Annotated in this window: 56 protein-coding genes and 1 pseudogene (2 of these 57 only partly in view); 24 read left to right on the top strand and 33 right to left on the bottom strand. The window is 67.1% G+C overall.

Annotated features, from left to right (window positions below; genetic code table 11):
• Positions 1–681 carry the beginning of a transglycosylase SLT domain-containing protein gene (locus tag BAY15_RS16150; protein ID WP_068854014.1) on the bottom strand. Its footprint begins 1,299 nt before the window's first position, so 681 of the gene's 1,980 nt are visible here — the first part of the coding sequence; the start codon lies at positions 679–681; its stop codon lies beyond the left edge, outside the window.
• A gap of 204 nt (positions 682–885) precedes the next feature.
• Here BAY15_RS16150 and BAY15_RS16145 point away from each other — a divergent pair, with 204 nt between their 5' ends.
• The 4 genes from BAY15_RS16145 to BAY15_RS16125 all read left to right on the top strand — a co-directional run bounded on the left by BAY15_RS16145 (position 886) and on the right by BAY15_RS16125 (position 6,486).
• Positions 886–1,293, top strand: a complete 408-nt coding sequence (locus BAY15_RS16145; RefSeq protein WP_068854013.1) for an ExbD/TolR family protein — start codon at positions 886–888, stop codon at positions 1,291–1,293.
• Between the two features lie 405 nt (positions 1,294–1,698).
• Complete coding sequence (locus BAY15_RS16140) at positions 1,699–2,133, top strand: hypothetical protein (protein ID WP_068854012.1); 435 nt, start codon at positions 1,699–1,701, stop codon at positions 2,131–2,133.
• A gap of 673 nt (positions 2,134–2,806) precedes the next feature.
• Positions 2,807–3,412 (top strand): hypothetical protein, encoded by a 606-nt coding sequence (locus BAY15_RS16130; RefSeq protein WP_068854010.1) that lies wholly within the window; start codon positions 2,807–2,809, stop codon positions 3,410–3,412.
• Positions 3,413–3,615: 203 nt separating this feature from the next.
• Complete coding sequence (locus BAY15_RS16125) at positions 3,616–6,486, top strand: TonB-dependent receptor (RefSeq protein WP_068854009.1); 2,871 nt, start codon at positions 3,616–3,618, stop codon at positions 6,484–6,486.
• Between the two features lie 88 nt (positions 6,487–6,574).
• On the opposite strand, the gene fhuE is transcribed toward BAY15_RS16125, so the two are convergent.
• Positions 6,575–8,752, bottom strand: a complete 2,178-nt coding sequence (fhuE, locus tag BAY15_RS16120; protein ID WP_068854797.1) for a ferric-rhodotorulic acid/ferric-coprogen receptor FhuE — start codon at positions 8,750–8,752, stop codon at positions 6,575–6,577.
• Positions 8,753–9,063: 311 nt separating this feature from the next.
• Between fhuE and BAY15_RS16115 the strand changes: the two genes are divergently transcribed.
• Complete coding sequence (locus BAY15_RS16115) at positions 9,064–9,543, top strand: VOC family protein (protein WP_068854008.1); 480 nt, start codon at positions 9,064–9,066, stop codon at positions 9,541–9,543.
• A 48-nt stretch (positions 9,544–9,591) separates the two neighbouring features.
• Positions 9,592–10,470 (top strand): EamA family transporter, encoded by an 879-nt coding sequence (locus tag BAY15_RS16110; protein WP_068854007.1) that lies wholly within the window; start codon positions 9,592–9,594, stop codon positions 10,468–10,470.
• Between the two features lie 37 nt (positions 10,471–10,507).
• Here the strand turns inward: BAY15_RS16110 and betA are convergent, their stop codons facing one another.
• From betA to BAY15_RS16075, 7 genes are all read right to left on the bottom strand, one after another.
• Positions 10,508–12,178: a choline dehydrogenase gene (betA, locus tag BAY15_RS16105; protein WP_068854006.1), complete on the bottom strand. Its 1,671-nt coding sequence runs from the start codon at positions 12,176–12,178 to the stop codon at positions 10,508–10,510.
• Positions 12,179–12,203: 25 nt separating this feature from the next.
• Positions 12,204–13,676, bottom strand: a complete 1,473-nt coding sequence (betB, locus tag BAY15_RS16100) for a betaine-aldehyde dehydrogenase (protein WP_068854005.1) — start codon at positions 13,674–13,676, stop codon at positions 12,204–12,206.
• Positions 13,677–13,713: 37 nt separating this feature from the next.
• Positions 13,714–15,693: a choline BCCT transporter BetT gene (gene betT, locus BAY15_RS16095; protein ID WP_068854004.1), complete on the bottom strand. Its 1,980-nt coding sequence runs from the start codon at positions 15,691–15,693 to the stop codon at positions 13,714–13,716.
• 80 nt (positions 15,694–15,773) lie between these two features.
• Positions 15,774–16,511 (bottom strand): endonuclease/exonuclease/phosphatase family protein, encoded by a 738-nt coding sequence (locus BAY15_RS16090; protein ID WP_176472599.1) that lies wholly within the window; start codon positions 16,509–16,511, stop codon positions 15,774–15,776.
• 53 nt (positions 16,512–16,564) lie between these two features.
• The gene (locus BAY15_RS16085) at positions 16,565–17,395 is read right to left on the bottom strand and encodes a thiol:disulfide interchange protein DsbA/DsbL (RefSeq protein ID WP_068854002.1); all 831 of its coding nucleotides are present in this window, start codon (positions 17,393–17,395) and stop codon (positions 16,565–16,567) included.
• A 106-nt stretch (positions 17,396–17,501) separates the two neighbouring features.
• Entirely contained in the window at positions 17,502–18,149 is a 648-nt protein-coding gene (locus BAY15_RS16080) for a thiol:disulfide interchange protein DsbA/DsbL (protein ID WP_068854001.1), read from the bottom strand.
• A gap of 108 nt (positions 18,150–18,257) precedes the next feature.
• Positions 18,258–19,058 carry a c-type cytochrome gene (locus BAY15_RS16075; RefSeq protein WP_068854000.1) on the bottom strand — a complete coding sequence of 267 codons (801 nt, stop codon included), beginning with the start codon at positions 19,056–19,058 and terminating at the stop codon, positions 18,258–18,260.
• Positions 19,059–19,213: 155 nt separating this feature from the next.
• On the opposite strand from BAY15_RS16075, the gene yihA reads away from it, so the two are divergent.
• Complete coding sequence (yihA, locus tag BAY15_RS16070; RefSeq protein WP_068853999.1) at positions 19,214–19,837, top strand: ribosome biogenesis GTP-binding protein YihA/YsxC; 624 nt, start codon at positions 19,214–19,216, stop codon at positions 19,835–19,837.
• Between the two features lie 64 nt (positions 19,838–19,901).
• Here the strand turns inward: yihA and BAY15_RS16065 are convergent, their stop codons facing one another.
• The gene (locus BAY15_RS16065; RefSeq protein ID WP_068853998.1) at positions 19,902–20,879 is read right to left on the bottom strand and encodes an MBL fold metallo-hydrolase; all 978 of its coding nucleotides are present in this window, start codon (positions 20,877–20,879) and stop codon (positions 19,902–19,904) included.
• 101 nt (positions 20,880–20,980) lie between these two features.
• The gene (locus tag BAY15_RS16060) at positions 20,981–21,805 is read right to left on the bottom strand and encodes a helix-turn-helix transcriptional regulator (protein ID WP_428999273.1); all 825 of its coding nucleotides are present in this window, start codon (positions 21,803–21,805) and stop codon (positions 20,981–20,983) included.
• Between the two features lie 236 nt (positions 21,806–22,041).
• On the opposite strand from BAY15_RS16060, the gene BAY15_RS16055 reads away from it, so the two are divergent.
• Positions 22,042–23,406, top strand: coding sequence for a glutamate--cysteine ligase (locus BAY15_RS16055; protein WP_068853996.1), 1,365 nt, complete (start codon positions 22,042–22,044; stop codon positions 23,404–23,406).
• A gap of 45 nt (positions 23,407–23,451) precedes the next feature.
• On the opposite strand, the gene BAY15_RS16050 is transcribed toward BAY15_RS16055, so the two are convergent.
• Positions 23,452–24,504 carry an NAD(P)-dependent alcohol dehydrogenase gene (locus BAY15_RS16050; protein WP_068853995.1) on the bottom strand — a complete coding sequence of 351 codons (1,053 nt, stop codon included), beginning with the start codon at positions 24,502–24,504 and terminating at the stop codon, positions 23,452–23,454.
• 104 nt (positions 24,505–24,608) lie between these two features.
• Between BAY15_RS16050 and BAY15_RS16045 the strand changes: the two genes are divergently transcribed.
• Positions 24,609–25,499: a LysR family transcriptional regulator gene (locus BAY15_RS16045; protein WP_068853994.1), complete on the top strand. Its 891-nt coding sequence runs from the start codon at positions 24,609–24,611 to the stop codon at positions 25,497–25,499.
• Positions 25,500–25,514: 15 nt separating this feature from the next.
• Positions 25,515–26,144: a hypothetical protein gene (locus BAY15_RS16040; RefSeq protein ID WP_083214211.1), complete on the top strand. Its 630-nt coding sequence runs from the start codon at positions 25,515–25,517 to the stop codon at positions 26,142–26,144.
• A gap of 9 nt (positions 26,145–26,153) precedes the next feature.
• On the opposite strand, the gene BAY15_RS16035 is transcribed toward BAY15_RS16040, so the two are convergent.
• Positions 26,154–26,558 carry a VOC family protein gene (locus tag BAY15_RS16035; RefSeq protein ID WP_068853993.1) on the bottom strand — a complete coding sequence of 135 codons (405 nt, stop codon included), beginning with the start codon at positions 26,556–26,558 and terminating at the stop codon, positions 26,154–26,156.
• Between the two features lie 175 nt (positions 26,559–26,733).
• Between BAY15_RS16035 and BAY15_RS16030 the strand changes: the two genes are divergently transcribed.
• Positions 26,734–27,141 (top strand): hypothetical protein, encoded by a 408-nt coding sequence (locus BAY15_RS16030; RefSeq protein WP_068853992.1) that lies wholly within the window; start codon positions 26,734–26,736, stop codon positions 27,139–27,141.
• A gap of 36 nt (positions 27,142–27,177) precedes the next feature.
• Positions 27,178–27,570, top strand: a complete 393-nt coding sequence (locus tag BAY15_RS16025) for an outer membrane beta-barrel protein (RefSeq protein ID WP_068853991.1) — start codon at positions 27,178–27,180, stop codon at positions 27,568–27,570.
• Between the two features lie 2 nt (positions 27,571–27,572).
• Here BAY15_RS16025 and BAY15_RS16020 read toward each other — a convergent pair whose 3' ends face one another.
• From BAY15_RS16020 to BAY15_RS16005, 4 genes are read right to left on the bottom strand one after another with little or no spacing between them, the layout of a single operon-like run.
• Positions 27,573–28,115 carry a thioredoxin family protein gene (locus BAY15_RS16020; RefSeq protein WP_208856110.1) on the bottom strand — a complete coding sequence of 181 codons (543 nt, stop codon included), beginning with the start codon at positions 28,113–28,115 and terminating at the stop codon, positions 27,573–27,575.
• An 11-nt stretch (positions 28,116–28,126) separates the two neighbouring features.
• Entirely contained in the window at positions 28,127–28,543 is a 417-nt protein-coding gene (locus BAY15_RS16015) for an organic hydroperoxide resistance protein (protein ID WP_068853990.1), read from the bottom strand.
• A gap of 33 nt (positions 28,544–28,576) precedes the next feature.
• Positions 28,577–29,632 (bottom strand): alpha/beta fold hydrolase, encoded by a 1,056-nt coding sequence (locus tag BAY15_RS16010; protein ID WP_068853989.1) that lies wholly within the window; start codon positions 29,630–29,632, stop codon positions 28,577–28,579.
• 18 nt (positions 29,633–29,650) lie between these two features.
• Complete coding sequence (locus BAY15_RS16005) at positions 29,651–30,391, bottom strand: SDR family NAD(P)-dependent oxidoreductase (RefSeq protein WP_099047416.1); 741 nt, start codon at positions 30,389–30,391, stop codon at positions 29,651–29,653.
• A gap of 244 nt (positions 30,392–30,635) precedes the next feature.
• Here BAY15_RS16005 and BAY15_RS16000 point away from each other — a divergent pair, with 244 nt between their 5' ends.
• From BAY15_RS16000 to BAY15_RS15980, 5 genes are all read left to right on the top strand, one after another.
• Positions 30,636–31,379 (top strand): response regulator, encoded by a 744-nt coding sequence (locus BAY15_RS16000; RefSeq protein WP_083214210.1) that lies wholly within the window; start codon positions 30,636–30,638, stop codon positions 31,377–31,379.
• On the top strand, positions 31,376–32,740 hold the full coding sequence (locus BAY15_RS15995) for a sensor histidine kinase (protein ID WP_068853988.1): 1,365 nt from the start codon (positions 31,376–31,378) through the stop codon (positions 32,738–32,740). The genes BAY15_RS16000 and BAY15_RS15995 overlap by 4 nt, the downstream gene beginning before the upstream one ends.
• A 37-nt stretch (positions 32,741–32,777) precedes the next feature.
• A complete protein-coding gene (locus BAY15_RS15990; RefSeq protein ID WP_083214209.1) occupies positions 32,778–33,761 on the top strand; it encodes a glycoside hydrolase family 43 protein in 984 nt (327 codons plus the stop codon).
• A 79-nt stretch (positions 33,762–33,840) separates the two neighbouring features.
• Positions 33,841–34,092, top strand: coding sequence for a DUF2845 domain-containing protein (locus tag BAY15_RS15985; RefSeq protein ID WP_157771768.1), 252 nt, complete (start codon positions 33,841–33,843; stop codon positions 34,090–34,092).
• A gap of 345 nt (positions 34,093–34,437) precedes the next feature.
• Positions 34,438–35,418, top strand: coding sequence for an AraC family transcriptional regulator (locus BAY15_RS15980; protein ID WP_068853987.1), 981 nt, complete (start codon positions 34,438–34,440; stop codon positions 35,416–35,418).
• A gap of 16 nt (positions 35,419–35,434) precedes the next feature.
• Here the strand turns inward: BAY15_RS15980 and BAY15_RS15975 are convergent, their stop codons facing one another.
• The 3 genes from BAY15_RS15975 to BAY15_RS15965 form a co-directional block, all read right to left on the bottom strand.
• On the bottom strand, positions 35,435–38,230 hold the full coding sequence (locus BAY15_RS15975) for a PAS domain-containing hybrid sensor histidine kinase/response regulator (protein ID WP_237334278.1): 2,796 nt from the start codon (positions 38,228–38,230) through the stop codon (positions 35,435–35,437).
• A 108-nt stretch (positions 38,231–38,338) separates the two neighbouring features.
• Complete coding sequence (locus BAY15_RS15970; RefSeq protein WP_068853986.1) at positions 38,339–39,289, bottom strand: cation diffusion facilitator family transporter; 951 nt, start codon at positions 39,287–39,289, stop codon at positions 38,339–38,341.
• Between the two features lie 28 nt (positions 39,290–39,317).
• Complete coding sequence (locus tag BAY15_RS15965; protein WP_068853985.1) at positions 39,318–39,608, bottom strand: hypothetical protein; 291 nt, start codon at positions 39,606–39,608, stop codon at positions 39,318–39,320.
• A gap of 122 nt (positions 39,609–39,730) precedes the next feature.
• Here BAY15_RS15965 and frmR point away from each other — a divergent pair, with 122 nt between their 5' ends.
• From frmR to fghA, 3 genes are read left to right on the top strand one after another with little or no spacing between them, the layout of a single operon-like run.
• Positions 39,731–40,006, top strand: a complete 276-nt coding sequence (gene frmR, locus BAY15_RS15960; protein WP_068853984.1) for a formaldehyde-responsive transcriptional repressor FrmR — start codon at positions 39,731–39,733, stop codon at positions 40,004–40,006.
• Between the two features lie 55 nt (positions 40,007–40,061).
• Positions 40,062–41,171, top strand: a complete 1,110-nt coding sequence (locus BAY15_RS15955) for an S-(hydroxymethyl)glutathione dehydrogenase/class III alcohol dehydrogenase (RefSeq protein WP_068853983.1) — start codon at positions 40,062–40,064, stop codon at positions 41,169–41,171.
• Positions 41,172–41,188: 17 nt separating this feature from the next.
• Positions 41,189–42,019, top strand: a complete 831-nt coding sequence (fghA, locus tag BAY15_RS15950; RefSeq protein ID WP_068853982.1) for an S-formylglutathione hydrolase — start codon at positions 41,189–41,191, stop codon at positions 42,017–42,019.
• Between the two features lie 3 nt (positions 42,020–42,022).
• Here the strand turns inward: fghA and BAY15_RS15945 are convergent, their stop codons facing one another.
• The 8 genes from BAY15_RS15945 to BAY15_RS15910 all read right to left on the bottom strand — a co-directional run bounded on the left by BAY15_RS15945 (position 42,023) and on the right by BAY15_RS15910 (position 49,603).
• Positions 42,023–42,883 carry a PA4780 family RIO1-like protein kinase gene (locus tag BAY15_RS15945; protein ID WP_068853981.1) on the bottom strand — a complete coding sequence of 287 codons (861 nt, stop codon included), beginning with the start codon at positions 42,881–42,883 and terminating at the stop codon, positions 42,023–42,025.
• A gap of 129 nt (positions 42,884–43,012) precedes the next feature.
• On the bottom strand, positions 43,013–43,693 hold the full coding sequence (locus tag BAY15_RS15940; RefSeq protein WP_068853980.1) for a M23 family metallopeptidase: 681 nt from the start codon (positions 43,691–43,693) through the stop codon (positions 43,013–43,015).
• Positions 43,694–43,699: 6 nt separating this feature from the next.
• On the bottom strand, positions 43,700–44,665 hold the full coding sequence (locus tag BAY15_RS15935; protein ID WP_068853979.1) for a L,D-transpeptidase family protein: 966 nt from the start codon (positions 44,663–44,665) through the stop codon (positions 43,700–43,702).
• Between the two features lie 122 nt (positions 44,666–44,787).
• Positions 44,788–45,123 carry a hypothetical protein gene (locus BAY15_RS15930; RefSeq protein WP_068853978.1) on the bottom strand — a complete coding sequence of 112 codons (336 nt, stop codon included), beginning with the start codon at positions 45,121–45,123 and terminating at the stop codon, positions 44,788–44,790.
• A gap of 80 nt (positions 45,124–45,203) precedes the next feature.
• Entirely contained in the window at positions 45,204–46,148 is a 945-nt protein-coding gene (locus tag BAY15_RS15925; RefSeq protein ID WP_068853977.1) for a DegV family protein, read from the bottom strand.
• 83 nt (positions 46,149–46,231) lie between these two features.
• A complete protein-coding gene (locus BAY15_RS15920) occupies positions 46,232–46,867 on the bottom strand; it encodes a 2-hydroxychromene-2-carboxylate isomerase (protein ID WP_068853976.1) in 636 nt (211 codons plus the stop codon).
• Between the two features lie 58 nt (positions 46,868–46,925).
• Positions 46,926–48,197 carry an amidohydrolase family protein gene (locus BAY15_RS15915; RefSeq protein WP_068853975.1) on the bottom strand — a complete coding sequence of 424 codons (1,272 nt, stop codon included), beginning with the start codon at positions 48,195–48,197 and terminating at the stop codon, positions 46,926–46,928.
• On the bottom strand, positions 48,194–49,603 hold the full coding sequence (locus BAY15_RS15910; protein WP_068853974.1) for an amidohydrolase: 1,410 nt from the start codon (positions 49,601–49,603) through the stop codon (positions 48,194–48,196). The genes BAY15_RS15915 and BAY15_RS15910 overlap by 4 nt, the downstream gene beginning before the upstream one ends.
• Before the next feature lie 102 nt (positions 49,604–49,705).
• Between BAY15_RS15910 and BAY15_RS19675 the strand changes: the two are divergent.
• Positions 49,706–49,792: pseudogene (locus BAY15_RS19675) on the top strand (AMP nucleosidase); the annotation flags it as partial.
• 53 nt (positions 49,793–49,845) lie between these two features.
• Positions 49,846–50,385, top strand: coding sequence for a DUF924 family protein (locus BAY15_RS15905; protein WP_068853973.1), 540 nt, complete (start codon positions 49,846–49,848; stop codon positions 50,383–50,385).
• 55 nt (positions 50,386–50,440) lie between these two features.
• Here the strand turns inward: BAY15_RS15905 and grxD are convergent, their stop codons facing one another.
• Positions 50,441–51,367, bottom strand: a complete 927-nt coding sequence (grxD, locus tag BAY15_RS15900; RefSeq protein WP_068853972.1) for a Grx4 family monothiol glutaredoxin — start codon at positions 51,365–51,367, stop codon at positions 50,441–50,443.
• 57 nt (positions 51,368–51,424) lie between these two features.
• Between grxD and BAY15_RS15895 the strand changes: the two genes are divergently transcribed.
• Positions 51,425–52,276, top strand: coding sequence for a polysaccharide deacetylase family protein (locus BAY15_RS15895; protein ID WP_083214207.1), 852 nt, complete (start codon positions 51,425–51,427; stop codon positions 52,274–52,276).
• Here the strand turns inward: BAY15_RS15895 and BAY15_RS15890 are convergent.
• From BAY15_RS15890 to BAY15_RS15875, 4 genes are read right to left on the bottom strand one after another with little or no spacing between them, the layout of a single operon-like run.
• Positions 52,179–52,538 (bottom strand): hypothetical protein, encoded by a 360-nt coding sequence (locus BAY15_RS15890; protein ID WP_068853971.1) that lies wholly within the window; start codon positions 52,536–52,538, stop codon positions 52,179–52,181. The two genes, BAY15_RS15895 and BAY15_RS15890, sit on opposite strands and share 98 nt — an antisense overlap.
• On the bottom strand, positions 52,535–53,176 hold the full coding sequence (locus BAY15_RS15885; RefSeq protein ID WP_083214206.1) for a methyltransferase domain-containing protein: 642 nt from the start codon (positions 53,174–53,176) through the stop codon (positions 52,535–52,537). Before BAY15_RS15885 ends, BAY15_RS15890 begins: the two co-directional genes overlap by 4 nt.
• A 56-nt stretch (positions 53,177–53,232) precedes the next feature.
• A complete protein-coding gene (locus BAY15_RS15880; protein ID WP_068853969.1) occupies positions 53,233–53,856 on the bottom strand; it encodes an SGNH/GDSL hydrolase family protein in 624 nt (207 codons plus the stop codon).
• Between the two features lies 1 nt (position 53,857).
• On the bottom strand, positions 53,858–55,132 hold the full coding sequence (locus BAY15_RS15875) for a pyridoxal phosphate-dependent aminotransferase (protein WP_068853968.1): 1,275 nt from the start codon (positions 55,130–55,132) through the stop codon (positions 53,858–53,860).
• A gap of 125 nt (positions 55,133–55,257) precedes the next feature.
• Between BAY15_RS15875 and rsgA the strand changes: the two genes are divergently transcribed.
• A protein-coding gene (gene rsgA / locus BAY15_RS15870) for a ribosome small subunit-dependent GTPase A (RefSeq protein WP_068853967.1) crosses the window boundary here: on the top strand, positions 55,258–55,520 show its 5' portion. The gene runs 829 nt beyond the window's last position; 263 of the gene's 1,092 nt are visible here — the first part of the coding sequence; its start codon is at positions 55,258–55,260; its stop codon lies beyond the right edge, outside the window.

The raw sequence follows: 55,520 nt of genomic DNA, 5'->3' as shown, positions 1-55,520 counted from the left end.
CGCACTGGCATTGGGCTTGTCCACGAACGCGGCATAGGTGTTGGCCAGCGCCAGGTCGGCGGCCGGCAGCCCGCGGGCGGCACTGCGCATTACCGCCGGCTCCTGCGCGTCGGCCGCGGCATCGATGCGCTCCCAGCGCAGCTCCGCGCTCATTCCGCCCTTGGCATCCAGCGCCGCAAACACGGGATCGCAGGCATCAGGCAGGGACTTGCCGGTGCTGCGCCAGATCGCCTGCGCCTCACTGACCCACTGCGCATCGGCCTTTCCGGTGGCTTGGCGCGCATTGAGCTGGGCGCAGCGCAGGCCGACATTCTCGGTGGGCGCCCAGTTCGCCAGCAGGGTGGGCCAGTCCTGGCGCCGGGCTACCGCCGGCAACCACACGCTGCGGAAGCTGCTGGCCACGGCCTGGCCGTTGTAGCGCTTGAGAAAGTCCTGGGCCTGGGCAGTGGTGACCGTATCGATGTTGCGGCGCAGGTTGGCGTACTCCAGCCAGCCATACAGCGGGTGCTTTGCCAGCCCCGCCGCCTGGCCGGGATCGAACTGGCCGCGTTCGGCATTCTCGATGGCCGCCTTCATCTGCGCGCGCTGGGCGTCCAGGCTCTGGGCACCGGCATCGGCGCCCACGCCCGTGCAGGCGAGCAGGGTGGCGGAACTGAGGATCAGGAGGGGGAGTCGGTTCATGCCGAAAGGATAGCGGGCAAGGGTGAAAGCCGGTGAGGGCAAGCCAACTCAATGATGAACGGCACCCGTCGCCCCCCTGAACAGGCGTAACGCACGGGCGTAATGTCAAAGCCGCCAGCCCCAACGACTGCAGGAGACTGAAACGAAACGGTAGCGCCGGCCGTTGGCCGGCCCGCAGGAAAACCAACAACAAGGACCCACACCATGGCATTCAGTGCAGCAGGCAATTCCGGACCACTGGCCGACATCAACGTCACCCCGTTGGTGGATGTAATGCTGGTGCTGTTGATCATCTTCATCGTGACCGCCCCGATGGTGTCCATGCCCATCCCGGTCAACCTGCCGCAACCCACCACCGTGGTACCGCCCACCGCACCGCCACCGCCGATCGAACTGCGGGTGGACGCCAGCAACCAGGTCAGCTGGAACGGCCAGATGGTTGCGGTCAGCTCGCTGCAGCAGCGCATGCAGGACGCCGCACAGGCCAACACCGGTAACGTTCCCGAACTGCGCATCGCCACCGACCCCAACGCCGAGTACGACGTGATGGCCAAAGTGCTGGCCGCGGCCAACAACGCGCACATGGAAAAGATCGCGTTCGTGAACCCGTAGCAGAACGAGCGGCCCGCCGAACGGTGGGCCGCTTCCGCGTCACCAACAACTACGCTGGTAGGTACCGACCGTTGGTCGGTACTCTCTCTGACTGCACCGAAAGCGACACCGCCTCCATCACCGCCACTGTCGCTGCGCCTATCGTCTTGTAAGAAATCCCCGCGTAAGCCTGTAAGACAAGCCGAAAATCGCGGCAGAACAAGCGCCAGTCACACCATTGAGTGAGAGCGGTCACACTTTCCCGTCTTGCCTACAGCCGAGATACTATGGAGACGATGGGGCTCCGAAGTTCGATGTCGATCGTGGTCATGATCATGGACCGGGAAATCATCACGTACACGAATGGATTGGAGGAGAGCGGCAGCCGGGAGTGCCTGTGAGTGATTGGCCCAAAAAGTGATGAAAATGAAGATGGATATCCATGACTTTGAGATCACTTCGATACATACATCCGGGCGGAATGCATTCGTACTGAGGTTGCTGGATACGCAGACCTTGAAATCGTACGTAATGGAGTTTTCAGAAGTAAAACGCTTGTGTGTAGAGCGGTTCAGCCTGCAAAACGTGATCGCCGATGTTCATGTTTACCATGCGCTCTCGGCCGAATTCGGGGTAAGACGCGCATGCAGAATGCTGGATTTGGATTTGGCGGCCGCCACGTTGGCTCTGGAGAAAGGGAGCTTGGTGCTGATTGAGGCTGCATCTGGTGCCGAGATCGCCTGCCTGCTTGCAGGGAAGGATCTGCCAGATCCTGCGCTTGAGGAAGGGGGCGTGAATTCAATTAAATTGTCCTCTCGGCCTCGGCGAATAGGTACGACGAATGGCAGGAAGTTTGCGTAGCAGAGTTCGGTCGGTTATCACTCTTGCATCGGTCGTTACGCTGCTGACTGCATGCGATGATGGAACTAAGGGGGAGCTTGATTCCAAGAAAATATATGGAGACATGAGTGGCCTGTACTACGGCGCGATGTGCGAATCTGGAAGTCAGGAGCTGAGCAATCTTCGATCCAGGGCGGTCCGGATTGCAGTCGATGGGGATGGCTGCGCAGTTCTCTACTTGGACGGTGTTGATCCTGAAGGAGCGCTGCTGGTATATCCCGGGGGGGGCGGCGTCAGGCTTGAGTGCAGTGGACTCGAAGCCAAGCTGAAGAAAAGTGATGCTCACACCCGTGTCCTAAGTCGGGTTCGAGAGAAGTGCGGTGCGAAGTGAGTGGAGATAGCATCGGATTCATGTCCTGTATGGAAATCAGGCTAACTGCGGCCAGATTCGGACCGAATACTTCATATAGTTGGAGCGGTGCCTCGAGAGGATCAGCCAGTACGACGACTTCATACGTAGCCCGGTGGAGACGGGTGGCGAAGTTGAGTTCTATGTAAGTGCGTTCTTGAGCGGATTGTGTGGGTTTCAGTTCCATAGCGCATTGCTCGGTCGGATCGCTGCGGCCGGGATAGGCCTATCGGTTGAGCTGTATCCGAAGGACGATTGAGGAAGCAACGCATAGGGGGCACCGCGATGAAGTCGCTTGGCTGCTTGCTCGCTTTTGTTGTGCTGGGGTGCGTACTGCTGTGCGCACCCGCACTGGCGGCGGTTTCCGTTGGGGTGCGCGTTGCCGACCACGAGCGAACCCTGCCTCAGCTCAGCGCGGTGACAGTGGCGCAGGACACTGTGCTGCAGACCCGCCTTGGCGCGCAGCTGGCCCGCCACCTGGCTGGGGCCACCACCGGTTACCAATGGCTCGACGAGCTGTCGATGAACCTGCACGAGCGCAGGCTGAAGCTGTACGACAGGTTGGGCATGGGGCCGCTGCGGGTCGACCTTGTCTGGCCTGACCGCTCCCGCACGGTCTACTCCATGGACGGCAACAGCAACCGCCGGGCCGGCTATGTCACGGGTCAAAGCCGCGACCCCTACGGCAATCAGCTGCCGGACCAGAGTGCTGCCCAGCGCGCCGGTGCGGTGTCGCTGGTCGGGTCGTACCAGTTCCAGAATGTCCGCAACCGCCAGGCGTGGGTGCGGGCCGCGCGGGCGCAGGGCATCCCCGTGCAGGTCGACACCCCTTCTGCCACACACCTGCAGTGCCGATGGTCGGGTACCGCCTTGAGCTGCCGTACGGAATAGGGCGCTTCCGTCCGGGATTCGGCTGCTGCGCAGCCGCTCGTCGGCTCAGATCGGCCGCTCGGTGCCGCATCCGTAACGTCCGCGTGAAATCCACACTTTCATCACGCCTTCATCTTTACAGGTTGTTTACAAAGGAGACGCTGCCGCGCTTCAAGGGGGAGGCGAGGCGGCCCCAGCAAGCCATTCCTTTGGAGAGAGAGCGAATGAACAACCTGCATTACCGCCCCTTGGCGGCTGCCGTAGCGCTGTGCCTGCTGTCCGTCCCCACCCTTGCCACCGCGCAGGATGCTACCCGCACCACCACCGAACTGGACCGGGTGGAAGTCACCGGTACCCGCATCAAGCGCGCCGAGGTCGAAGGCCAGGTGCCGATCCAGACCCTTACCCGCAGCGAGATCGAACGCACCGGGCTGAATTCCATCGGCGAGGTGCTGCAGCAGCTGACCGGTTCCGGTTCGGCGCTGAATGCGAAGTTCAACTCGTCGGGCAACTTCGGTTTTCCGCCCGATGGCAGCGGCGTGGGCGCCGGTTCTGCCCAGGTTGACCTTCGCCACCTGGGCGCCAAGCGCGTGCTGGTGCTGGTCGATGGCATCCGTTGGGTCAACGAATCCTCCGCGTCCGGCGTGGGCGCGGCCACCGACCTCAACACCATTCCGCTGGCGATTGTCGAGCGCATTGAAGTGCTCGAAGACGGCGCCTCGTCGCTGTACGGTTCGGACGCGATTGCCGGCGTGGTCAACATCATCACCCGCCGCGAGTTCGATGGCGGCCAGGTCACCGTGAACTACGGTGAGTACAGCAAGGGAGATGGCACCCAGAAGGGCGTGGACCTGGCCTGGGGCACCAGTGGCGACCGCTACAGCCTGTTCCTGGGCGCCAGCTGGACCAAGCAGGACGCGGTGTATGCCAACACCCGCGAACAGTCGCGCTATCCGGTTCCCGGCACGGGCCTGTCGTTCGGCAGCTCGGCCACCCCGACCGGTCGCTTCATGTTCACCGACCCGAACACCGGCATCGCCTACAACATCACGCCCAACACCGGCGCCACCGATCCCACCTTCAACGGCGTGGGCGGTTGCGACCGCACCGACGATTACCACTGCTTCACCACGGCGGACCGCTTCAACTTCGCCGAGTACAACCTGCTGCTGACCCCGTCCGAGCGCAAGGGCATCTTCGGCCAGTTCCGCTTCGACATCACCGACAACGTGCAGTGGTACATCAAGGCGCTGGCCAACCGCCGCGAATCGACCAACCAGGCCGGCCCCGAGCCGCTGTTCTTCGGCCCCGATGGCGCCACCGGCAACCCGTTGGCCGACAACATCGTGATTTCCGCGCTCAATCCGTACAACCCGTTCGGGTTCGACCTGGATTCGTCCAGCAACCTGAGCATGATCGGCCGCCGCCCGGTGGAAGGCGGGCCGCGCATCTTCGAGCAGGAAGTGAACACCACCTACTTCGCCACCGGGCTGGTGGGCCTGTTCCAGGCCGTCGATCGCAGCTGGTCGTGGGACGTCAACGGCATGTACAGCAAGAACAAGGCCGAGCAGACCAACTACGGCAGTTACAACATCTACAACGCCAACATCGCGTTGGGTGATCCGGCCATCTGCGCGGCCACCCCGGGCTGCGTGCCGCTGAACATCTTTGGCGGCCCAGGCACCATTACCCAGCCGATGCTGGACTGGATCCAGCCGGTGGTGCACGACCGCAGCCAGAACGAGCTCACCCTGTTCACCGCCAACCTGAGCAGCGACCTGTTCACGCTGCCGGCAGGCCCGCTGTCGTTCGCCACCGGGTACGAGTACCGCAAGTACGAAGGCGAATACCAGCCCGATCCGATCACGGTGCGCGGCCACTACAACGGCGTGCCGTCGCTGCCGACCTCCGGTTCGTACGACGTCAACGAGGTGTACCTCGAACTGGCGGTGCCGATCTTCGCCAAGAGCGCGCTGGGTGAAAAGCTGGACCTGAGCCTGGCCGGGCGCTATTCGGATTACTCCACCTTCGGTGGCGAGTTCACGCCCAAGTACGGCCTGCGCTGGCAGGTGACCGACGACTTCGTGCTGCGCACCAGCTATGCCGAAGGCTTCCGCGCCCCGTCCATCGGTGAGTTGTACGGCTCGGCCGCGCGCGCGGATCTGCAGCTGTTCGATCCGTGCTCGGTGGGCCTGGGCGGCACGCCGCCGCGCGGCAGTGCGGCCAACTGCGCGGCGCTGGGCGTGCCGACTGGCTTCCAGCAGGCGAATTCGCAGATCTCGGTCACCACCGGCGGCAATGACCAGCTGGATCCGGAAACCTCGCGCAGCTTCAGTGCCGGCTTCGTGTGGAGCCCGTGGTTCGGCAACAACGCCTCGTGGTCCGAGCGCTTCGACGTGGAAGTGACCTTCTACCGCCACAACATCGAAGGTGCGATCCAGGCCATCGACGCGCAGACCCAGCTTGACCTGTGCGTGGACACGCTGGACGCGCTGTACTGCGATGGCATCACCCGTGCGTCCACCGGTGCGGTCAGCGGCTTCAACAACCGCCTCACCAACCTGGGCTCGATCAAGACCGACGGCTGGGACGTGGACCTGTTCTGGACGCTGCCGCAGAGCGACATCGGCCAGTTCAAGCTGGGTTGGCAGAACACGTTCGTGGGCCGCTATGAGGCGCTGGGGGCGGCAGGCCAGCGCCAGCCGCAGGAACCGGGCGTGGAGGTGGTCAACAGCTCCATTCCGGAATGGACCAGCAACGCGACCATTGGCTGGACCCTGGCCAACTGGAACGCGTCGTGGACCGTGCGGCACATTTCCGAGCTGACCGAACAGTGCGGCGACGCGTCCAGCTTCCCGGTGTGTAGTGACCAGGCCGGCGGGACCAACAAACTTGCAGCCACCACGTACCACGACTTCCAGGTGGGCTACAAATTCGACTGGATGAAGGGCCTGCAGCTCAGCGCCGGGTTGAACAACGCGTTCGACAAGGATCCGCCGATCTGCCTGTCGTGCTCGCTCAACGGCTACGACGCGTCGACGTACGACATCCCGCGCGGGCGCTACTGGTACCTGCGCGCGGACCTGCGGTTCTGATTGAAACGCAGATTGAAACGCAGAAAGCCGGGCTTGGCCCGGCTTTCTGCTTGTTACCGGCCACCCCGACCAACGGTCGGGTGCTACCTCAGAACGACCAGGTGAAGGTGATCGAGCCGTTGCGGCCGTCGCCGTAGGCACCGTAGCCGTTGATCTGCGAGAAGTATTCCTTGTCCAGCAGATTGTTGAGGTTGGCCTGCACGCTGAACTGCGGGGCCAGGCGGTAGCGCACGAAGGCACTGACCAGCGCGTAGCTCTCCTGCTCGATGCGGCCGTAGGCCGGCACCGGGTAGTAGATGCCGTTCTGCCAGTTCACGCCGCCACCGACGGTCAGGTCGCTCAGCGCCTGCGGGGTGTAGCTGGTGAACAGCTTGATGGTGGTCTGCGGCAGGTTGGTGTTGATGTCCGCGCCGTTGATGTCCTTGGCCACGTAACGCGAGGCACCGAAGGTACCGTTCCAGCCCGGGGCCAGTTCACCGTTCAGTTCCAGCTCGAAACCTCGGCTGACGGTGCCGCGTGCGCCGATGTAGGCAAACTCGCCCGGACGCGACGGAATCGGCTCATTGGTGATCTGGGCCACGTTGTCCTGTTCGATGCGGAACACGGCCAGAGAGGCGTTCAGACGGTTGTCGAACCAGGCGGCCTTGACGCCGACTTCGTAGCTCTTGCCGTCAACCGGATCGAGGTAGGTCGCGTTGCGGTCGCGCGCGGTCTGCGGCTGGAAGATCTCGGTGTACGCCGCGTAGGTGGTCCAGGTGTCGTTGAGGTCGTAGACCAGGCCCGCATAAGGCGTGGTTTCCTTGTGCGAACGATCCGAGCCTTCGCCCTCGCTCTTCCAGTCGGTGTACCGCGCGCCGAGGATCAGCTTGAGCGGATCGGCCAAGGACAGACGGGTAGCGGCGTAGCCGGCCTTCTGGGTGATGGTGCCTTCGCTCTGCAGCGGCAGTGTGCCCACCCAGTTCGGTTCGGAAATGTCACCGTTCCAGCCGAGGTAGCTGCTGAAGGGATCCCAGGGCAGGCCGGGGCCACCGACCTGGTAGTCACCGTAGTTGGCGTAGTCGCGCTTGTTGTAGCTCAGCCCGGCCATGACCTTGTGTTCCTGGTCGAACAGCTGGAACGGACCTTCCACGTAACCGTCGACGGCGTCGACCTTGCGCTCGGTGTTGTAGAAGCCGGCCGACGGGGACACGCCGGCACCGGTCACCGGGTCGAACAGCGAGGCACCGCTCACCCAGTCGTTGTATGCCGGGTAGAACAGCTTATCGTCGGCCTTGGTTTCGTCATGGGTCGCGCCGATGCGGACCTTCCAGTCATTGGCAAAGCCGTGTTCCAGCGTGGCGAACGCGCGCTTGCTGGTGGTGTCCCAGTAGGTCCACTTGGCGGCCGAGTTGAAGGTCTTGTCATACGGGGTCGGGCTGCCGTCCGAGAACAGCATCGGGAAGCCGCCCCAGGTGGCGCCGTTGGCGCGCTTCTGCTGGTAGTCGTAGCCCACGCTCAGCTGCGTGTCCGGGGTCAGGTCGGCATCGATCACCGCATAGCCCAGCGTCTTGTGCTGGTCGTAGCGGTCCATCTGAGATTCGGTATCGAGGTAGCTGCCGATCACGCGCGCGCGCACCGAACCGCTGGCATTCAGCGGGGTGGTCACATCCACGGTGCTGCGGGTGCGGCCCCAGCTGCCGACGTTGACCGACACGCTGCCGGTCAGTTCGGCGCTGTCGGCGTGCTTGCGGATCAGGTTGACCGACGCCGACGGGTTGCCCGCGCCGGTCAGCAGGCCGGTGGCGCCACGCACCACTTCTACGCGGTCGTACAGGGCCAGGTCCAGGCCGGAATCGCCGTAGCTCCAGTTCTGCACCATCTGGGTGGGCAGGTTGTCGTACTGGTAGCTGTCGATATAGAACCCGCGCGAGTAGAACTCGGTGCGCTCGGTATCGGACTGGGTGCTGCTCACGCCGGTGGTGTTGGCCAGCACGTCGATGATGTCATCAAGGTTCTGGTCCTCGATGCGCTGGTGGCTGATGATGCTGATCGACTGCGGGATCTCGCGCGGGGCGAGGTCGAAGCGGGTAGCGGCCGAGGTCTTGCGAACCGAATAGCCTTCGGCGCGCTCGCCCTTGACCACGATCTTGTCCAGCGTGGTGGCGTCGGCGCCGATGTCCTGCGCGAAGGCGGGAGCCGCAGCCAGGGTGGCCAAGGCGATCAACAGCGCCTGCGGCAGGCGGCCTTGCGGCAAGGTGCGGGACGGCAGAGCGGAAGTACGGGTCATCAGCGTTTCCTGGGCGGCGGCGCGCACCAGGCGGCCATCCTCGGATGCCGGGCGCTGCAGTCAAAGTGGGGGCAGTACGCGGCTGGCGGGTGCCGTGAAAACAGGCACGGGCGTTGGCAACTGATCGCCGCTGCGCCTCCCTGGCGCGAACGGGATCTCATTATGGTAATGCGAATCAGTCCTATCCGCAATGTCTACCGGTCGCAAGTGGGGGGTGGGTCCCGATCAAGGGTCCGGACCTACCAGCGCTTAACATCGGCGGGCCTACCGTTGGTCTCACCCGGGCCGGAGCCCGATCCCAGGAAACGGTGATGATCGCCAAGAACACCCTGTGCCTCTGGTATGACGGGACCGCCGAAGAAGCGTCGGCGTTTTACGCAGCCACCTTCCCAGACAGTTCGGTGCAGGCCGTGCACCGCGCGCCCTCCGACTTTCCCGGCGGCAAAAAGGGCGATGTGCTGACCGTGGAGTTCACTGTGGTCGGCATTCCCTGCATCGGCTTGAACGGCGGGCCGGCGTTCAAGCACAGCGAGGCGTTCTCTTTCCAGATCGCCACCGACGACCAGGCCGAGACCGACCGCCTCTGGAATGCCATCGTAGGCAACGGTGGCCAGGAGAGCGATTGCGGCTGGTGCAAGGACAAGTGGGGGCTTTCCTGGCAGATCACCCCGCGCGTGCTGACCGAGGCGTTCAACAGCACCGACCCGGCCGTGGCCAAACGTGCCTTCGAGGCGATGATGACCATGAAGAAGATCGACGTGGCCAGGATCGAGGCGGCAGTGCGCGGGTAACGACACGGCAGGTATCTCGCAACGTGTGCCTGGGCGTATCCTCGCGCGATGACTACGTCGCGCCTCTCCACGCTGTTCCCCGTCCTGGCCGTGCTCGGCTCGGTCACTTCGCTTGCCGTGGGTACCTCGTTCGCCAAGGATCTGTTCCCGGTGATCGGCGCGCAGGGCACCAGCGCGCTGCGCGTGGGCTTCTCCGCACTGGTGCTGCTGGCGGTGTTCCGGCCGTGGCGCTGGACCACCACGCGCGCCGATGCGGGCGCGATCTTCCGCTACGGCATCACCCTGGGGGTGATGAATCTGCTGTTCTACATGGCGCTGCGCACGATTCCGTTCGGCATCGCGGTGGCCATCGAATTCTGCGGTCCGCTGGCGGTCGCGATGTGGTCCTCGCGGCGCCCGATCGATTTCGTCTGGGTGGGGTGTGCGGCCGCCGGCCTGCTGCTGTTGCTGCCGCTGGGCCACGGCGAGCCGCTGGACCTGACCGGTGTGCTGTACGCGCTGGGCGCGGCGGTGTGCTGGGCGCTGTACATCATCTTCGGCAAGCGTGCCGGCCACCTGCCGGCCGGGCATACGGTCTCGCTGGGCATGTGTGCGGCGGCGCTGGTGGTGGTGCCGGTGGGCGTGGCGCATGCGGGCATGGCGCTGCTGGACCCGAAGATCCTGCTGTTCGGGCTGGGCGTGGCGGTGGTCTCCAGCGCGATTCCGATGTCATTGGAGATGGCGGCGTTGAAGCGCTTGCCGAAGGAAACCTTCGGCATCCTGATCAGCATGGAACCGGCGGTGGCTGCACTGCTGGCGATGGGTCTGCTGGCCGAGCACCTCACGCCCCTGCAGTGGGCGGCGATCGGCTGCACGGTGCTGGCGTCGGTGGGGAGCACGTTGACGGCAAACCGGCGGCCGCCGGCGCTGCCCGACCCGGCGGGATGAATCCAATGGTTAGCCGATCGGGCACGCATTTTGTGCATCAGCCGCGCACCGGCGCGTCGCCGGCCACGTAGTACGTGGCCGTGCTGCGCGGCAACGGCTCGCGGCCCCGGATGCGGTCGGCGATCTTCTCGGCAATCATGATCGTGGTCGCATTGAGGTTGCCGGTGATGATGCGCGGCATGATCGAGGCGTCCACCACGCGCAGGCCCTGCATGCCATGCACGCGGCCCTGGCCGTCCACCACGCTCATCGCATCGGTGCCCATCGCGCATGAGCACGACGGGTGGTAGGCGGTTTCGGCACGGGCACGCACGAAGGCATCCAGCTCCGCATCGGTGCGGCAGTCGGCGCTGGGGCTGATCTCGCGGCCGCGGTATTCGTCCAGCGCGGGCTGGGCGATGATCTCGCGGGTGATCCGGATCGCATCGCGGAACTCCTGCCAGTCCTGGTCGGTGGACTGGTAGTTGAACAGGATGGACGGATGCTGGTGGGGGTCCAGCGAACGCGCATGCACGCGGCCACGGCTGGGCGTGCGCATCGACCCGACATGCGCCTGGAAGCCGTGTTCCTTCACCGCGTTGGTGCCGTTGTAATTGATCGCCACTGGCAGGAAGTGGTACTGGATGTTGGGCCAGGCGAAGTCGTCACGGGTGCGGATGAAGCCGCCGGCCTCGAACTGGTTGCTGGCGCCGATCCCGGTGCCGGCGAACAGCCATTCGGCGCCGATCGCCGGCTGGTTCCACCACTGCAGCGCCGGGTACAGCGACACCGGCTTGGTGCAGGCGTACTGCATGTACACCTCAAGATGATCCTGCAGGTTTTCCCCAACGCCGGGCAGGTCGTGCACCAGCGGCACGCCGAGCGCGGCCAGCAATGCGGGCGCGCCCACGCCGGAGCGCTGCAGGATCTGCGGTGAGGCGATCGCGCCGGCGCACAGCAGCACCTCGCGCCGGGCCTCGACATCGATCGGTTCGGCGCTTCCGCCGGCCAGGTAGCGCACGCCCACCGCGCGCTTGCCGTCGAACAGGATGCGATCGGTGGTGGCGTGGGTGACGATCTCCAGCCCGGGACGGCCCTTGGCCATGTCCAGGTAGCCGCGCGCAGTACTGGAGCGGCGCCCGCGCGGGGTCACGGTGCGGTCCATCGGGCCGAAGCCTTCCTGCTGGTAGCCGTTGAGGTCGTCGGTGCGCGGGTAGCCGGCCTGTACGCCGGCCTCCACCATGGCGTGGAACAGCACGTTGTTGTCGTTCTTCGGGGTGGCCACGCTGACCGGGCCATCGCCGCCGTGGTAATCGTTGGGCCCGATGTCGCGGGTTTCGGCCTTGCGGAAGTAGGGCAGCACGTCCAGGTAGCTCCAGTCCTCCAGCCCATCGAAGGTGGCCCACTGGTCGAAATCCAGCGCGTTGCCGCGGATGTAGCACATGCCGTTGATCAGCGAGGAGCCGCCCAGGCCCTTGCCGCGCCCACATTCCATGCGCCGGTTGTCCATGTGCGGTTCCGGCTCGGTTTCATAGGCCCAGTTGTAGCGCCGGCCCTGCAGCGGGTAAGCCAGCGCGGCCGGCATCTGGGTGCGGAAATCGAGGCGGTAGTCCGGGCCGCCGGCTTCCAGCAGCAGCACGCTCACCCCGGCGTCTTCGGTGAGGCGCGCGGCCAGCGTGTTGCCGGCCGAACCGGCGCCGATGATGATGTAGTCGTACTCGCGTTTCATCGCGGGGGTCTCCTGGTCAGGCCGGTCAGAACACCGACGCGTAGCGGTCCAGTTCGATCTGGACGGATTTGGTGCGGGTGTAGGCACGCAGCGTGGCCAGGCCGTTCTCGCGGCCCACGCCGGACTGCTTGTAGCCGCCCACCGGCATCGTGGCCGGCGATTCGCCCCAGCAGTTGACCCAGCAGATGCCCGCTTCCAGGCGGTGGATCAACCGGTGTGCGCGGCTCAGGTCCGGTGTCACCACGCCGGCCGCAAGGCCGTAGTCGGTGGCATTGGCGCGACGGATCGCCTCGTCTTCATCTTCATAGGTCAACAGGCTGAGCACCGGCCCGAAGATCTCTTCGCGCACGATGGCCATGTCGTCGCGGCAATCGCTGAAGATGGTCGGGGCTACATAGCAGCCCTTGCCCAGCGCGCCGTCGGTAAGGCGCTCGCCACCGCATACCAGGCGCGCGCCTTCTGTCTTGCCGCTCTCGATGTGCGCCAGCACCCGGCGCATGTGCGCGGCGCTGACCAGTGGGCCGAAGTTGGTGTCTTCGGCCAGCGGATCGCCGATGCGGATACGGGCCACGCGTTCGCGCAGCGCCTGCTCGACATCGGCCTGCAGGGCGTGCGGTACGAACACGCGGGTGCCGTTGGTGCAGACCTGCCCGGAGCTGTAGAAGTTGGCCATCATCGCCACATCGGCGGCCAGGTCGATATCCGCATCGGCGCAGATGATCAGCGCCGACTTGCCGCCCAGCTCCATGGTCACCTCCTTGAGCGTGGAACTGGACGCGCTGGCCATCACCTTGCGCCCGGTGGCGGTGCCGCCGGTGAAGGAGATCTTCTCGATGCCGTGGTGTTCGGTCAGTGCGGTGCCGACCCCGGCGCCATCGCCGGGCAGTACGTTGAACACGCCATCGGGCAGGCCGGCTTCGGTGAAGATTTCGGCCAGCTTCAGCGCGGTCAGCGGGGTCACTTCGCTGGGCTTGAAGATCATCGCATTGCCCGCCGCGAGCGCAGGGGCCGCCTTCCACAGCGCGATCTGGATCGGGTAATTCCAGGCCCCGATCGCGCCGACCACGCCCAACGGTTCCTGCCGTGTGTAGAAGAAGCTGCCTTCGCGCAACGGCACCTGGCTGCCTTCCAGCCCGTGCATCACCCCGGCGTAGTACTCCAGCACGTCCGCGCCGGTGACGATGTCCACGCTGCGGGTTTCGCTCAGCGGTTTGCCGGTGTTGAGGCTTTCCAGTTCGGCCAGGTCGTCGTTGCGTTCGCGCAGCAATGCCACCGCGCGCAGCAGGATGCGCGAGCGCTCCACCGTGGTGAGCGCGGCCCAGGCCTTCTGGCCGGCATGGGCGCTTTCCACCGCGGCATCCAGGTCGTCGCTGTTGGCGCTGTGCACGTTGGCCAGCACCTCGCCGTTGGCCGGGTTGACCACCTCGAAGGTGCGGTTGCCCTGCGAGGCCACAGGGCGGCCGCCGATGTACAGCAGCTGGTCGGGGAAGGTGGGCATGTCGATGACTCCTGTTTGCGTCGGGAGACCAGCGGGTTCAACGGGTCAGATGCAGGAACTGCAGGTGGCGCTCGTACTGGTCGATGATGTCGTTGATGATCTGCTGGCGGCTGTAGCCGACCAGCTCGTAATCCTGTCCACCTTCATAGAGGTGCACTTCGGCGCGGTAGTAGCGCTGGTTGCGGAAGCGCTGCGCGGCGAACGAAGGGGTGAGGTAGCCTTTCATCACCACCTGGTAGGTGAACACCTGCTGCTCGCCATGGTCCACGGTGAGCTGCATGTCGCCTGGCTCGAAGCGGGTTTCCACGTCCAGCCCCTTGTCGCGCAGCTGCGCGGCCACGGCCTCAAGCGCTGGGCGCACTTCTTCATCCATGAAGCGGTACACCTCGTCGCGTGCCGGGAAGTGCACGGCCTGGGTGATGCGCTGGCGCCAGCCACGCTGGTGCCGTGATTGCCCCACCACGGGAATGGGCGAGTATTGCGAGGCTTTCTTCCGCTGCGATTCCTCGCCCAATGCACGGGTCAGCCCCCACAGCATCAACAGCAGCACCACCGAGAACGGCAACGAGGCGAGCACCACCGCCGATTTGAGCGCATCCATGCTGCCGGCCAGCAGCAGCCCGGCGGTAACCAGCGCGGTCATCACCCCCCAGAACACCCGCAACCAGCGCGGGCCATCTTCCTCCGGCAGGCCGCCGTGCGAGGACAGGGTGGACAGCACCACGGTGCCCGAATCGGCCGAGGTCACGAAGAAGATGAAGCTCACGATCACCGTCACGGTGATCACCGCGCGGCTCCACGGGTAGTTGTCCAGCAGCGCGTACAGCACGGTCGGCGGGTTATCCACGGCCATCTGCGCCAGGTGCTCCTGGCCGTGGTGCAGCACCTGGTCCAGCGCGCTGTTGCCGAAGATCGACAGCCACGCCAGGGTGAAGCCGAGCGGGATCAGCAGCACGCCGAACACGAATTCACGGATGGTCCGCCCGCGCGAAATGCGGGCGATGAACAGCCCCACGAACGGCGCCCAGCCGATCCACCAGGCCCAGTAGAACACCGTCCAGTTGCCCAGCCAGTCGGCGCGGCCGCCGTAGGCATACACGTCGAAACTCTTGCCCACCACATTGCCCAGGTAATCGCCCAGGTTCTGCATGAAGGTGCTGAGCAGGTACTGGGTGGGGCCGGCGAACAGCATGAACAGCAGCAGCGCGATGGCCAGCAGCATGTTGATGTCCGACATCCAGCGCACACCCTTCTCCACGCCGGACACCGCCACGATGATCGCCGCGCCCATCATCAGCGCGATCAGCGCCACCTGCACCCACGGCGCGTGCGGGATCGGCAGCAGCACGTTCAGGCCGGCATTGAGGTGCAGCACGCCAAAGCCCATGTCCGCGCCGATGCCGAACACGGTGGCCACGATGCCCAGCGCATCCACGGTGTAACCGATGGGGCCGTTGATGCGCTTGCCGATCAGCGGGTACAGCGCCGACCGCAGCGCCAGTGGCAGGTTGTGGCGGTACGCGAAGTAGGCCAGCGCCATCGCCGCCAGCGCGAACACGCCCCAGCCGTGCAGGCCCCAGTGCAGGAACAGCAGCTGCATGGCCTGGCGCGCGCCGGCTTCGCCACCACCCACGCCACCTTGTGGCGGCTGCAGGTAATGGGTGAGCGGTTCGGACACGCAGAAGAAGAACAGCGTGATGCTGATCCCGGCCGCGAACAGCATGCCGGCCCAAGAGAGATAGCTGAACTCCGGCTCGTCATGGTCCGCGCCCAGTTTCACCTGGCCGTAGCCGGACAGTGCCACGCCGACCACGAAGACCAGGTACACGGTCATTGCCAGCAGGTAGTACCAGCCCACGTTGCGCGACGCCCAGGTCTGCGCTTCCAGCAGCAGCACGCCGGACGAAATGGGAAACGCGGTGACCAGAATGGCGAATGCCGCCACGATCGTGGCGGCAAGCAGGAAGACCGGTCGAAGCGTGCGCACCTCGCTGGGAGGCGTCTCCACGATGTTCATGGATGAAGGGGCTCACGGTGCCGTTGCCGGCAGACCCCACGCATTAGCGCATACGCGCTGTGGACATCCCGTTTACGCGGTCAGCGCAGGGCGTCGCTCGGCACGTCGATCTCCATGGCCAGTGCCAGGTGATCGGAAAACGCCGCCGGTACCGCTTCGGCACTGCGTTGCTGCAGGCCGCTGCTGAGCAGGATGTGGTCGATGGCCCGGTCCGGCCGCCAGCTCGGGAAGGTGGGTACCGCGCAGCCGGGCGGTTGCAGGTTGGTCTTCTGGTACAGCACCTGCATTTCCGGGCGTTCGGCCAGGCAGTTGAAGTCGCCCATCAGCACCGCGTTGGAATGCTCGGACAACAGATCGGCGATGAAGGCCAGCTGCGACATGCGCGAGTTGGTGCCCAGCGACAGGTGCGCCACCGCGACCGCCAGGCCCTCGTTGCCATCGCCGAACTTGGCCAGCAGCACGCCGCGCCCGCCGATCCGGCCGGGCAGGGCATGGTCCTGGACTTCCACCGGTTCCAGCCGGCTCAGCAGGCCGTTGGCACTGGAGGCCACCCCGCCCATGCGGCGGTTGGGTTGGTGGCTCCAGTAATTGAAGCCGGCGCGCTCGGCCAGGTAGTGGGTCTGGTTGGTGAAGCCCGAGCGCAGGCTGCCGGGGTCGGCCTCCTGCAAACCGACGATGTCGTGACCGCGGGCCAGCTGGGCGATGGCGTCCAGGCTGGTCCGCTTGCGCCCCGCCGGCAGCGCATGCGACCAGCTGCGGGTCACGTAGTCGCTGTAGCGGCGGGTGCTGGAGCCGGCCTGGATGTTGGCCGTCAGCAGGCGCAGGGTCCGCGTGTTGGGGGAAGTCACGACGGTCGCTTGCTCTTGGATGCTCAGTTGCCCTTGGCGGCGCGTTCGCGGGCGATCAGGTGATCGGCGATGCGCAGCATGTCCGGGAAGCTCTTGCCCTTGACCAGGTACTTGCCGTTGACGATCACCGACGGCGTGCCGGTGATCTGGCTGCGCTGGGCGAACTGCTTGGCGGCACTGGTCTTGGCGCTCACCGCGAAGCTCGACATGGTGGCTTCGAACTGCTTGGCATCGGCGCCGTGCTTGGCATAGAAGGCAGCGATGTCCTGCACCGAATCACGGCCGCGCTCGCCCTTCAGGGCCTGGTCGACGTGGATGGCCTTGTACAGCGCTTCGTGGGTCTTGTCTTCCAGGTTCAGCGCCTGTGCGGCGTAGAAGGCCTTGGCGTAGTCATCCCAGGTGCCGCCGAACATGGCCGGCACGTAGACGAAGTTCACATCGCTCGGCAGGCCGGCTTTCCACGGCCCGATCAGCGGCTGGAACGCGGCGCAGGCCGGGCAGACGAAGCCGAAGACTTCGGCCACTTCGATCTTGCCGGTGGCCGGCTGGAACGGCTTGCCGTTGGCGATGACCACGTAGTCGGCGCCTTCCACGGGCGCCGGACCGGTCGGCTGCGAGGAAGCCGGTGCCGGGGCCGGGGTGGTGGCTTCGGCAGCGGCGGTCTCGGCGGCGGCGGTTTCGCCGCTGGCGGCCGGTGCGGCCTCGGTCGGGGCCGGGGCGGTTTCAGCCGCCGGGGTGCTGGTCGGCGCAGCCGGTTCGGTCGGCGTGGCGGTGTTGGCGGTGCCGTCCTGCGCCTTGCAGGCGGCCAGGATCGGCAGCAGGGCCATGAGCATGAGGGCGAAACGGGTCTTCATCGAAGCGTCTCCAGCAGAGCATGTTGGGGCCGGCGCGTCGGGCGCCGGCCAGGGGGGAATGATGACACGCGGCCGCCGGGGCGCCGCGTGCAGGGTGCGTGACGGTTCAGCGAGCCTTCGCGGCGCGTTCGCGGGCGATCAGGGCATCGGCGTTGCGCAGCATGCTTTCGAAGGACGTGCCCTTGACCAGGTACTTGCCGTTGACGATCAGCGACGGGGTGCCCTGCACCTTGACCCGCTGCGCGAAGGATTTGGCCACGGCCAGCTTTGCCTCCACTTCATCGCTCTTCAGCGCGGTGGTGAACTGCTGTTCGGTCACGCCGTAGTCCTTGTAGAAGCCGGCCAGCTCCGTGGGCGATACGTTGGACAGGGGCAGCGAGCCCTTTTCATGCAGTGCATCGAACATCGCCACATGGCTGCGCTTGGCCACGCCCAGCTGATCGGCGGCGTAGTAGGCGCGGGCATAGGAATCCCAGTAGCCGCCGAACACGGCCGGCACCGGCGTGAAGCGCACATCCTTGGGCAGCTTCTTCTGCCAGGCCTGCAGCAGCGGCTCGAAGTGGGCGCAGTGCGGGCAGGTGTAGCCGAACACCTCGGCCACTTCGATCTTGCCGGCCAGCGGCGCAAGCGGGCCGGCTGCCTGGATCACCTCGTAATCCTTGCCTTCCACCAGTGCGGCGGGGGCAGGCGCGGCCAGTACGGACAGGGGGCTCAGGGCCAGCAGCAACAGCATCAGGCGGGGCATCAACGTCATCTACATCCATCTCCATCAGAAAAAACAACGCCGGCCCAGTGCCGGCGTGGCAGTGAACATAACCCGCCGCCTGGGCGGGGCGCATCTGTCATCGGTCCCGGACAGCCGTCATTGGCGTGCACCACCCACGACCGAACGCGGCGCGGCGGTGGCCACGTCATCGGCGCGGTTGTGCAGGCCCTGCAGGTAGCTCCCCAGTGCCTGGATTTCCTGCTCGGTCAGCGACTTGGCAATGGTGGCCATGATCTGGAAGTGCGCCTTGTCGGTCTGTTGGGTCACGCCCGCCTGGTACTCCTGCAGCCGCCGCGCCACATACGAGGCGTGCTGGCCGCCCACGTGCGGGTAGGCCGGGCCCGGGTTGCCGGCCCCGGTGGGGCCGTGGCAGGCCATGCACGCCGGAATGCCACGCTGGGCATCGCCGCCGCGGTAGAGCTGCTGGCCGATTTCGTAGAACTTCTTGTCCTTGTAGGGACCTTCGGCCACCAGGCTGTCATCGGCAAGCCCGGCGCTGGCCTTCTGCGTTGCGAAATACGCACCGATGTCGCGCATGTCCTGCGGGCTGAGGTCCTGCACGAACGGCACCATCGCCGCCGATGCCCCCGACGTGCGCTGGCCGTTGGCGATCAGGGCCATCTGCTGCGAAGAGTAGCGCTCGCTCTGGCCGGCGATGCTGGGGTACATCTCCACGGTCGAGTTGCCATCGGCCGAGTGGCACGCCGCGCACGCGGCAGCCTTGGTCTGGCCCGCCTTGGCATCGCCCCACGTGGTCTTGCTGAAATCGACTTCGAGCGACGCCGTCCTCACCGGCGTGTTGTCCGGCAGCGGAGTCACTGCGGTCTGGGCATAGGCAACAGCGGCGAGCAACGATACAGCGACAGCGGAAACGGCAAGAACGCGAGCATGGCGCATGCGGAAGCTCCGTGTGGACCGGCCTGGCGTGTGCAGGCTGCACACGCGGGGATCGCCCGATTATCCATGCCGTTTCACGCCGGGGTCAACGCGGCAGTGCGGCAAAACCCGTGACCGGCAGCACGCGGCGGGCCCGGACATGCGATCCTATGCCCATGTCATTGCTCCTCGAACGCGCCCATTACCTGCTCTCGGCCCACAATACCCGGCAATTGCCGGACGACGTGGGGGCCGAAGTGGCCTTTGCCGGCCGCTCCAACGCCGGCAAATCCAGTGCCCTCAACGCCCTGACCCGCCAGAACAGCCTGGCCCGGGTGTCCAAGACCCCCGGCCGCACCCAGCAGCTGGTGTTCTTCGAAGTCACCCCCGAGGCCAAGCTGGTCGACCTGCCCGGTTACGGCTACGCCAAGGTGCCGCTGGACCTGCAGGCGCACTGGCAGGCCTTCATCGACCAGTACTTCCGCACCCGCGAGGCCCTGCGCGGGCTGGTGGTGGTGATGGACATCCGCCACCCGCTCAAGGACTACGACCGGCAGATGCTGGCCTACGCGGTCCGGCGCGGGCTGCCGGCGCACGCGCTGCTGACCAAGGCCGATAAGCTCGGCCGTGGCCAGCAGGGCATTGCCCTGCAGAAGGTGCGCAAGGAACTGCAGTCCGCCTTTGGCGACACCGTCAGCGTGCAGACCTTCTCCGGCCCGGCCCGCCAGGGCGTGGACGAGGCGCGCGGGATCATCGGCGGCTGGCTGGGCCTGAACAAACCGGCGCCCGACGCGCCCTGATTGCTGTCACCCGACCAACGGTCGGGTGCTGCCGGCAGGTACCGACCGTTGCTCGGTGCATGCGTCAGCGCGCAGGTAAGGGTGCGAATTCGCCCGGTACCCAGGCGAAGGCTTCGCCTTCCCGACGGACATGCCCCAGGCCCGGGAACGGCAGGTGGGCACCGGCGACCCACCACCCCCCATCGGCGGCCTGCGCCATCATCGCGCGACGGCTGGCAATGGCGGCCGTGCGGTCGCTGTCGGCTTCGTAGGCGGCCTGCGGCTGGGCGAACTGCACGGCATGGAAGTGCACGATGTCGCCCCACACCAGGACCGCCTGCCGCTCACCGCCGTCGATCTTCCAGGACACATGGCCCGGGGTATGCCCGTGGCTGTCCAGCGCGGTGACGCCGTTCGGCAGCGCCTGCCCGGGGCGGAAGCGGTGCAGCTTGCCGCTGGCCACGTAGGGCGCCACGGCCTTGCGGGCCAAGGCGAAGGCAAAACGCACGCCCTGCGGCGCGCCGGCCTCGCTGGCCGGGTCCAGCCAATAGGCGGCATCGGCTTCAGACAGCCACACGGTGGCGTTGGGATACGCGACCTTGTCCTGCGCATCGAGCAGGCCGCACAGGTGGTCGGGGTGGGCATGGGTGAGCAGGACATCATCCACCTCGGCAGGGTCGTAGCCGGCCTTGCGCAGGTTGCCCAGCACCTGGCCCAGCCCCGGGCCGAAGCAGCCGGCGGTGCCGGTGTCTACCAGGGTGAGGTGGTTGCCGCGCTGGATCAGGTAAGCGTTGACCGCGGTCTGCAGGCCCTTGCCGTCTTCGGGCACGTAGCGGTGGTCGAGCAGGCGGGTGACCGCGCCCGGTGCGATGCCGACCAGTTCCGAACGGCCCAGGGCCACGGTGCCGTCGAACAGGGCGGTGACTTCCAGCTCGCCGACCTGCTGGTGGTACACGCCGGGCACCTGCTCCAGCGGGTGGTGGGTGGTAGTGGCGAACGCAGGTGCGGCAACCGCGGCCAGCAGCAGGGCGGTGGCAAGGACACGCACACGGGGGAAGGACATGATCGTTTCCGTACAAGGCGGCAGCGCCGCGGTGCCTGCATGGTGCGCGGGGCGGGCACGGCGTTCCGCTCAGAATGCGCGGCGAAACGCTCGCGGTGCGCTCAGCTGTTGCCGATCGCTGTCGGTTCCAGCCCGTAGCGCGCGGCGAAGCGCTTGCTGAAACTGCCCGGCGAGCGGTAGCCGACCCGCGCGGCCACGGTCTTGAGCGGCAGTTGAGTGGTGTAGAGCAGGTTCATGGCGTGGGCCAGGCGCGCATCGGCGATCAGCTCGCGCACGCTGGACTGTTCGCTGGCCAGGCGCCGCCGCAGGGTGGCGCCGCTGAGACCGAGCTGGTCTTCGAAATCGCGCGATTGCCAGTCGCGTTCGGGCTGGGCCGCAATCAGGTCGCGGATGCGTTCGCCCAGGCTGGGCTCGGGCGGCACCAGCAGGCTGCCGTGGCCGCGCCGGCAGAACGCCAGCACCAGCGAGGCCAGGGCCAGGCGGGCTTCGGTGTACTGGGCGTGCTCCAGTGCCTGGCGCCATTGGCGCAGGGTGTCCGCATGGTCGTGCAGCGACAGTCTGGCCAGTGGGTCGCCGGCCTCGGGCAGCGGCTCGTTCCACAGCACGCGTGCGGCCGCCAGCGCTTCGGCGCACAGCGGCACGATCGCGCTGAGGTACAGCCCGCTTTGCGGATCGGGCGTGTTGACCACGTCGATCCGGCAGCGTCGGGTGATCAGGAACAGATCGCCGGGCACCAATTGAAGGATCTGGTGCGCGGTGCGCACCTGCTTGCGCCCCTGCAGCAGGATGGCGAACTGCGGTTGCGGAATGTCCACCGACTGGGCGCCGTGTTCACGGCGGGCGGTGATGCAGGCATACCCGCCCGCGCGCTGGCAGTCGGCAAGGCTGGCCATCTCGGCCAGCAGCGGATCGGGGGTAACGGGCATGTCCATGAGGATGCAGTATCGGCCAAGCGGCCGCGCCATGCTGCTGCCACGCGCCGGGCCAACGCGCGCAAGCCAGTGGCGGCGGGCATGGCAGGCGGTCAAGTCCCATCCAATAGGATGCAGAAAACCGTCACGGTGGCATGACGGCCGGAACCGCCACCCTATACTGCGCCCTTGCGATGCGGGGCGATCAGCCCCACATCCCCGTCCAGTCCAGAATCCCTGCGAGCCTCCCCTTGTCGAGCCCCAGCCACGTCGCCGAGACGCCGATCACCGACCGTAATGAACTGGTCGCCACGTTGGCCTCCGGCGAAAAGCCCAAGGCGCAGTGGCGCATCGGCACCGAACACGAGAAGTTCGGCTTCCGGCTTGACGACCTGCGCCCGCCCACCTTCGATGGCGAGCGCGGCATCGAAGCGCTGCTCACCGGGCTGACCCGCTTCGGCTGGGCGCCGGTGCAGGAGAACGGTCGCACCATCGCGCTGCTGCGTGACAACGCGTCGGTGACGCTGGAGCCGGCCGGGCAGCTGGAGCTGTCGGGCGCGGCGCTGGAAAGCATCCACCAGACCTGTGTGGAAACCGGCACGCACCTCAACGAGGTGGCGCAGGTGGCGGCGGAGCTGGAGCTGGGCTTCCTGGGCATGGGCTTCCAGCCGAAGTGGACGCGCGAAGAGATGCCGTGGATGCCCAAGGGCCGCTACCGCATCATGCGCGATTACATGCCGAAGGTGGGTTCGCTTGGGCTGGACATGATGACGCGCACCTGCACGGTGCAGGTGAACCTGGATTACGCCACCGAAGCGGACATGGTGAAGAAGTTCCGGGTGTCGCTGGCGCTGCAGCCGATCGCCACCGCGCTGTTTGCCGATTCGCCGTTCACCGAGGGCAAGCCGAACGGTTACCTGAGCTACCGCTCGCACATCTGGACGGATACGGACGCGGACCGTACGGGCATGCTCGACTTCGTGTTCGAGGATGGCTTCGGTTACGAGCGTTACGTGGATTACCTGCTCGATGTGCCGATGTATTTCTCTTACCGCGATGGCGTGTACCACGACGCCAGCGGGCAGAGCTTCCGCGATTTCATGGTGGGCAAGCTGCCGGTGCTACCGGGCCAGCTGCCGACGCTGCGCGACTGGTCGGACCACATGACCACGGCGTTCCCGGAAGTGCGCTTGAAGAAGTATCTGGAAATGCGCGGGGCCGATGGTGGCCCGTGGGCGCGGCTGTGTGCGCTGCCGGCGTTCTGGGTGGGCTTGCTGTACGACGATGCGGCGCTGGATGCGGCCTGGGACCTGGTGCGTGACTTCAGCCTGGTGGAACGCCATGCGCTGCGCGATGGGGTGCCGAAGCATGCGCTGAACCTGCCGTTCCGCGGCGGCACGGTACGCGACCTGGCGGCCGAGGCGTTGAAGATCGCTGTAGCTGGCCTGAAGCGGCGCGCGGCGCGCAATGCGGACGGGCAGGATGAAAGCCACTTCCTGGACGTGCTGCAGGAGATCGTGGCGTCGGGCATCACGCCGGCCGAGCGCAAGCTGGCGCTGTACCACGGCGAGTGGAACCAGAGCGTGGACCCGGTATTCAAGCAGTTCGCGTACTGAACCCCGAAAAAAAACCCCGGCCAGGCCGGGGTTTTTTCTTCTACATCATGCCGCCAACGTTGCCATGTCGATCACGAACCGGTAGCGCACATCGTTCTTCGCCATGCGCGCCCAGGCTTCATTGACGGTCTTGATGTCGATCACTTCCACGTCGCTGACGATGTTGTGTTCGGCACAGAAATCCATCATTTCCTGGGTCTCGGCCATGCCGCCGATCGCCGAGCCGGTCACGTGCTTGCGGCCGAAGATCACGCTGGAACCCATCAGTGGCGGGTCCAGCTCGGTGATCACGCCCACCAGGCACATGGTGGCGTCGCGCTTGAGCAGCTGCATGTACGGGTTGGTGTCGTGGCTGACCGGGATGGTGTTGAGCAGGAAGTCGAAGCTGTTGGCGTGGGCCTTCATCTGCGCCGGGTCGCGCGAGACCAGCACTTCGTCGGCGCCCAGGCGCTTGGCATCGGCACCCTTTTCCGGGGTGGTGGTGATCATCACCACGGTGGCGCCCATCGCCTTGGCGAACCTCACGCCCATGTGGCCGAGGCCACCCAGGCCGATCACGCCGACCTTCTGGCCGGGGCCGACCTTCCAGTGGCGCAGGGGGGAGTAGGTGGTGATGCCGGCGCACAGCAGCGGGGCGGCCGCCTTCAGGTCGAGCGTGTCGGCGACCTTCACCACGAAGCGCTGTTCAACCACGATGTGGTCGGAGTAGCCACCGAAGGTGAGCTGGTCGCTGCCGCGCTCCTTGCTGTTGTAGGTGTAGGTCGGGCCCTTTTCGCAGTACTGCTCCAGGTCGTGGTCGCAGGCGTCGCAATGGCGGCAGGAGTCGACCATGCAGCCGACGCCGGCGAAGTCGCCGACCTTGAAGCGGGTGACGTTGGCGCCGACTTCGGTGACCCGGCCGATGATTTCGTGGCCCGGCACCATCGGGAACTGGGCGCCGCCCCAGTCGTCGCGGGCCTGGTGCAGGTCGGAGTGGCAGATGCCGCTGTAGAGGATCTGGATGCGGACATCGTCGGCACCGACCGGGCGGCGCTCGAAGGAGAACGGCACCAGCGGCGCGGTCTGGTCATGCACGGCATAGCCATGGGCGAGGGACATGGAAACATCCTGGGATTTATGGAAAGGCGCTTTACAATACGCCCGCTATCCATCGGTATACAGTCAGGATATCGGCATGATTCATCAAGGCAGACTGCACAATCGTGGCTACTGACAACCTGACCCACCTGGCCGCGTTCGCGGCGGTAGCCCGCCACCGCAGCTTCCGCCGTGCCGGGGCGGAACTGGCGCTGTCGACCTCGGCGGTGAGCTACGCCATCCGCGCGCTGGAAGAGCGGCTGGGGGTGGGGCTGTTCCACCGCACTACCCGCAGCGTGGCGCTGACCGAGGCCGGGCAGCGGCTGCTTGATCGCCTGCAGCCGGCGCTGGGCCAGGTGCATGACGCGCTGGAGGAGATGAACCACTTCCGTGCGGCGCCGGCCGGGCTGCTGCGCATCAATGCCACCCGCGCGGCGGTGCATACCGAGCTGGGCCCGCGCCTGGCGCATTACCTGCGCGCGCACCCCGATGTACGGCTGGAGGTGGCGCAGGACGATGGCCTGGTGGATATCGTGGCCGAGGGTTACGACGCGGGGGTGCGGCTGCATGAGTTCGTACCCGAAGACATGGTGGCGGTGCCGCTGGGGCCGCCATTACGCGGGCTGATCGTGGCATCGCCGGCCTACCTGCAGGGCCGGGCGGTGCCACTGCACCCGCGCGAGCTGGTGGAGCATGAGTGCGTGCGCTTCCGCTTTGCCAGCGGCCATCTGTACAAGTGGCAGTTCGAGCGCGATGGACAGACGCTCGACATCGATGTGCCGGGCCGGCTCACGCTCGGGGATCAGCACACGATCCTGCAGGCGGTGCTGGACGGCCTGGGCCTGGCCTACGTGCTGGAGGATGCGGCGCGCCCGTACCTGGACGACGGCCGGCTGGTGGCGGTGCTGGAAGACTGGAGCGAACCGTTCGCCGGCTGGGTGCTGTACTACCCACGCCAACGGCAGATGTCCTCGGCATTGCGCGCGTTCGTGGATATGCTGCGCGGGACCGATTGAAAAAGGGGAACCTGCATGATCCGTTCGATCCTGGTGGTGCTGTGCACGCTGGCGTTGCTGCTACCGGGGACGGTGAAGGCCACCGCGCAGATTTCGGACACGATCGAGGTGAACGGCGAGAAATTCCCGCTCAACACCAATCCGCTGTCCGCGCATCTGAAACGGATCGGCTGGACGCCGCCGGAAGACGCCGTGATATCCAGCGCGAACTGGCGCGGCTACGTGGCCCGCTGGCGCATCGACCAGGACCAGCTGGTGCTGGCATCGATGACCATCCGGGTATCCCCGGAGGAAACCAAGGAGCTGCTTCCGACCCTGTTTCCCAACGTTGCGCGCGTGTTGGCCGACTGGTACAGCGGTACGCTGGTGATCCCCGATGGGAGCCAGATCCGGTACGTGCACATGGGCTATGGGTCCCTCTACGACCACTACCAGCTGATCCGGGTGGAGGCCGGAAAGGTGGTCGAACGCCAGGCGATGGACGCTGCGGCGTTCGAGGCCTACCGCGCGGCGAAGTTCGAGGCTTACCAGAAAACAGCGGAATTCCAGCGCGATTTTGCCGACGCCCGCAAGAGCGGCATGTCCAAGCGCGAGGCAGATGATTTCCTGCGCTCTTTTTCCGCCGAACAGTACCTGTCGCACTGATGACGCGCGTCAGTCGCTGATCTCGTCGTAGCCACGGCCGAGGAACTGCAGCAGGCAGAAGCCGTGGCCGAACGGATCGGCGAGCAGGGCGATGCGTCCCCAGGCATGGGTTGCCGGCGGCTGCTCCACGCGTGCGCCTGCGGCCACGGCGCGTGCCAGGGCAACATCCAGGTCTTTCACTACCCAGTCCAGGTGCAGCGGTGTCCAATGCCGGCGGTAATCGCGGCGGTCTCGCACCTGCGGCGTGGCCGAGGTGCCTGATGCCTTGACCAGCAGGTAGATCGGTGCCGGTCCACCCAGCAGCTCCACGCCGTCGCTTCCGAAGCGCCGTCCCGCGCGCAGCTCGAAGGCCCGTGTGTAAAACGCCAGCGCGTCATCAAGATTATCGACATCGATGTTGACCAGAAACTCCATGAAGGATCCTCAAGAAGCCAACAGACACCCCGGCGCCATCGTAGAGCCAGGCCCTGCCTGGCTGCCACGTTCAGTACATTTACTGACCTTCGCCGGCCAGAATGGTGCAACGATGGTTTCCAGATTAGCGGACCCGCACCACTCCCTTGAGCTCGGCCACCCCGGAGCACCGGTCATGTCGTTCTCCCTGCCGTCCCGCAACAGCCTCTTCATCCTCGGCCTGCTGACACTGGTGTTGGCGTTCGCCCCATGCGCCCACGCCGTAGAACCGCTGGACACCTTCAGTGTACGTGTCAGCGGCTATGTGACGTCGTTCGATACCGAGATCCGTGCCGATGGCGGAGGCAGCCGCGGTACCGACATCGACCTCCACCGCGACCTGGGCCTGGGCGACGACAACCTGGTAGCCAACGTCGGCCTCACCTGGCGCCCGTGGGAAAAGCATGAGTTCGCACTCTCGTACTACACACAGAGCGCCGATGCGACCCGCCAGATCAACCGCGACATCGAATTCGACGGTACGCTCTACGAAGCGTCCAGCACGATACGCACCGATGTGGATATCGATGCCTACGAGGCGTAGTATACCTGGTGGGCAGCATCGCGCGACCAGTGGGCATTGGGTCCGCGCGTCGGCCTGGTCTGGTACCGCATGGAGTTGGGCATCAAGCTCGATGTGGACGTGGGTGGCAACCAAGGCGGTGGCGCAGCCAGCAGCCGGGTATCGGCCGATGTGCCGGCGCCGATGATCGGCGCCGGCTGGCGTTGGACGCCGTCAGACGACTGGCGCCTTTCCGCCGACGTGGGCTACTTCACCGTGAGCGTCGACGACATCGACGGCGACATCTACTTCGGCCGCGCCGGTGTGGAATGGTTCCCCTGGGAGCGCACCGGCTTCACCCTCGATTACACCTATACCCGCATCGAAGCCGACGCCGACAAGGACAGCTTCAGCGGCAACGTAGACTTCAAGGACGCCGGCCTTCGGCTCGGATTCGTGTACCGGTTCTAAGGCTATGAGGCGAGTAGTTTGCGGATATGCGCTTCGGTGGCCGCGTAATCGCCTTCGCCGAAATGCCGGTACACGATGCGGCCTTCCTGGTCGATCAGGTACAGCGCCGGCCAGTACTGGTTTCCGTACGCGCGCCAGGTCTGGTAGGCGTTGTCCTGCGCTACCGGCCAGGTGACACCGAGCCGCTTCACTGCCGCCTCCACGTTGCGCGGCAGCTTTTCATAGCCGAACTCGGGGGTGTGCACGCCGATCACGGTCAACCCCTGGCTGGCGTAGGTGTCATGCCACCGCTTCACGTGCGGCATCACGTTGAGGCAGTTGATGCAGGAGTAGGTCCAGAACTCCACCAGCACCACCTTGCCGCGCAGCTGCTGCAGCGATTGCGGCGGGCCGTTGAGCCAGTGCTCGATGCCGGTGAACTCCGGCGCCTGCGGCGCCGGCATGTTGGGGCTGGGCGGGACCGGGTCGGCCGCTGCGCCCGGCGTACAGGCGCTGGCGGAGATGCACGCGGCCAGCAGGGTGATGATCGGGCGAAGCATGCGCATGGTCCTTCTCCTCAGGCGACCGAGAGCTGTACGTCGATGTTGCCGCGCGTGGCCTTGGAGTACGGGCAGGTGCGGTGCGCAGCCTCCACCAGTGCCGTGGCCTGCGCGCGGTCCATGCCAGGCACGCTGACAAGCAGCCGTGCCTGCAGCTGGTAATCCTCGCCGACCATGCCGAGGTCGACTTCGGCATCAACGGCGGTGTCGGCGGGCAGGGTCAGGTTCAAGCTGCGCGCGGCCGTGGCCATCGCGCCCTGGAAGCAGGCTGACCAGCCGGCCGCGAACAGCTGCTCGGGATTGGTGCCCGGCTGGCCGCTACCCGGCGGGGACAGCGCGATATCCAGTTGGCCGTCGTCGCTGTACGCGCGTCCGGCGCGACCGCCGACGGTGTGGGTCTTGCCGGTGTACAGAACCTTGTCGATTGCATTCATGGGGATTGCCTCGGTATGGATGAAGGGGGCGGATCAGAGTGCAGCGGCGTCGATTACCGCCTGGACGAACGCCTGCGGTGCTTCCTGCGGCGGGTTGTGGCCCACGCCGCCCTGCAGCAGGCGATGCTCATAAGGCCCGGTGAACTTGGCGGCATAGGCCTCGGGCTTGGGGTGCGGCGCGCCATTGGCATCGCCCTCCAAGGTGATGGTCGGGACGCCGATGCTCGGCGCCTGCGCCAGCCGCTGCTCCAGCGCGGCGTACTTCGGCTCGCCGTCGGCCAGGCCCAGGCGCCAGCGGTAGTTGTGCACGACGATGGCCACGTGGTCGGGGTTGTCGAACGCGGCGGCGCTGCGCGCGAACGTGGCATCGTCGAAGCGCCACTGCGGCGAGGCCAGCTGCCAGATCTGGCGGGCGAAGTCGTGCGTGTAGCGTGCGTAACCGGCCTCGCCGCGATCGGTGGCGAAGTAGAACTGGTACCACCACTGCAGTTCGGCCTGCGGCGGCAGCGGCGTCTTGCCGGCTTCCTGGCTGCCGATGAGATAGCCGCTGACCGAGACCAGCGACTTGACCCGTTCCGGCCACAGCGCGGCAACGATGTCGGCCGAGCGTGCGCCCCAGTCGAAGCCGGCCAGGTTGGCGCGCGGGATGTGCAGGGCATCAAGCAGGTTCAGCACATCGGAAGCAAGCGCCGCCGGTTCACCATTGCGCGGCGTCTGCGCCGACAGGAAGCGGGTGCTGCCATAGCCACGCAGGTGCGGCACGATCACCCGGTAACCCTTGGCCGCCAGCTGCGGCGCGACCTCGGCATAGGCATTGATGTCATAGGGCCAGCCGTGCAGCAGTACGACCACCTCGCCGTCGGCGGGGCCCAGCTCGGCGTAGGCCACGTCCAGGTCGCCAGCGACGACATGCTTGTTCGCCTCCAGCGCGGGCGGCGCGTGTGCGACCGCCACCGTCGGCGCAGGGACGGGCAGGGCAGGTGATGCGATGGCGGATGCAGAGGCCGCCAGGGCCATCGCCATGCCCAGCAGGGAGGCGCCGAACGACCGCGGCGAATGGGACAGCGGGAAAGAAGAAGGGGTGTGCATGGTGCTCTCCGTTGACGTTCAGATGGCCCAGCCGCCATCGATGGTCAGGCTGGAACCGGTCATGTAGGCCGCTTCATGGCTGGCAAGCCAGGCGGTGAGTCCTGCGACTTCATCGGGCTGGCCGACCCGGCCAAGCGGGTTGCGCTGCACCAGCTGGTCGACGAAGTCGGCGGTGATGTCGGTGGCGATCGGTCCGGGCTGGATGTTGTTGATCGTGATCCGGCGCGGCGCCAGGTCCAGCGCCAGTTCGCGCACCAGCGTGGCCACGGCGGACTTGGTCATCGCATAGACGCTGCTGCCGACCGCACCGCTGCGCACGGCGGTGTTGCTGCCGATGGTGATCAGGCGCCCGCCATCGTTCATGGCAGCGGCGGCGGCCTGCACGGCGAGGAACACGCCACGCACGTTCACGGCCAGCATCCGGTCCAGCAGGTCGGTGGGAAAGTCGGCCAGCGGGCTGCCCCGGTAGATGCCGGCATTGACCGCCGCCACCTGCAGCGGGCCAAAGGTGTCCACTGCTTGTTTGACCGCTGACGCGATGGCCTGCGCATCGGCGCTGTCCGCCTGCAGGGCGATGGCTTGGCCGCCGTCGGCCTGGATCGAGGCGACCACCGCGGCGGCTTTCTCAGGCTGGGAGACGAAGGTCAGCGCCACGGGATGACCCTCACGGGCCAGCCGCCTGGCAATGGCGGCACCAATGCCACGGGAGCCGCCGAAGACCAGCGCGGTGTTGGAACGGGGGGAGACGGTGGCATTCATGCAGATGTCCTCGGGGTAGGCGGCCAGCGGAGGAGCCGCCGGCGTTGGAGGCCATTCAACGCCTGCCCCGTATCCGGCAGGTGTCGGCGAACCCGGAGATTTGTCGCCTTTCCGCACCACGGCGGCGGTTGATACACAGTCATACAAATGGATGCCCCCGCCGGCCCGCAGCACCGCGCCGGCGGCGATACCATGCGTCCACGGGCCCGCAGCGGGCCGCCGATGGCCATCACGCGGAGCAGGCATGAGCACCCACACCGACCACATCCTGGTTGTCGATGACGACGCCGATATCCGCCAGCTGGTCGGCGACTACCTGCGCCGCAACGGCCTGCGCGTAAGCCAGGCGGCCGACGGGCGCGAGATGCGCGCCACGCTGGAGACCAGTGACGTGGACCTGATCGTGCTGGACGTGATGATGCCGGGCGAGGACGGGCTGTCGCTGTGCCGCAACCTGCGTGCCGGCAAGCACCGCGCCGTACCCGTGGTGATGCTGACTGCGCGCGATGATGAAACCGACCGCATCATCGGCCTGGAAATGGGCGCCGACGATTACGTGGTCAAGCCGTTCTCCTCGCGCGAGCTGCTGGCGCGCATCACTGCGGTGATCCGGCGCGCGCGCATGCTGCCGCCGAACCTGCAGGTGAGCGAGGCCGCACGGTTGATCCGCTTTGGCAGCTGGCGGCTGGATACCAGTGCGCGGCACCTGCTGGACGAGGCCGGCACGGTCTATCCGCTCAGTGGCGGCGAGTTCCGCCTGCTGCGCGTGTTCATCGACCATCCGCAGCGCGTGCTCAGCCGCGACCAGCTGCTCAACCTGACCCAGGGCCGCGACGCCGAACTGTTCGACCGCTCCATCGACCTGCTGGTCAGCCGCCTGCGTCAGCGTCTGGGCGATGGTGCGCGCGAACAGACCTTCATCAAGACCGTGCGCAGCGAAGGCTATGTGTTCAGCCAGCCGGTCGTGCTGCTCGACGAGGACGCATGAACGCCCCCGCGCATCGCCGTAGGTTCTCCTGGTTGCCGCGCACGCTGGGTACCCGTCTGTTGCTGATCCTGGCCGCTGGCATGCTGCTCGCGCACGGCCTGTCGTTCGCGCTGCTGTTCCACGAGCGCGCCACCGCTACCCGCGCGATGATGTTGAGCAACATGGAAGACGACGTGCCGCTCAGCGTGGCGCTGCTCGAGCATCTTTCACCGGCCGAACGCACGGCGTGGCTGCCGCAGCTGGAACGGCGCACCTACCGCTATCTGCTGCGCCCCGCACAGCCGGGCAGCGCGCTGGCCAGCGAGCGCGCGCGCCAGGTGGCCGGGCTGATCGATGATTCGCTGGCGCATCGCTACGCATTGCGGCCGCGCGCGGTCTCGGCCTCGCCGGAGCGCTACGAGGTGGAGCTGACCCTGGCCGATGGCCAGCCGTTGACCATCGAAGTCACCCCGTCGCTGCTGCCGATCGCGCGCTGGCTGCCGTGGGTGCTCGCCGCGCAGGTGCTGGTGTTGCTGGGCTGCGTGTGGCTGGCGGTGCGCCTGGCCACACGCCCGCTGGTACGGCTGGCCGAAGCCGCCGACCGCCTGGACGTGGCCGGGCAGGGCGATGCGATCAGCGAACGGGGACCGCAGGAAGTGGAGGCCGCGGCACGCGCGCTGAACGCGCTGCAATCGCGCGTGGCCGCCCACGTCAGCGAACGCATGCAGATACTGGCGGCGATCTCGCACGACCTGCAGACGCCGATCACCCGGCTGCGCCTGCGTATCGAATCGCTGGACGAGACGCCCGCGCAGGAGCGCCTGCTGGGCGATGTGACCCAGCTCAGCCAGCTGGTGCGCGAGGGCATCGATTACGCGCGCAGCGCAACTGTCAGCATGGGCACTCCCGTGCAGCTCGACCTGCCCGCGTTCCTCGACAGCGTGGTGGGCGACTACGCGGAGGTGGGCAAACCGGTGTGGCGCGTGGCCGGTGCGCAGGCCACGCTGCCGACCCATCCGCAGGTCCTGCGGCGGGTGGTGCAGAACCTGATCGACAACGCGCTGGCGTACGCCGGCAGCGCCGACGTGGGCCTGACCATAGGCGCGCAGGGCGAGGTGAGCATTGATGTGATGGACCGTGGGCCGGGCATTCCCGAGGCGTCGCTTGCGGCGGTGCTGCAGCCCTTCCATCGGCTGGAGCCTTCGCGCGGCCGCGCCAGTGGCGGCACCGGGCTGGGCCTGGCCATCGCCGACCAGCTGGCCCGCGCGCTGGGGGGGCGGTTGATCCTGGCCAATCGGGAGGGTGGCGGGCTGCGCGCAACCTTGGAGCTGCGCCGGGAAAATGCTGCAGTGCGCACAAAGCCGGCGCTTGAATCGATCTAAACTGACCCTTCGATGATCTGGCATGGGAGGGCAGGGCATGGGGTTTCGCAGCACGATGATGGTGGCCGCAGCACTGGCGGCAGCAGTTTCATTTGGCGCGGTGGCCGCGCCGATGTCCGGCAACCCGATCCTGCCGGGCTGGTATGCCGATCCTGAGGCGGCGGTGTTCGGCAAGACCTATTGGATTTTCCCCACCAGCTCGCGACCGTATGCCGAGCAGACCGCGTTCGACGCGTTTTCCTCACCCGACCTGGTGCAGTGGACCCGGCATCCCGGTGTGCTGAAGATCGAGGCGGTGTCCTGGGCAAAAGAAGCACTGTGGGCCCCGTCGGTGGTGGAGAAGGAAGGAAAGTACTATTTCTTCTTCTCCGCCAACGACATCAAGAACGACAGCGAGGTGGGCGGCATCGGCGTGGCCGTGGCCGACCGGCCCGAAGGCCCGTACCGCGACCTGCTGGGCAAGCCGCTGATCGGTTCGTTCCACAACGGAGCGCAGCCCATCGACCAGTTCGTCTTCAAGGACGACGACGGCACCTGGTACATGCTCTATGGCGGCTGGAAGCACGCCAACATCGTGCGGTTGAAGGATGACTTCACCGGCATCGTGCCGCTGCCCGATGGCACGCTGTACAAGGAGATCACCCCCGCGCCGGAGTATGTCGAGGGCTCGCTGATGTTCAAGCGCGGCGGCCGCTATTACTACATGTGGTCCGAGGGCGGTTGGGGCGAGCCTGACTATTCGGTGGCCTACGCCATTGCCGACGCGCCCACCGGGCCGTTCAAGCGGATCGGCCGGATCCTGCAGCAGGACCCGGCGGTCGCCACCAGCGCTGGCCACCACTCGCTCATCCACGCGCCTGACGATGACAGCTGGTACATCGTCTACCACCGCCGCCCGCTGGGCCGGACCGGCCGCAATGAACGGGCCACCGCCATCGATCGCATGGAGTTCGATGCGCAGGGGCATATCCTGCCCGTGAAGATGACCCACGAAGGCGTGCCGGCGCATCCTTTGCCCTGACGCGGTTTATGGCAAAGTGCCTCATGGCTCACCCGCCATGGCTACAAGGAGAGCAGGGATGATGAACAGGAGCGTATGGGTGCTGGCGCTGTGCCTGATGGCCGGCTCGGCGATGGCTGACAGTGTCCGGTTCGGCAACAATCTGGTGAATTCGGGCGACAACGCAGGCCGGGTTGTCCAAGTGGCCGGCAAGCCGGACCGGGTCATCCAGGAAGAAAGTGACCAAGGCGGGAACCTGGGCGAGCGCTGGGAGTATTACCAGTCGCGCAAGACCGTCCAGATTGTCTTCCGGGACGGCCGGGTCACTGCCATCCGGGAAATCTTCAACTGACCACGCCGGCGGCGGACCATTTGTCCGCCAATGCGTTGCGCACCCCCGTGATGTGCCATGCTTCCCCTTCCAACAGGGAGCATGCCGTCATGGCCAAGGGTCTGGACAAGCAGAAAGAGCAGAAGAAGAAACCTGCCAAGACTGCGAAGGAAAAGAAGGCGGAAAAGAACGAGAAGAAGAGCACGCGCGGTTTCGCACCGACCTGATCCCTTCTGTTCGCTTCACCGCTCACAACGTAGGGGCTCCGCCCCCGGCAGTACAAATACCGGCCGCGCAACCGTGCAAATTCGGTTTCGCGGCCGGCGTTATCGAAGCATCCTGTCCCACCGGAACCGGGTAACTCCGATGCCGTTGCTGAGCTTCACCGACTTCGAGGCCTACGCAGACGCGCTCGCCGGTGTGGACGGCCTGATGCGCGTGACCGGACCGGTCGGCCGTGCATGGACACTGGACATCCTGGATGCCGGTGACGTCACTGCGATGCTCGGCGTGGACGGCGCCCCGGCGCTGTACAACGGGCTGAGCCAGCCCGGTCGATACGTGGTCCACATCTCGCTGCCCGGCAGCGATGCGTTCATGCAGGGGAGCGCGACCGCCGATGACCAGTTCGTCTGGTTCGCACCGGGTGTGGAAGTGCACGGCTTTACCCGCAGGCAATCACAGTTCCTCGCGCTGGACATGGACGCCGCTGCGGTGGTGCAGCGTGCGCGCGAAGTGGCGGGACTGTTCGACGACCATATCGATCGTACCTACGCGGTGAATGTCGGCCGTGCCGAGATGGCACCGATCATCACCCTGGTCACCCGCGCACTGGCGATCCATCGGCAGACCCCCAGCGTGTTCGATGAGCCCAGTGTGCGCCGCTCGTTCAGTGGCCAGGTGATCCACGCACTGCTGCGCTGCATGGTGCTGGCCAATCCCGAAGCCGTGCGGCGCACGCGCGGTCGGCCGACCTTGCCGCGCAACGAGATCATCCGCCTCAGCCTGGACCACATCCACAAGAGCATCCGGGGGGAAGCGGTGATCGGTGACCTGGTGCTGAGCGCGGGCACCTCGCAGCGTTCGTTGAGCCGCGCGTTCGATGAAGTGTTCGGCATGGGGCCGCACCAGTACTTCATGCTGGAACGGCTGCACGTGATCCGCAAGGCGCTGCGCGAGGCTACCCCGGGCGACACCGTCACCTCGGTGTGCGCACGTTACGGGGTGTGGGACCAGGGGCGCTTTGCCGGCATGTACCACCGCACGTTCGGCCTGCATCCGTCGATGGAGCTGGCGGCGGCGCTGGAGTCATGGCGGGCCAATACAACCGCCAGGGACAAACGCTGAGGCGCCGCGCCGCGGCCTAGCGTGTCTCGGCCAGTACCGCGCGCACGCGCGACGCCAGGGTATCCACGTTGAACGGCTTGCCGATCAGCTGTACGCCCGGGGCGATCACCCCATCGCGCTCCAGCGCGTTGCGGCTGTAGCCAGTGGTGAACAGCACCTTGAGATCCGGTCGGCGACGCAGGGCCTCGTCGGCCAGCTCGCGTCCGTTGACCTCCGGCATCACCACATCGGTGAAAAGCAGCGCGATGTCCGCATGCTGGTCAAGCAACACCAGCGCCGCGGCCGCGCCATCCGCGGCCAGCACGTCATAGCCCAGTGCAGTGAGCGCTTCCACCGAGAACTGCCGCACGGTCGGCTCGTCTTCCACTACCAGGATCAGCTCGCGGCTGCCTGCGGGCATCCGAAGCCCGGCCGGTGCCGCAGGCGCCACCGGCGCCACCTCGGCCACCAGTCGGGGCAGGTAGAGTTTCACCGTGGTTCCCCGGCCGATTTCCGAGCACAGCTTCACGTGGCCGGCCGACTGTTTGACGAACCCATAGACCTGCGACAGCCCCAGCCCGGTGCCCTGACCGACCTGCTTGGTGGTGAAGAACGGATCGAAGGCCTTGGCCACCACCTCGGGTGACATGCCGCAGCCGTTGTCGGCCACGGTGATGAGGATGTACTCGCCACGGGGCACCCCGGGGTGCTGCTCGGCGTTGCCGGCGTCGATCGTGCAGTTGGACGTCTCCACTGCCAGCCGCCCGCCACCGGGCATGGCGTCGCGCGCGTTGACCGCCAGGTTGAGGATGACGTTCTCCAGCTGATTGGCGTCGGCGAAGGCCAGCCACAGGTCGGCGGCCAGCAGGGTTTCCAGCCGGATCGTGCCCCCGAGCGAGTGCACGAACAGGTCGGACATGCCCGACACCAGCCGGTTGGCATCCACCGGCACCGGCTGCAGCGGCTGCTGGCGGGAAAACGCGAGCAGGCGCTGGGTAAGCTGGGCGGCGCGGTTGGCGCCATCGATGGCCATGTCGATGTAACGGCTGACCAGCGGGTCGCTCTCGCCCAGGCGCAGCGACAGCAGGTCCAGCGGTCCGATCACGGACGCGAGCATGTTGTTGAAATCGTGCGCGATACCGCCGGTGAGCTGGCCTACCGCTTCCATCTTCTGGCTCTGCCGGAGCGCATCCTCGACCCGGGTGCGCTCGGCGACTTCCTCTGCCACCCGGATCTCAAGGTGCTCATTGAGTTCCTTCAGGCGGGCCTCGGCGGCTTTGCGCGCGGTGACCTCGATCGCCACGCCGACCACGCGCACGCAGCGGTCGCCCTCGAAGTGGCCCCGGCCCTTCGCCGCGACCCAGCGCACCACGCCGTCCTCCTTGCCGATGGTGCGGTATTCCACATCGTAAAGCGCGCGTTGCGCAGGATCGGCGGCGGCCGCGAAGGCGGCGCTGGTGGCCTCGCGGTCGAGCGGATGCAGGCCGTCATAGAAATCGTCCAGGCGCACCGCAACATCGGGTGAGATGCCGAACATCGCCTTGGTGCGCGGCGGCCAGATCAGCACGTCGTGCACCAGGTCCACGTCCCAGAAGCCCATGTCACCGGCCTCGGTGGCGAAACGCAGCCGTTCCTCGCTTTCGGCCAGGGCGGCTTCGGCTGCCTTGCGCCCGGACAGGTCGAGCATCGCGCCGATCATGCGCACCGGCTCGCCCGCCGTGCCGCGCAGCACCGCGCCGCGGTCCAGCACGTCCGCGTAGCTGCCATCGGCGCGGCGGAAGCGGTACTCGCCGTACCAGATCGTGCCGCCGCCGTCGATCACGGTGTGGATGTCGGCATCAATGCGCGGGCGGTCGTCGGGATGGATGTGGTCGAGCCACCACTGCGCGTCGGTTTCCATCCGGTCGTGGCCGAACAGGTCGGCCAGCGCCTCGTTCCAGACAACCTGGCCATCGGCCATGCGCCAATCCCAGATCGCATCGTTGGTGGCGCGTGCCGCCAACCGGTAGCGCTCTTCGATCTCCCGGTGACGTGCTTCGGCGGCCTTGCGCTCGGTGATGTCCAGCGAGGTGCCGATCAGCCCCACCACGTTGCCGTCGGCATCGCGCAGTGGGGCCTTGGTCGAGAGCCAGTAGGCGCGACGGCCGTCGGGGAAGCTGATGTCCTCCTCCAGCTGCTGGGACTGGCCGGTGGCCATGATGCGTTCATCGGTGGCCATCACGGCAGCGGCCTGCACCGGGTCGTTGAGCAGTTCCGCATCGGTGCGCCCGACGTACTGCTCCGGCGGCAGCCCGATCAGCTCGGTCGTGCCGTGGTTGCCGATCAACAGCCGGCCCTGGCGGTCCTTGGCGTAGACCACGCCGGGGGCCGCGTCCAGGAAGGAGCGCAGCAACGTCTGCGCCTGGTCGCGCTCGGTCTCGATCAGGCGGCGTTCGTCGATATCGATCAGCACGCCCTGGAACCCGGTGGCGCGCCCCTGCGCATCCAGGTCGACCCGGCCGATGGCCTCGAGCCATCGGTACTCGCCGTCGGCATTGCGCGCGCGGTACTGGTGCGCATAACGCCCGCCGCGCATGAGCGCATCGCTGATGGCCGCTGCCAGCTCCGCATGATCGTCAGGGTGTACCGCGGACAGCACCTGCTCCAAGCGCAGCTCGCGATGCGATGAGCCCGGCTCCAGTCCGAATGCGTGGGTCAGCGCGTCGTCCACGGTCAGCCGGTCATGGGCCACGTCCCAGAACCACGTGCCGACGATGGCGCCGGCGGCAAGCGCCATCTTCACCCGCTCGGTGTCGCGCCCGCTGTGCTTGTCGGTGGGATCGGTAACGTTCAAAGGGCTCTCGCGGGCGAAATGGGGCGTGCGCAGGCCGGGTAGATTATCTGATCGCGTGTAGCGACCATGAAGACGGACCCGGCCCGGCCGGCGCGCGAGCTGAAGGCTTCATCCCGGGTCGCCCAACGCCGCGCGCCGCGCGCGGTACACCTCCGGCGTCTGGGGCTTGACGAACAGCGCCACCAGCTCCGGGTACTCCTGTTTGACCGCGCGTTCGATACGCGTGATGCACGCCTCGATCTGCGGGGTGGTGCGGTCGTCCTCGAATTCGGCGCTCAGCATCGCCACCACCTGGTCCGGGCCCATCTGCATGGTGGTCACCCCGTTGGCGTTGCGCAGGTCCGCATCGGTGTTGGCCACGGCCATGATGCGCTGTGCCACGTGCGGGTGGGCCGGCTCGCCGACCAGCAGCCCCTTGGTCTCGCGCGCCAGCAGGAACGCGGTGGCGGCCAGGACGCCGGCGATGCACAGCGAGGCCACGCCGTCGAGGACCGGCATGTCGAGCCATTGCGCCGCGGCCAGGCCGATGGCGGCGAACGCCAGGCCGAGCAACGCGGCGCTGTCTTCCAGCAACACGGTGAAGGTGGTGGGGTCCTTGCTGCGCCGGAAGGCTTCGAAATAGCCCTGCGACCCCTTGGTCGCGCGGAATTCGCGCAGCGCCACCCACCAGGAGACGCCCTCGAACAGGAACGAGATACCCAGCACCACGTAGCTCACCGTGTGGTTGGTGGCCGGTTCCGGGTTGCGTATGTGCTGGATGCCTTCGTACGCCGATACGCCCGCGCCGGCGGCGAACACCAGCAGGGCGACGATGAAGCTCCAGAAATACAGCTCACGGCCATACCCGAACGGGTGCACGGTGTCGGGCTTCTTGTCGGCGCGGTGCAGCCCGTACAGCAGCAGGAGTTCATTGGTGGTGTCGACCAGCGAGTGCACGCCCTCGCTGAGCATCGCCGAACTGCCGGAAAGCCCGGCTGCGACGAACTTGGCGATGGCGATGCACAGGTTGCCGACCAGTGCGGCGTAGACAACAAGACGGGAGCCGGACGGCTTTGCCATGGCGTGCCTTCCGCGTGCAGGGCGCCGCTCAGAAGCGGATGGTGACCATCGGTGCGCTGCGGCTCATGGCGCTGTCGCGCAGCACCGGTGCCGGGGCGGTACTGGCATCGAGGCGTGCGTGGCTGATGGCCTGGTGCGAGCCGCACTGTTCGCAGCGGAACAGCGCGCCACCGGGCAGGTGGATCAGCTGGCTGGACCCGCATGAGGAGGTCGTACCGCAATTGCAGTCAACGGTCAGCGAGAGGATCCGCTCGACACTGCCGGACGCGGCGTAGTTGGCTTCGAAGGAGCGGACAACGAAGGAGGGGGCGTCGGGCATCGTCGGTCCGGCTGGGGGTGGGGTTGGAACGAGCATCCATGGACGGCCGTGATGGCCTCGTGCAGCACCCGGATTCGATCTGTGTATACTATCCCCCAGTATAGTTCTCTGGTCGCGTTTCCGTGCCGCATTCCCCGGAAGAAAAGAAGAAGGTCCTGGCCCGGGTGCGGCGCATCCGCGGCCAGTGCGATGCGCTGGACCGCGCGCTGGAAGCCGGCGCCGAGTGCGGCCCGGTGCTGCAGCAGATCGCCGCCATCCGTGGCGCCGTCAACGGGCTGATGTCCGAGGTGATGGAAGCCCACCTGCGCGAAGAATTCGGCCAGCCGGCGCAGTCCGATGCGCAGCGTGCCGAGCGCGTGCGCGATATGAGCGCGCTGATCCGTTCCTACCTGAAGTAAGCGCGCGTCCTGCCGCGCGCTGTCCCGTCCTGTCATCTGTCCTGGAGCCTTCCCCATGAAATCCCGTGCTGCCGTTGCCTTCGCCGCTGGCGAACCGCTGAAGATCGTCGAAATCGACGTTGCCCCGCCGCAGAAGGGCGAAGTGCTGGTGCGCATCACCCACACCGGGGTCTGCCACACCGATGCCTTCACCCTGTCCGGTGATGATCCGGAAGGCCTGTTCCCGGCCGTGCTGGGCCATGAAGGTGCCGGCATCGTGGTGGAAGTGGGCGAGGGCGTGACCAGCGTGAAGCCGGGCGACCACGTCATTCCGCTGTATACCGCCGAATGTGGTGAGTGCCTGTTCTGTACCTCGGGCAAGACCAACCTGTGCGTGGCCGTGCGCGCCACCCAGGGCAAGGGCGTGATGCCCGATGGCACCACCCGCTTCTCCTACAACGGCCAGCCGATCTACCACTACATGGGCTGCTCGACCTTCAGCGAGTACACCGTGGTGGCCGAAGTCTCGCTGGCGAAGATCAATCCGGAGGCCAACCCGGAACACGTGTGCCTGCTGGGCTGCGGCGTCACCACCGGCATCGGCGCGGTGCACAACACCGCCAAGGTGCAGGAAGGCGATTCGGTGGCCGTGTTCGGGCTGGGCGGCATCGGCCTGGCAGTGATCCAGGGCGCACGCCAGGCCAAGGCCGGCCGCATCTTCGCCATTGATACCAACCCGTCCAAGTTCGAGCTGGCCAAGCAGTTCGGCGCCACCGACTGCATCAACCCGAAGGACTTCGACAAGCCGATCCAGCAGGTCATCGTGGAAATGACCACCTGGGGCGTGGACCACACCTTCGAATGCATCGGCAACGTCAACGTGATGCGCGCGGCGTTGGAATGCGCGCACCGTGGCTGGGGCCAGTCGGTGATCATCGGTGTGGCCGGCTCGGGCCAGGAAATCTCCACTCGCCCGTTCCAGCTGGTCACCGGCCGCTCGTGGAAGGGCACTGCCTTCGGTGGCGTCAAGGGCCGCAGCCAGCTGCCGGGCATGGTTGAAGATGCAATGAAGGGCGATATCGAACTGGCGCCGTTCGTCACCCACACCATGGGCCTGGAAGCGATCAACGAAGCCTTCGACCTGATGCATGAAGGCAAGTCGATCCGCTCGGTCGTCCACTACTGATCACGGCGGGAATACCCATGGAACGCATCGAACACCGCGCCGCCTTCGGCGGTTGGCAGGACGTGTACCAGCACCGCTCGGCGGTGCTCAACTGCGAAATGAAAGTGGCCGTGTACCTGCCGCCGCAGGCGGCCACGCAGAAGCTGCCGGTGCTGTATTGGCTGAGCGGGCTGACCTGTACCGAGCAGAACTTCATCACCAAGGCCGGCGCGCAGCGATATGCGGCGGAACATGGCGTGATCCTGGTTGCGCCCGATACCAGCCCGCGCGGCGATGATGTGGCCGATGCCGAGGGCTACGACCTGGGCAAGGGCGCGGGGTTCTACCTCAATGCCACCGAGCAGCCCTGGGCGGCGCACTACCGCATGCACGACTACATCGTCGACGAGCTGCCGGCGCTGATCGAGGCGCACCTGCCGGCCACCGGCGTGCGCAGCATCAGCGGGCATTCGATGGGCGGGCATGGCGCGCTGGTGATCGCGCTGCGCAATCCGGGGCGCTACCGTAGCGTCTCGGCGTTCTCGCCGATCGTGGCCCCGACCCGGGTGCCGTGGGGGCAGAAGGCCTTCGGCGCGTACCTGGGCGAGGATCGCAGCGGCTGGACGCAGTGGGATGCCAGCGAACTGGTGGCCACGGCCGCCGAAAAGCTGCCGCTGCTGGTCGACCAGGGCGCAGGCGATGAGTTCCTGGACAGCCAGCTGCAGCCGCAGTGGCTGCAGGCTGCGTGCACCGCGGCAGGGCATCCGCTGCAACTGCGGATGCAGCCGGGGTATGACCACAGCTACTACTTCATCGGTACGTTCATCGGCGAGCACATCGCGTATCACGCCAAGGCGTTGTACGCCTGACGCTTACGCGTCTTCTTCTTCCGCCGCTTCGCGGCCCTGCTGGCGGATCAGCGCTTCTTCGCGCGCATCGTTGATGGCGTGGCGCACGCTGTCCAGGTCGATGGTGGATTCGTCGTGGACGAATTCACCGGTCAGCGGGCTGTCCGGCAGCAGGTCACCGGCCTCGAACAACGCCCACATCTCTTCGCCGTACCAGGTGTCCAGCAGCTCGGGGGCCGAACGCCCCAGGTAGGCGGTGAGGTTGTTGACGTCGCGCAGCAGCATGCTGCGCGCGGCGTTGTTGCCACCGGCGCTCACCACCTGCGGGAAGTCGATCACCACCGGGCCATCGGGGCCTACCAGCACGTTGTACGGCGACAGATCGCCGTGGATCAGGCCGCAGCACAGCATCAGGACCACCTGGCGCACCAGGATCCGGTGGAACTCACGGGCCTGGTCCGGCTCCAGTTCAACCTCGCCCAAGCGCGCGGCGGAGAAGCCTTCGGCATCGGTCACCAGCTCCATCACCAGCACGCCGTGGAAATACCCATGCGGCTCGGGCACGCGCACGCCGGCATCGCGCAGCTGGTACAGCGCATCGACCTCGGTGTTCTTCCAGGCGGTTTCCTGCTGCTTGCGGCCGTACTTGCTGGCCTTGCCCACCGCGCGCGCCTCGCGGCTGCCCCGCACCTTGCGGCCTTCCTGGTACTGCACGCGCTGCTGGAAGCTGCGCTGGGCCATGTCCTTGTATACCTTGGCGCAGCGCACGTCGTCGCCGCTGCGTACGACGTACACGGCCGCTTCCTTGCCGCTCTTGAGCGGGCGCAGTACTTCGTCGATCACGCCGTCTTCGATCAGCGCCTGCAGGCTTTCGGGGGTCTTCACGTAATCTCGGTCAGGAGGGCGGCGCCAACGCGCCAACCGGCAAGGGAGGGCCGGCGATTCTCGCACCTTCGCGGCGGCCGGGCCAATTGCGCACCCCATCCCGGTTCAGCCACGCCGGCCGGGCAGGGCTCAGGGCAGGGCCTGCTCACCGCGCAGCACCGGGTAAGGATTGAGCGACTCGCCCTTCCACCACTGCTTCTCCGGGCCCAGCCGGTGGATCTCGAAGTGCAGGTGGGGGGCGTCCGGGCTGGCGTTGCCGGTATGCCCGACATAGCCGATCACGTCGCCGCGCTTGACCGCCTGCTTCTCGGCCAGCCCGTCGGCGTAGCGCTGCAGGTGCGCGTAGTAGTAGCAGTAGGTACCGCCCGGCTCGAACTGGTACACGGTCAGCCCGCCGCGCTCGCTGTCGAACAGCTTCTCGATGGTGCCGTCGGCCACCGCCAGCACCGGCGTGCCTTCGGCCGCCAGGATATCGATGGCATCGTGCACCCGGCCCTGGCTGCGCGCATCGGTAAAGGTGTCCTGCAGCTGCGCAGCCGTGATCCCCTGCACCGGCAACAGCAGCCCCGACGGGGCTGCGGCAGCGCCTGGCCCTGCCTGGCTGCCTTCAGCAGGTGCTGCAGGTGCAAGCGGATCCGCCCCGGGTGCGCCAGGCCCTGCCTGGCGGCTTTCAGCCAAGGGCGCCGCTGCCACCGGCGCGGCCACCACCTGCGCCGCAGCCGCCTTCTCCGGGACATCATTCCCGGACGCCAGCAACCACCACCCGGCCACGCCAATCACTACACCCAGTGCCAGCAATCGCGTCAGCATCGTCGTTTACTCCTGCATCACCACGGGCACCGAGGCGTCCACCGCATCGGCCACCTGCAGCGCGTCCCAGTTGGTCATCCGCACGCAGCCGTGCGATTCGGTCTTGCCCACGTGGCCCGGTTCGGGGGTGCCATGCAGGCCGTAATGCGGTTTGGAAATATCGATCCAGACCGGCCCCACCGGATTGTTCGGGCCGGGCGGCAGGGTGGCCTTGCGGTCGCCGGCCTTGGCATCCCAGAACAGCTTCGGGTTGTAGTGGAACGGCGGATCGCGGGAGATGCCCAGGATCTTCCATTTGCCGATCGGCAGCGGGTCGTGCTGGCTGCCCGACGACACCGGGAACTGCGCGTACACCTTGCCCTGCGCGTCATACAGGCGCAGCGTCGAATCGGACTTGTCGATGACCAGCTTGGCCGCCTTCGGCAGCGCAGCAGGAGCGATGTTCGGCACCTGGATCGTGCTGCCGGCCTTGCGCAGGTCCACGCCCGGGTTGAGCGCCTGCAGCAGCTTGGGATCGGCATGGAAGCGCTCACCGAGTGCCTCGCCTACCGAGGTGAAGCCCATTGCCTTGAGCTTGGCCTGCTCGGCAGGCTTCTTCGGAATCGGCTGGAAGGGGCCCGCCACGTCTTCGGCGGTGAGGGTGTAGCTGGCCAGGGGCGGCGTGCTGTCCGGCTGCAGCGCCTGCCAGGTGGCGTCGTCGAGCTCGCCGGTCACCTTCAGCCCGCGCGCGGCCTGGAAGCCGGCCACCGCGCGCTTCTGGTTGGAGCCCGTCAGCCCGTCGATCTGGCCCGGCGAAAAGTGCTCCCGGTCCAGCAGCACCTGCGCATGCAGGTCCGAGCGCGGGCCGGTGGCCACGGCGCCGTCTTCAGCGATGGGCGCGGGCAGGGTAGCCGGTGTCTGTGCCAGTGCCGGGGTTGCGGCAGCCAGGGCAAGGGCAAGCAGGGAAGCGGAAGCAGGCAGGCGCAGCGGCATCGAGTACTCCAGGGCAGGTTCAACCCCACCATGCCGGAGCGCGCTGCACAGGTCCTGTGAAATGCCTGACGGGCAGCTGACCGGCAACGCGATTGTGGTGGCGTCGCCGGTCGGGTCGGTTTTTACCGGACGTCGCGCAGTTCCCAGTGGTGGCCGGCGAGCAGGCGCAGCCGCTCCTTCAGCACATCGCTGTTGATGGTGGTGCTGACCACCAGGTTGATGCGCAGGTCCTTCTGCTCACCCGTCACGGTCGCATTCGGGTCGGTTGCACCCCACTGCGGCTCGACGGCATCGGGATCCGGCTGCTTGGCGCGCCAGCGGTCGAACAGGCCGGTGGTGCGCAGCGCGGCCTGCAGCTCCTCGGCGAAACCGCCGGCGCTCTGCGAACGGAAAGAAAGATCGGGATCGTTGCCGTGTGCCTTGGAAGGGTCCGGCAGGCTGATGAAATACTGCGACATGGTGGTCTCCGTTGAATGCGCCAAGGCTGGCAGATGCACGGTGGAATCGGTGTGCAGAAACCGGCCGCTCGTCCGCTGGCTCAAGCGCTGAAGGTGTGCGGTTCGTCGGCAAAACCAATCGTGACCGCGCCCTTGCCCACGTTGACCATGCCGGTCAGGCTCATCACCGATTCGTACACGTCCACCCCGTGCGCCTTGCAGGTCTCGCGCAGGCTGGCATAGCCCGGCAGCGCCTGCAGGTCGGCCAGCTCGCCGCCGTAGCTCACACACACCGTGGGCGTCATCAGGCCACCCTTGACCCGTTGGCCGACGAAGTCGAACAGCTTCTGCACCGCATTGTCGAAGCCCTTGATCTTGGCCACCGGGCCGGTGGTGCCGCGGTAGCCGTGCAGCACCGGCTTGATGTCCAGCGCGCTGCCCAGCGCCGCGCTGATCAGGCCCACGCTGCGGTCGCCCTTGTGGCGGGCGCGGGCGCGCATGTAATACAGGTCGCGGGTGACCATGTACCCGTGCACGTTCAAGGCCAGCTGCTCCAGCCGCTCGCGGATCTGCTGCACGCCGGCGCCGCTGTCGCGCAGGCGCACCGCTTCCACTGCAGTCACGCCCTGCGCGGCGAACAGGTTCTGGGTGTCCAGCACGCGCAGCGCGAACGGCGAGTTGTGACCCGCCGCCTGGCGCACCGGCTTGTAGTCGTTGAGGATGGCGAAGCTGGCCTGCATCGCGTTGTCGTGGATCGGGCTGCGGGTCTTGGTGATCGTCATGCAGAACACATGGTCGTAATCGATCACCAGCTTGCCCAGGAACAGATCACGGATCTGCACCACGCTGAAGGGAATGGTTTCGGCCTCGGCGCCATGCTCGGCCACGTGGGCGTGCAGGAAACTCAGGGTGGCCTGTTCGTCGCGGTGGTCGGCCAGCACGGCCTCGCCAATCCGGACGGTGATGGGCAGCAGCACGATGTTGTGCTGCTGGATGAAGTCCTGCGGTAGATCACAGGCAGAGTCGACCACGATTCCGATGCGCATCCTGTTTGCCCCCTCCAGGCAGGGTGTCCGTTCGAAAGTGTGAAAGCTATCTCAAATCGCGTCCGGCTGCCTGACCACGCCGGTCAGCTTGGCCGGCTGCGCTCCACCGCCACCGGCAGCGTGTCGATCCGCTGCCATTCCGGCTGCTGCAGAAGACCGGGGTCGGCCAACACCGCCGCCATCAACGCGTGGCTTTCGTTGCCCCAGAACAGCTCGCCATCGATGGACAGGGTGGGGACCCCGAACACACCGGCGGCGATGGCCGCCTCGGTGTTCTGGCGCAGCTGTTCCTTGACCGACGGCGCCGAGACGGCGGCCACGACGTCGCCCACGTCCAGCATTGCCGCCGGCAGGGCCAGGGCCTGTGGCGTATCGGCCGCGCGGCCGTCGCGCCAGATCCAGTTGAACAGGATGTCCACCGACGCCGGCGTGGCGTCCGCCGCCAGGCACAGGCGCAGGGCCGCCAGCGGGTTGAACGGGTGGCCGGGCGGGAAGCGCAGCGGCACGCCCTGCTGCTGCGCCTGCCACAGCACCTGGCGGTAGGTGAAGCGGCGCTTGGCCGGGATTTCGGCCGGGCCCAGGTTGCCCAGGTGGTGCAGCACCGCGCCCAGCGCGATCGGCACCGGGGTGATGCGCTCGAACTGCGGCAGCGTTTTCAGCTGCTGCCAGTGCAGGTAGGCGAACGGTGAGACGAAATCGAAGTACCAGCGCAGGGTCATGACGTTCCTTGGCGGTGCAGCCAGGCAGGGCCTGGCTCTACGGGTGGGTGAGCGGACCTTATCGCGAATACGCCCTGGGTTCGCGGGTGGCCGGGGCGGCGTAGCGGTCGCGCAGTTCGGTCTGGCGCGAGCGCATCGGCATGGCGCGGCCGCCCAGCCAGACCTGCTCGGCGTAGTGGCCCACGTCCAGCGGGTCGCCTTCCCACAGCACCAGGTCGGCCAGCTTGCCCGGCTCGATGCTGCCCAGCGTGTCACCCACGCCCAGCACCTGCGCCGGCACCCGGGTCAGCCCGGCCAGGCCGTCCTGCCAGGGCAGGCCGTTGGCCACGGCATTGCCCGCCAACTGCCGCATCTTGCGCGCATTGTGCGAGGCATCGTCGCGCTGGGCGAAGCTGACCTGCACCCCGGCGGCGTGCAGCCGCGCGGCGTTTTCCAGGGTCGCACCGAGCTGGTCGAAACTGGTGGGCAGGTTGCCCAGCGCATCGACGAACACCGGCACCTTCGCCTGGGCCAGCAGTGGCGCCACCCGCCACGCCTCGGCACCGCCGGCAATGGCGATGCTCACCTTCTCGCGCGCCGCCCAGCGCAGCAGCTGGCGGATGTCCGCCGCGCGGTCCACCTCCACCACCAACCGCCCCTGGCCCGCCAGGTAGCGGGCCAGCGTGGCGCGGCCGGCAGGGGTGAGCAGGGCATGCGGCGAATCGACCGGCACCCGGTTGCGCGCTTCGCTCACCATCTGCTCCAGCAGCATCCACTGCGCCGCCCGCGAGCTGCCGGTGAGTTCGGCACCGGACGCGCCGAGCCGGATGAACAGCGCGCGCGGGCCGATCGGATCGGCGCTGCCGTCCAGCCGCATCACCCCGCCCTGGCCGGCGATGAAGCTGCCACTGGTGTTGGCCCCCAGGGCGGTGAAGCCGATGCCGTCCAGCCGTGCCACCGGGATCAGTACCGAGGCCGGGTTGTAGGCCAGCGTCACGTCGAATTCGGGGCGCAGCGGCTGGTCTTCCAGCTTGAGGCCGCTGTCCACCGTGGTGGACTCACCGGACACTTCGTCGATGCCGATGTCGGTGATGCCGCCAAACAACGCCGGGGTGAGCGGGCGACCGTTGGCCTCCACCACCGTGGCGCCGGCAGGCGCGACCAAACCGGTGCCCACGGCGCGGATCACGCCGCCCTGGACCAGCACATCGCCGTGCTTCAGGCTGCCGCGCGCGCTGGCGGTGTGTACCGTGGCATTGCGGATCAGCAGATCCTGCGCCCAGCTCGCCGGCGCGGCGCCAAGCAGTGCAAGAAGCAGCAGGCTGCGCTGCAGTACGCGGGTGCCGGTCATGGGCGTGCCTCCTGGCCGAGCATGAAGTCCGACAGTGGCTGCCGGCGCACGTCCTGGCGGTCGTAGACCTGGTGGCCGTCGATGTAGACCTTCTCGGCCAGCGCGTAGGAACTGAAGGGGCTGCCGTTCCACACCACCACATCGCCCATCTTGCCCACCTCCAGGCTGCCGGTCTGCTTCTCCACGCCCAGCGAGCGGGCGGCGTTGAAGGTCAGCCAGCCGATGGCGCGCTCGGGCGCGATCTGCATGCCGGCGCGGCGCGCGTTGGCGATCACCTTGGCGGCCTCCTGGTTGAGCCGCTGGATGCCTTCGGGCGAATCCGAATGCACGATCGCGCAGCTGTTGGCCGGGCGGTCCACCAGCGCGATGTTTTCCTGGATGCCGTCAAAGGCTTCCATCTTGAAGCCCCACCAGTCGGCCCAGAGCGCACCGCAGACGCCTTCGGCGGCCAGCCGGTCGGCCAGCTTGTAGGCCTCCACGCCGTGGTGGAACGCGGCGATCTTGAAGCCGAACTCCTTGGACAGGTCCAGCATGGTGGCCATTTCATCGGCGCGGTAGCAGTGGATGTGCACGCGGATGTCGCCGTCGATGGCGCCGGCCAGCGTGTCCAGCTTCAGGTCGCGCTTGCCACCGGTATCGCCGGCGCTGTCGCCCTTGTCGCTGCCGCCGAACCAGCGCTTCTTCTTGACCTTCTTCGGGGCGTTCTTGGCCAGGTATTCGCTGGCGTCGATGAAGGCAGCGCGGTAGCCGGCCACGTTGCCCATGCGCGTACCCGGCGCAACACCTTTGCCGCCGCCATACACCCGCTTGGGGTTTTCGCCGCAGGCCATCTTCAGGCCCCACGGCGCACCGGGGAACTTCATGGCCTGGTAGGTGGTGGCCGGGACGTTCTTCAAGGTCACCCCGCGCCCGCCGACCAGGTTGGCCGAGCCGGGCAGCACCTGCATCGAGGTCACCCCGCCGGCCAGCGCGGCGGCAAAGCCCGGGTCCTGCGGCCATACCGAATGCTCGGCCCACACGTTGGCGGTCACCGGTGCGGTCATTTCATTGCCATCCGCATGCGCACCGACCCCGGGGCTGGGATACACGCCCAGGTGCGAATGCACGTCGATGATGCCGGGGGTGACCCACTTGCCGGTGCCATCGACCTGCACCGCGTTGGCCGGTGCCTCCAGCGCGCTGCCCAGCGCGGCGATGCGGCCATCGCGCAGCAGCAGGTCGGCATGCTCCAGGCGCGCGCCGGTGCCGGTAAGCACGGTGGCGTTGCGGATCAGCACCGGCGCCGAGGCGATCGGCGCATAGGTGCTGGGGTAGGGGTCCTGGGTGAAGCGCGATGCTGCCGGCGCCGAAGGCGCAGCCAAGGTGAACAGCGCCAGACCCAGCCCGGCGGTCAATCGTGTACGCATGTCATCCCCGATGCGGCGTGAAAGATCCCCCGCGACGCTAGCCGCTGGCCGGCGCGTTGCCAAGTGGCCAAGTGCATGCCCGGTCCGCCGCCCTCTTGCCAAGAAAACCATATCCAGATCGGTATCGAGGCGCTTAAGCTTATATGGCGCAACGGCAAGTCGGTCCGCCACCTGCGCGTTGACGAATGATGGTAATGGCATGGGTGGGCGCCGGGATGGCGCGCCGCCCGCAGGGGTAGTGAATGGACGTGGCGGCAAAAGTAGTGGAATTCTGGCGCAACGCGGGACCGCAGCAGTGGTTCGCGCGCGATGACGCGTTCGATGCGCGTTTCCGCGAGGCATTCCTCGACGAACACTTCGCTGCCGCACGCCGTGCGCGCGAGCATTGGCTGGAAACGGCCGATGGCGCGCTGGCGCTGATGATCCTGCTCGACCAGTTTCCGCGCAACTGCTTCCGCGACACCGCCCATTCCTACGCCACCGACGGCCTGGCCCGCCACTACGCCATGCGCGCAGTGGAAGAAGGCCTGGACCTGCAGCTGGTGCCCAAGCTGCGCGCCTTCATCTACCTGCCGTTCGAGCATTCCGAAGACCCGCAGGACCAGGAACGTTCGGTCGCCATGTTCGACGTGCTGGGCGACAAGGAATACCTGCAGTATGCCGAACTGCACCGCGACATCATCCGCCGCTTCGGGCGTTTCCCGCACCGCAATGCGGTGCTGGGGCGGATGCCAACGCCGGAAGAACTGGACTACCTCGCCGAAGGCGGGTTCGCCGGCTGACAAAAAAACGCCGGCAATGCCGGCGTTTTTTCATCCATCGCGGTTGAACCTGCGATCAGTACTTCGGCACGCTGTTGTCCACCGCATCCGACCAGGCATCGATACCGCCGGTGATGTTGTAGACCTTGCTGAAGCCAAGCGCACGGAACTGCTCCGCCGCCTGCGCGCTGCGGCCACCGTGGTGGCACAGGAACGCCAGCGGGGTGTCCTTGGGCAGGGCTTCCAGCTCGGCACGGTTGTTGCCGTCGAACGTCTTGAAATCGCCGCCAATCGAAGCAATCGCACGCTCATCGGCCGGGCGCACATCCACCACGGTCAGGGTGCCGGCACGGCGCTGGTCGTCGGCGTCGCGAACGGCCAGTTCCTGCACGGCCTTCGGTGCGTTCGGGTTGTCGATGGCCAGGCCCTTGCCACGGATGTCGTCCACCCAATCGATGGTGATGCCCTCGGCGCGGCGCGCGCTGGCCAGGTCGAACTGCACGCGCAGGCCGTTGGATTCGGCGGCAATGGCGTTGTCGTCGTGCGGGGCCAGCTGGAAGTTCGGCTGGAAGCTGGCATCGATGCCCAGCTGCAGCGAGGCACCCGGTGCATCAGCCAGCGCACCGCGCAGCATTTCCACCGCGGCCGGGGTCACGGTGATGCGCGGCGGGGTACGGTCCGGCGCGGCCAGGCCCAGCACGCTGCTCAGCTCACCGCTGCTGGCCATCTGCAGGATGATGTCGCTGCCGCCGACCAGTTCGCTGTCGATGTACAGCTGCGGGATGGTCGGCCAGTCGCCGTAGGCCTTGATGCCTTCGCGGATTTCCGGGTCGGCCAGCACGTTGACGTGGGCAAACTCCACGCCCAGGTCCTGCAGCGCGCCCACGGCCTTGGCCGAGAACCCGCACTGCGGCATGGTCGGCTGGCCCTTCATGAACAGCACGACGCGGTTGGCGGTAAGAATGGATTCGATGCGCGAGCGCAGGGCGGGATCAAGGGACATGGTGGTCGGGTCCGGAGTTTCGAACCGTACATTCTACGCGGCATGGCATCATGGGGCATGACCGTACCGGAAACGTTGCATCGCATTCCCCGCCGCCCGTGGCGCTGGCTGCCCTGGCTGCTGCTGTCCCAGCTGGCGGTGGTGCTGGCCTGGTGGGCCTGGGGCTGGGCCATCGGGCTGCCGCTGATGGTGGCCTCGCACGCCCTGTTCCTGGTGCCGGTGTTCCTGCCCAACAGCCGCTTCTACGCCCCGGTGCTGAGCCACCTGCCGGCCCCGGCCGGACACGTCTGGCTGACCATCGACGACGGCCCCTCGGAAGAGACCCCGGCGGTGCTGGACCTGCTGGACCGCTACCAGGCCAAGGCCACCTTCTTCATGGTCGGCGAGCGCGCCGCCGCCCGGCCGGAACGGGTGCGCCAGGTGCTGGCCCGGGGCCACGACCTGGGCAACCACAGCCACCGCCATCCGCAGACCCGCTTCTGGCGGCTCGGCCCGGCCGCCATGGCCGACGAGATCGCGCAGTGCCAGCAGACCCTGACCGGGATTGCCGGCACCCCGCCGCGCTGGTACCGCTCGGTGGTGGGCATGACCAACCCGTTCGTGGCACCCGCACTGAAGCGCTGGGGCCTGACCCGGGTGGGCTGGAGCGCGCGCGGTTTCGACGGCGTGGACTGCCAGCCGCAGGCCGTGGTCGACCGCATCGTCGCCCAGCTGCGTCCGGGCGCGATCGTGCTGCTCCACGAAGGCGCCGCCCACGGCCATAACCTCGCGATCATCGAAGCGGTGTTGCAGGCCATCCAGGCCCGCGGCCTCAGTGCGGCGTTGCCTCTGCGTCCGCTGTCGGGTGCGCATCCACCCATTGCTGGTGGATCCAGCTCCCCAGCGACGCCTGCGCCCACAACAAGGTGATCGACAGCCCCAGCGCCAGCACGCCGGTGACCCGGCGGCGCTGGTGCTGCAGCGCGCTGCCGATGCCCAGCAGCAGGCCCACCACCGTGACGCCCAGCGCCACGAACAGCATCGCCAGCACCGCCACCGGCACCTCGTGCATGCCCGCATAGCGGGGCAGGTGGGCCACATGCGCGGTGACCGCGAACAGCACCAGCGCCACCAGGCTCACCACCAGCGCGGCGATGCCCAGCGCGGAATGGCGGGGGCGCGGCGTGTTCATGCCGGCTGCCCGCGTTCGGCGGTGACCAGCCAGTTGTTGAACGGCGTATTGCCGTACAGCGGCGTCATCTCCAACTGCAGCCCGGCGGCCTCCAACGGTGCGCGCACACTGGCCGCATCGGGATAGTGCCGGGGCCGCGTGCCCATCCAGCCGACCAGATGCGCCAGCATGTCGGTGATCCGCGTCGTGCGGTCGCGCCCGCTGTTGTCGGCCAGCGTGGTGCGGATCACCAGCCGCCCGCCGGGTGCGACCCGTGCCGCCGCTTCACGCAGCAGCACCGGCTGTGCGTCGGCCGGCAGGTACTGCAGCACGTCCAGCAGCGCCACGCTGCCGTGGTGATCGGGCAGGGAAGCGCTGGCATCCACGCAGTCGAAGCGCGCATCGTGCAGTGCCGCGCGCGCACCGGCGCGCTGTGCACGGGCAATCTTGTCCGCGTCGATATCCACGCCATGGTAGGGCTGCGTGCGCTGGTTCTGTCGCAGCACATGGGCCAGCAAGCCCAGCCCGCAGCCGATGTCCAGCAGCGGCAGCGAACAGGGCGCGAGCGCGCCGAGCACGCCCGGATACAGCGGGTCGCTGCCGAGCTTGCCCCGGCTGTAGTAGTAATCGCGGCGGTTGCCGAAGCGCTGCGCCGGCATGAAGGCATCGGCGATGCGGTGGGCCTGTTCCCTGGCCAGTGGTAACGCGTCCGTGCTCAGCGTGCTGCCTCATCATCCAGGTGGGCGCGAACGACCGGGAAGGCCCGGCGCGTCCACTCGGTATACATCGCCGCCGACGGGTGCAGGCCATCGTCGACCAGCATGTCAGGTTGCGCACCGCGTTCGCGGCTGATCGCGGTGATGTCCACGAACGCCACCGCGTGCTCGGCGCAGATCGCCTGCGCCGCGGCATTGTAGGCATCCAGCTCGCGTGCGATCTGCACCGGATCGCGGTTGTTGTCGCGCGCATACGGGGTCACGCCCCAGTCCGGAATGGACAGCACGAACACCCGCCGGCGCTGCTGCCCGGCAAAGCCGAGCGCGCGCTGCAGCAGGGCGGTGAAGCGCGGGCGGTACTCCTGCACGCTGCGGCCGCGGTACTGGTCGTTGACCCCGATCAGCAGGCTCACCAGCCCGAATGGCCCGGTCGGGGCCGCCGCATCGATGCCGGAATCCAGCTCGTCGGTGGTCCAGCCGGTGGTGGCGATGATCTGCGGCTCGGCCACCACGTGGCCGGCTTCCTGCAACGCCGTCGCCAGCTGTACCGGCCAGCGTCCGGCCGGGGCCACGCCTTCGCCGATGGTGTAGGAATCGCCCAGGGCCAGGTAGGACAGCGCCACCTCAGGCCACCGCGCTGCGCGGCTTGAGCGGCACCACCTTGGTGTTGGCCTCGGCGCGGCGGGCCAGCGCCCGGTCGATGCGTGCGAACACATCGCGCATCACCTCGGCTTCCGGCAGCAGCGTCACCCGGAAATGGTGGCGGTAGGGCACGTTGAAGCTCGAACCCGGCACCACCAGCACGCCTTCCTCGTTCATCAGTTCCAGCGCGAAATCGTGGTCGTCGAAGCTGCGCGCGGCCGCGCCCACCACCGCCGGGAACGCGTACAGCGCGCCGGCCGGGGCCACCAGCGACAGATGCTCGCTGGCGTTGCACGCCTCGATCACCGCACGGCGGGTTTCATACAGGCGGCCACCGGGGGCGCACAGCGCCGACACCGTGTCCGGGCCGTTCACCGCCGCATCGATGGCGTACTGGCCCGGCACGTTGGCGCACAGGCGCAGCGCGCTGAGCAGGTCCATCGCAGCGCGGAACTCGCCCAGCCGTTCGGCCGCACCGGACAGCATCGCCCAGCCCACGCGCCAGCCGCAGGCGCGGTGCACCTTGCTCAGGCCGCTGAAGGTGATGCAGGGGTGCTCGCCGGCCAGCGGGGCCACCGGCTGGAACCGCGCGTCGTCATACAGGATCTGGTCGTAGATCTCATCGACCATCAGCAGCAGGTTGTGCTTCGCGGCGATGGCCACGATGCGCTCCAGCAGCTCGCGCGAATAACTGGCGCCGCTGGGGTTGTTCGGATTGATCAGCACGATCGCGCGGGTGCGCGAGGACACCAGCGTCTCGATTTCCACCGGGTCGGGCTGGAAGCCGTTCTCCGGCGCGCAGCGGTAGTACACCGGGCGGCCGTCGTTGAGGATGGTGGCCGCCGACCACAGCGGGTAATCGGGCGAGGGCACCAGCACTTCGTCGCCCGGGTTGAGCAGGGCGCGCAGCGACAGGTCGATCAGCTCGCTCACCCCATTGCCGATGAACACCCGGTCCGGGTGCGCATCGGGTGCGCCACGGCGGGCGTATGCGGCGGCAATCGCCTCGCGCGCTTCGGGCAGGCCCTGCTGGTGGGTGTACGGATCGGTGCGGCCCATGTCGTCGGCAATGGCACGCTGCAGGTGTTCCGGCGCGCGGAACCCGAAGTTGCCGGGGTTACCGATGTTCAGCTTGATCAGCTTGCGGCCCTGCGCCTCCAGCTCACGCGCTCGCCGCGCCAGTTCGCCCCGGATCTCGTAGCGGACTTCGGACAGGCGCTCGCGGGTGGCAAGCGGCTTCAGCGGGGGCGTGGACATGACTGGGCCGTGGTTCGGGCATGGAAATCGCATACTAGCGGAAATGCTGCGTTGCAGGGCAAGGGCTCCGGGGCAAATTCCCAGTATTGGCGGGCAGTTGCCGCCGATGCCTCTAGAATGGGCGCATGAGCGAACCGATCGACTACCGCGCCCTGCAGACCATGGGCTGGCCCTGGGCAGGCGCCCCCGAACTGCCTGCCTGGCAGGCCCTGTTCGAGCAGTACCCCCAGGCCCGCCCGGGCCGGGTGGTGGAACAGCACCGTACCGGCTACGTGGTGGCCGATGCCCCGGGCGCGGCGATCAAGACCGAATCGCCCGCCGAATGGCAACGTCCGCGTTTCCCCAGCCACGAACGCGCGGCCGTGGGGGACTGGGTGCTGCTGGACGG

This window comes from Stenotrophomonas rhizophila (assembly GCF_001704155.1).
Classification (GTDB): domain Bacteria; phylum Pseudomonadota; class Gammaproteobacteria; order Xanthomonadales; family Xanthomonadaceae; genus Stenotrophomonas; species Stenotrophomonas rhizophila_A.
Note: the sequence above shows the minus strand (reverse complement) of the source record. Positions and strands in the feature narration are given on the sequence as shown.

Coding starts and splice junctions, on each gene's coding strand:
- BAY15_RS16015 (WP_068853990.1), bottom strand. CDS start 28,543: ATGAATGCAATCGACAAGGTTCTGTACACCGGCAAGACCCACACCGTC.
- BAY15_RS15940 (WP_068853980.1), bottom strand. CDS start 43,693: ATGCTGACGCGATTGCTGGCACTGGGTGTAGTGATTGGCGTGGCCGGG.
- BAY15_RS15925 (WP_068853977.1), bottom strand. CDS start 46,148: ATGCGCATCGGAATCGTGGTCGACTCTGCCTGTGATCTACCGCAGGAC.
- BAY15_RS15965 (WP_068853985.1), bottom strand. CDS start 39,608: ATGCCCGACGCCCCCTCCTTCGTTGTCCGCTCCTTCGAAGCCAACTAC.
- BAY15_RS15935 (WP_068853979.1), bottom strand. CDS start 44,665: ATGCCGCTGCGCCTGCCTGCTTCCGCTTCCCTGCTTGCCCTTGCCCTG.
- BAY15_RS15890 (WP_068853971.1), bottom strand. CDS start 52,538: ATGAACACGCCGCGCCCCCGCCATTCCGCGCTGGGCATCGCCGCGCTG.
- fhuE (WP_068854797.1), bottom strand. CDS start 8,752: ATGACCCGTACTTCCGCTCTGCCGTCCCGCACCTTGCCGCAAGGCCGC.
- BAY15_RS15970 (WP_068853986.1), bottom strand. CDS start 39,289: ATGGCAAAGCCGTCCGGCTCCCGTCTTGTTGTCTACGCCGCACTGGTC.
- BAY15_RS16010 (WP_068853989.1), bottom strand. CDS start 29,632: ATGCACACCCCTTCTTCTTTCCCGCTGTCCCATTCGCCGCGGTCGTTC.
- BAY15_RS16115 (WP_068854008.1), top strand. CDS start 9,064: ATGATCGCCAAGAACACCCTGTGCCTCTGGTATGACGGGACCGCCGAA.
- grxD (WP_068853972.1), bottom strand. CDS start 51,367: ATGTCCCTTGATCCCGCCCTGCGCTCGCGCATCGAATCCATTCTTACC.
- betB (WP_068854005.1), bottom strand. CDS start 13,676: ATGCCCACCTTCCCCGACCAGCTGCTGTACATCGGCGGCCGCCCTGTG.
- BAY15_RS16050 (WP_068853995.1), bottom strand. CDS start 24,504: ATGTCCCTCGCCCATGGCTATGCCGTGCATGACCAGACCGCGCCGCTG.
- BAY15_RS16030 (WP_068853992.1), top strand. CDS start 26,734: ATGTCGTTCTCCCTGCCGTCCCGCAACAGCCTCTTCATCCTCGGCCTG.
- betT (WP_068854004.1), bottom strand. CDS start 15,693: ATGAACATCGTGGAGACGCCTCCCAGCGAGGTGCGCACGCTTCGACCG.
- BAY15_RS15995 (WP_068853988.1), top strand. CDS start 31,376: ATGAACGCCCCCGCGCATCGCCGTAGGTTCTCCTGGTTGCCGCGCACG.
- BAY15_RS16075 (WP_068854000.1), bottom strand. CDS start 19,058: ATGCGCCATGCTCGCGTTCTTGCCGTTTCCGCTGTCGCTGTATCGTTG.
- BAY15_RS15955 (WP_068853983.1), top strand. CDS start 40,062: ATGAAATCCCGTGCTGCCGTTGCCTTCGCCGCTGGCGAACCGCTGAAG.
- BAY15_RS16040 (WP_083214211.1), top strand. CDS start 25,515: ATGATCCGTTCGATCCTGGTGGTGCTGTGCACGCTGGCGTTGCTGCTA.
- BAY15_RS15875 (WP_068853968.1), bottom strand. CDS start 55,132: ATGTCCACGCCCCCGCTGAAGCCGCTTGCCACCCGCGAGCGCCTGTCC.
- BAY15_RS15910 (WP_068853974.1), bottom strand. CDS start 49,603: ATGCGTACACGATTGACCGCCGGGCTGGGTCTGGCGCTGTTCACCTTG.
- BAY15_RS16035 (WP_068853993.1), bottom strand. CDS start 26,558: ATGGAGTTTCTGGTCAACATCGATGTCGATAATCTTGATGACGCGCTG.
- BAY15_RS16085 (WP_068854002.1), bottom strand. CDS start 17,395: ATGAAGACCCGTTTCGCCCTCATGCTCATGGCCCTGCTGCCGATCCTG.
- BAY15_RS15990 (WP_083214209.1), top strand. CDS start 32,778: ATGGGGTTTCGCAGCACGATGATGGTGGCCGCAGCACTGGCGGCAGCA.
- BAY15_RS16060 (WP_428999273.1), bottom strand. CDS start 21,805: ATGCCCGTTACCCCCGATCCGCTGCTGGCCGAGATGGCCAGCCTTGCC.
- betA (WP_068854006.1), bottom strand. CDS start 12,178: ATGAAACGCGAGTACGACTACATCATCATCGGCGCCGGTTCGGCCGGC.
- BAY15_RS16125 (WP_068854009.1), top strand. CDS start 3,616: ATGAACAACCTGCATTACCGCCCCTTGGCGGCTGCCGTAGCGCTGTGC.
- BAY15_RS16145 (WP_068854013.1), top strand. CDS start 886: ATGGCATTCAGTGCAGCAGGCAATTCCGGACCACTGGCCGACATCAAC.
- BAY15_RS15930 (WP_068853978.1), bottom strand. CDS start 45,123: ATGTCGCAGTATTTCATCAGCCTGCCGGACCCTTCCAAGGCACACGGC.
- BAY15_RS15885 (WP_083214206.1), bottom strand. CDS start 53,176: ATGCCGGCGCAGCGCTTCGGCAACCGCCGCGATTACTACTACAGCCGG.
- BAY15_RS16000 (WP_083214210.1), top strand. CDS start 30,636: ATGAGCACCCACACCGACCACATCCTGGTTGTCGATGACGACGCCGAT.
- BAY15_RS15915 (WP_068853975.1), bottom strand. CDS start 48,197: ATGACCGGCACCCGCGTACTGCAGCGCAGCCTGCTGCTTCTTGCACTG.
- BAY15_RS15905 (WP_068853973.1), top strand. CDS start 49,846: ATGGACGTGGCGGCAAAAGTAGTGGAATTCTGGCGCAACGCGGGACCG.
- BAY15_RS15895 (WP_083214207.1), top strand. CDS start 51,425: ATGACCGTACCGGAAACGTTGCATCGCATTCCCCGCCGCCCGTGGCGC.
- yihA (WP_068853999.1), top strand. CDS start 19,214: ATGTCATTGCTCCTCGAACGCGCCCATTACCTGCTCTCGGCCCACAAT.
- BAY15_RS16110 (WP_068854007.1), top strand. CDS start 9,592: ATGACTACGTCGCGCCTCTCCACGCTGTTCCCCGTCCTGGCCGTGCTC.
- fghA (WP_068853982.1), top strand. CDS start 41,189: ATGGAACGCATCGAACACCGCGCCGCCTTCGGCGGTTGGCAGGACGTG.
- BAY15_RS16080 (WP_068854001.1), bottom strand. CDS start 18,149: ATGACGTTGATGCCCCGCCTGATGCTGTTGCTGCTGGCCCTGAGCCCC.
- BAY15_RS16065 (WP_068853998.1), bottom strand. CDS start 20,879: ATGTCCTTCCCCCGTGTGCGTGTCCTTGCCACCGCCCTGCTGCTGGCC.
- BAY15_RS16140 (WP_068854012.1), top strand. CDS start 1,699: ATGAAGATGGATATCCATGACTTTGAGATCACTTCGATACATACATCC.
- BAY15_RS15980 (WP_068853987.1), top strand. CDS start 34,438: ATGCCGTTGCTGAGCTTCACCGACTTCGAGGCCTACGCAGACGCGCTC.
- BAY15_RS16020 (WP_208856110.1), bottom strand. CDS start 28,115: ATGCGCATGCTTCGCCCGATCATCACCCTGCTGGCCGCGTGCATCTCC.
- BAY15_RS15920 (WP_068853976.1), bottom strand. CDS start 46,867: ATGACCCTGCGCTGGTACTTCGATTTCGTCTCACCGTTCGCCTACCTG.
- BAY15_RS16005 (WP_099047416.1), bottom strand. CDS start 30,391: ATGAATGCCACCGTCTCCCCCCGTTCCAACACCGCGCTGGTCTTCGGC.
- BAY15_RS16130 (WP_068854010.1), top strand. CDS start 2,807: ATGAAGTCGCTTGGCTGCTTGCTCGCTTTTGTTGTGCTGGGGTGCGTA.